This window comes from Enterococcus sp. AMC1086, assembly GCF_058216575.1.
In genome coordinates this window covers 461,372-519,042 of the sequence record NZ_CM177100.1, presented here as the reverse complement: position 1 = coordinate 519,042, position 57,671 = coordinate 461,372, and the positions used below count along the sequence as shown (strand labels likewise).

The window sequence follows — 57,671 nt, the reverse complement described above, 5'->3', positions numbered from 1 at the left end:
ATTATATGCTGGAGATAATGCCATTGCTTCTGGGTACTTCTTCTTCATTTTTGACAAAAGTAAAATTATATCAAGGTTACAATTAACTACGATAATTTGTTCCCATAAAAAATTTGTTAAATTTATAATTCGCTCTTCTTGCTGAATGTTACTCTTCATACTTAAAGGTCCTCATTTCTTGTATTGATCGTTTTTGATATTCTTTTTTATCTGCTAATAATAAAATAAATTAAAGTAGGTAGTATTAAAGAGACAAGAATAATAATACTAACAATAAACAATATCTTCCAAAAGTAGTAAGCATTATTCTTTTTTCCAGTAGCTTCTATTTTAAGATTTCTATAGCTAATAAAAGGTAATATCACAACAAAAATTATGAATAGAACTTTTATTATATTATTCACCATCATTTATAACCCACCTTTATTAATCCTTTTTTATAATACAACTTCAATCATTATTGATTCTGGAGCATGTTGCCAGTTACTGATCACTATCAAACTTTTCGTTGATCTTCCAAATTTCAGGAAGCAATAATAGTATTATTCCAATAAAAAATGGTGCAAAAACGTAACTAGTAAGATTTTTTATGATATTCAGTGTTACTTTAAAATATATATTTTCACATGGCAGCGTCTCACCTATTCCAATAAATATAGAAAGAAATATTCCTGTTAAAAAGAATGCTGTTATTCCTACTGTATTGTTCTTAAGCTGTTTTCTCATGCGTTCCTCCTACTGATCCTTTTTGAGAATACTTTCTCCTGTATATTCTTTAGTTCTGTAAATTTTTCTAGTTACTTTTAGTAACGCAATTTCTAAAAAATGAAATTGTTTGTATCAAGAAGTAAGTCATGATTAAAATTCCTAAAGGTAATAAAGCATTCACAGACAGCATAGTTGATACTTGATTAGGTTTATTTTTATTATATTCTTCTATGTACGGAAGTAGATAAAAAGTTACAGGAAGGACAATTACAGCAACCATACTAAAAGTATAACAATATTTTTTTTTATTAGTTAATATAAAAAAGTGAAACAATTCATCATCGCCTATTATTGTAGTAGATAAGAGAACAATTATATTCAAAAAAACCATAACAATAGACATAAGGTTATCATCAAAATTAGCTAATAAGCTTACTGTAGAAAAACTTAATAAAAAAATACTAAAGATATTACTTTTAACCAAAACTTTTTAGTGAACAAAGAAATACAATAGATTAAAAGTATTAAAATAAAAATAATCCATAAAATTTTATTTGTAGCAATAGGTTTGTATTGTCTTTCAAGTAAATTCAAGATAGCTACTAAGGTCACAAAAACTTCGAATAGTTTTCTCAAATAGTCTAATTTACTTTTTTTATATTGCATCGATGTACCCCATTTCTTCATCTTCTAGTTACTGATTCTTTTCTCCTAACTAATTCTTTTTGAGATTACCATTTTTTAACTGATAAATATTATAGTTGTCTAGAGTGTGAGGAATGTCATTCTTATCACAATAATCATGAAATTTATCCAGCTCATACTTATCTGAAAAATTCGACAGTGTAGCAGACAAACCGATACATACAACTAAAATAACAGCTGCTTCTAAAGTATACAGCTTAGTACCAATCACTTCATACATAGCTAAATTGAATATTAAACCAACCGTCAAAAATACATAATAATGCCTGCTATTATGTTTAAACACTTACTCAACAACATACACATTCCTCCTACTGATCGATCCTTTTTGGGAATAAAACTCGTATCACATTTTTTTAGACTGTAAAGCTAAAATTAATTATTTCCATTGTTTTCTTTTTCCAATTAATATAACTTTCCTTTTCTTCTGGATAGTAGCTAATCATTTTTGTAACAAATTCATCGACTGCTTTAACTATTGTTTCTTTTGGAGGAGCTTCAAAATCTTCAGAATAACTAAAATATTCAAATTCATTTTCAGAATAAGTTGGTATTAATTTCTTCATTAAAACTAACCAAGTTTCTTTGGCATTGTCACCACAAGGATCATTAGAGCGCCTAATATCCAAATATTGCAATTCTAGCTGTCTGATCATTGAATAGATTAGTTTTTTGCGCATAGCTTTAACTTTTTTTTCTATCGTTGGATCTTCTAATTGACCTTGTTCTATGGTCTTAATTATCTCTTTAATATCAAGATAACTACCGTATGCATCATTTCCTAGTCTATTAACTACGTCCATTTGAATATTCAGTAGATTAACAACATTTTTTTTCAGCTCACCCAAGTATAAATCGAGTTTCATTATCTTAGTTTTTATTTCTATACCATCTTTACTTAGCTTTAATATTTCATACTTTTCTATATTTATTAACAAAATAAATGCAACAGAAGCTAATAGCAATAATAAGGACTCTTGCCAATTTTTCCCAAAATATATTGAAGTACTCACTGGTAAGAATAAAATTAAGCCTAAAACTATTTTTTCTAACTTCTTCATTATTATTATCTCCTATCCTTTTCGGGAATCATTTCTCGTTTAATTTCTTTGCACCTGTTCTATAAATTTCAAGTCGCTTTCTTTTGAGATAATTATTGACTTATCCGTATTTAAAACTGAATATTTCAAAAAGTGGCATCTGGTTTGGAAAGAGACGATATCGGAACCCACACCTACGGAAAACGTTTGGCTATCACTACTACAAGTGTACAAAAAATGACTGCTTCCAAAATTATGAAGCAGTCATTTCTTTTTTTCGTTTTTTAGAAAATACGCAATCAACTTAATTAAAGTAATAGGAAACATGCTAAAGATTAAAATCTATTGGATTATTTCTAATGCTGGCAACAGTCTTCTCTGTTCATAGATTTAGTACATACATTCATATATACAACCCCTAAAAGACAGCAGCAACTGCGTAATTTTTTTTAATTGCATATTTTTTCTCTAGATAAATGGTATACTAGTGTCCATTTTGAATCAGAACTAATTACCAATTGTAAATACTCACATCCCAAACATATCCACCTCCAGGAACTGGAATAGTTATGGGCATCGTATTTGCTTGTACAACCATTGGATAATCCCACCAAGGATTCCACATATAATAACTTCTATAGGAGTTATCTTGGGCAGTTACCCATCCGTATATAGCAAACGCATGTCTGCTTTTTAGTGATTGACCATGTCCTGCTCCACCAGCATAAATAGCATTACCTCTTCTTAAATTACTCTCTACTACACTATGTGTAACTGTATTATTTACTTGAATAGGATTAGTTCCTCTTGATTTACCATATGCTACGGCTTGATCTCTACTAAGACCCTGTTTTTCCTTATACGCTTGACTTTGATTAGGATATGCATGGTTCATAGCATCTTGTGCACGAGCTGGACGAGAATCGACTTTATTGGACAAAATTGCAGCTGTAACGTATGCAGCACACCAAGGTAAAGTACTTTGTGTTTCTTTTATTGACCAATTTATCATCGCATAATTAGATCCTGTACTAACCGTGGAACGTGATAAACTCTGCTGAGAAAGTTTGGTTTGAAGCTGATAATCAATTTTTTCCATGACATCAATAATATCCGTATTTTCATTATCAGTTACTAGATCTTCTTGATCTAAAGACTTGCTAGAAAATCTAACCGCGCTCATATTTTCTTTGGGTGTTTCATAAATTTTTATCACCTGATCATTTTTTTTCACAAAAACATCCTCATTTTTTGTAAAAAGAGCTATTTCAGCATCATTTGAAGTATCTTTTATTTCATTAAGTTCTTCTGATAAAAACCTAGAAATAGAAGAGACGTATCTTCCAGACGTGTCTTTACGAATAGAATATAAATATTGAATATCATTGTCTAAAAAAACAGGAAAATAGAATGTCCTCTCACTTGAAATTTCTTGATCAAACATTGTGAATGGATTTCCTAATCGATATTCATCTATACTAGTTCCATTTTGTTCAAAGAAAAGTATGGAGTTGAGTACATTTCCAAAATCTTTGTCAGCATATTCATAAACATCAGCTGATACCGTTGGTGTTAAAATTTCGAGTTTAGAATTTTTTTCAGCATATCCATTTTCAAAACTAAAAAACATAATAGTAATAAAGCAAATAACCCCTAACAGTTTTAAAAACTTATTCTTTTTCAAATATAACATCTCCTTATAAAATATAATTTACAAATAGAATAACATAAAAGAACACGTTTTATAAACGTTTTATTTTTTCTCGAAAAGAATTGGCTTACCTGTGCCTTCGTCCGAAAGACTAGCTGAACTTACTACGTATGTTAAAACATTTTCTTTTAAAAATAATTTTACTAGTTGAGATCCGGAATTATCAGCTAAAAACAGTTTATCATCGGTTGATTTCTGTACTTTATAATCAACATAATGATCAGAATCTTCTTTTTTTGTAAAACTAATTTCTACACTCATTTTATCAATCGACCTAATTTTTAAATTATATTCAATATCAGAATCAATACTTTGCCAATCACCTAAAAAAATATATAAATATTCACTCTCACTTTCATCTTTTTTAATTGATTGCATAGTTCTATCTATTTTTCTACTATTACAAGAAACTAAAATTACCAACAAAAATAATACACTACAAATTTTACTAAACATTTTTAATTTTTTTTTCATACCTTAACATACTCCTCTCTAAATGTATAAATTTATCTTAAGTGAATAAAACAACTATGTCCAATATTTATAAGTTATAAGCTAAGTTGTTATTGCTCTCACTTTTATCAGCAGTGAATTTTGTTCTACAACACTCGCTCATTTTTAGTTTCTACTATTCTTAATGAAGTTTTAGCGTAGAAAGACTTAGTTATAAGTTTAGGTACTTTCTGCTCTGACTCCTCCTACCGATCCTTTTTGGGAATCGCACATTTTAGAAAAACTGACACACTTTTTTTTGTGCCAGCCCTATTATTGTTTAAATTATGATCGTATCTTTTGATAGCTTAGTATCCTGATTCCTATTGCCTGATTTTATTCGATTGATACTTTTAAGTTTTGATAGTCGACGTTTGATAAAAAAGAAAAACACCATAAATTTTCTCATGATGTTTCTTGACTCTTTATTATGAATGATTTATATTTTCTGTCCACTTTATTAGATATTATTCAGATTCTAATAATCTTGGTAAGTACTCTCTTGTATTTCAATCCATTAGCTCTATACAGAGCTAGACAAAATCACTACCTCTATTTTCTACTTTGACACGTGATTTCAATCCACTAGCTCTATACAGAGCTAGACAATATTTCTATAGTGGGTGAAGAAACGTACAGATTATTTCAATCCACTAGCTCTATACAGAGCTAGACAACTTTAAAAAAGTATCTGTAAGTTCCACCATATTATTTCAATCCACTAGCTCTATACAGAGCTAGACTTAAAAAACATTGGTGTAAAATATAGTTGGTACGATTTCAATCCACTAGCTCTATACAGAGCTAGACAGTAATTAAATTATTTATTAGAATATAATCGTATTATTTCAATCCACTAGCTCTATACAGAGCTAGACATACGCATTGGAGATGGTAAATACAAACCATCACTAATTTCAATCCACTAGCTCTATACAGAGCTAGACCTATTATTTTAATTAAAACATTTGTGCTAGTTGTATTTCAATCCACTAGCTCTATACAGAGCTAGACATTATTGGTTTTATGTTTTAGATGTAAAAGAAACAATTTCAATCCACTAGCTCTATACAGAGCTAGACTTATCTGACATTTTCAACTCACACCCTTTCTACAAATTTCAATCCACTAGCTCTATACAGAGCTAGACTCGTGTTTCTAAGGCGCTTCGTGAACAGACTTTTATTTCAATCCACTAGCTCTATACAGAGCTAGACTTCCAATTTTGGTTATATACATGCGCACAGTGATTTATTTCAATCCACTAGCTCTATACAGAGCTAGACGTTATATGTCAAGTGAATAGAGTTAGAAATGTATCATTTCAATCCACTAGCTCTATACAGAGCTAGACTTAGTTTTCATATAGTTGTCAACTAACATAAAATATTTCAATCCACTAGCTCTATACAGAGCTAGACTCTTTGCCAATTGTTTGATAGTGATAACCTCTAAATTTCAATCCACTAGCTCTATACAGAGCTAGACGTTATTAAGTTAGAAATCAAAATATAATCATATTGATTTCAATCCACTAGCTCTATACAGAGCTAGACTTCTTGCTCAGTGTCAATAGTGGCAAGAGAGAAATTTCAATCCACTAGCTCTATACAGAGCTAGACCGTGAAAATGGCAAAAATATATAACATATTTTTGTTATTCCACAAAATAATAATTTTAAAATTAAATTTAAATGAGAAAAGAGCCTTTCTTTGCTGAAAAACAGTTAAATTATGGTGCGAATCTCCCAGTAATTTCATGTGCACTTAGGATTCGCACCAAATTATATTTACTCTTTTAAAATATCAATGGTGCTTCTACATCAAAGCTTTCCTTTGCACCTATGTGCTCTACTTTATTTTGATAATTATTGCCTAATCGATATATACGCAAACTATCTAACTCTTCATCAATTAAATCAATCAATTCGTTTTTTAATTTCACTAACTCAGTTGCATCAACAACACATTCAAAAACAGAGTTTTGAACCCGTTGTCCGTAGTCTTGGCATTTCTTTGCTACTTTTCTCAAACGACGAGGACCATTTTTCGAACTGGTCGCTACATCATAGGTAATCAATATCAACATTTAACGTCACTACTTTCCTAATTTAAGCTAGTCCACAAAGTTTTGTAATCACTTGTGCCAACACGCCACTTACCGTATTTTGAAAAAGATCAGAAAGAAATTCAGTTTTATGCGCTCTAATTACTGCTTCAAATTTACTGGTATTTTCTTCTTTAGCTGCCAGCAAAGCTTCTTGACTTGCTTGTTTTACTGGGCTGTCGATTTTAATTGTTGCTATAATTTTTTCTAATGAATCTTCTATTACTGGCCAGTCATAGGTTTCCATCGTTTCATTTTGTACAGATGTATCCATCTTACTTTTTGAAGTAGCTGATTGAATGGAACTATTTGTCATATCTCGGCCTACCTTAAATGAATGATCATCTGTTTGATTAAAACTTTCTGTAATATGATTCGTTTGAGAATGATCTTGTTGAACCCCAAAATTCACATTACTATGGCTTCCATTAAACACCTGCTGATCCCCATTCAAGATTTTTTGTTCTGCTACATTTATAGTATAGTCACCGTGTTTACTATTAAATGCCGCTTCAATCACTGATTTCACTTGATCTAAAAATGTTTTATCTTTGAACATCAAGCGATATGTCTGCCCTGAATTCAAAATAAAGAATAAATAAATTCTATTTTCCATGTATTTCTGATAAACGAAGAAAATATACCCACCAGAAATAAGTAAGCCCACTATTCCAATCGTTTTAAAATTTTCGCTAAATAATCCAATAAATGAAATTAGCAAAAGAATAATGATCCATTTAGAGATTTTAAATTTTAATTTACCATCATAAATTTGCGAAATATTGCTTAGTTGCATCGTCATATCTTTGAATTTCAACAAATTATCCTTTATTGTTAATTGTTCTGTGATTATTTCTTTATCTGATGTTCCAAAAATTTTGCCAAGTTCCTCATTCATTCTAAAAACTCCTTTTCTTACTCCATTATAGTAACTACTTACCAACTTAAAACAATCATCACTTCCATAAAAATGGGGGATAGCCATCTAAATCATCTCTTAAAAAACGACTTAAAAGCAAAGCTTGAACATAAGGGACTAACCCCCAATTGATTTTTTCTCCTAAAAATGGATGCTGAATGTTTTCTTGCTTCTTTTCTTGCCAATGCTGAAAGAATCTTCGTCTGCCTTCATCCGTCAAAATAACAGCACCGCTTTCTTTTTTAAGAAAATCTTTTCCAGTGATCATTTTCTTGTTAATCAACGTTAATACAAAACGATCCGCATAAATACCTCTTAGTTCCTCCATTAAATCTAATGATAAAGAAGTCCGTCCTGGGCGGTCTTGATGCATAAACCCAACATAGGGATCAAGTCCGACCGTCTCTAAAGCGGCTGCACATTCTTGTGCCAGCAGAGTATACGCTAAAGAAAGCATAGCATTTACATTATCTAAAGGTGGTCTGCGATTCCTACCATAAAAACCAAAATCAACTTTTTGCTGTAAAATCATTTGATCAAACAATAGAAAATAACGGTTTGCTGCTTGTCCTTCGATCCCTCTTAGTGATTCTAGATCTCCCACATGGCGAATATCACCAATATATTTTTTTAGTTCACCAGAAATCTGTTTAAATCGTTCAACATCTATCCGCATCGGATTATCTCTCGTTACTCGCTCTAACATCCAGCGCTGATTATATAATTTACCAATAATAAAATGCTTTGCAATCGCCAAACTTGCTTCTTCGTTGTCAGATATACGATATTGTTTTTTTCGTAAGGTTACATTTCCAGTCGTTCCACCTGTGACTCGGCTGCCAAACTTTCCTGTCGTTGTTAAAAATGTCAGCCCAATATTTTTTTCAGCACATTTACGCATCAATGCTGGACTTGCCCCTAAATAACCAGTTGTTACGATTGCTTCTAAATTATGAAGAGGGACTCTTCCTAGCTTTGTCTCTGCTTTTAAAATGACAATATTTTCTCCATCTAAAGCTAAATACGTTTCAGGCGTTGTGACAAATAACGTATTCAATAACTTTCTCATTCACATAACCTCCGATCTAAATAGCCTTTGACGGTTTGAACATTCATCAGCTTAGGTAAACAGATATTTTGTAGAGAACATTTTTTACAGAAATTGCCTGTTTTTACTTTGGGTGTGTATCGTCTTTGCCAATATTGATGCATTTCTTCAACATTTTTTTGTAGTTCTTCACGTAAAGCTGGTGTAATCGCAATTTCTTCTCTACGTTTTGTTTCATGATAATATAAATATCCTTTAGGAACGTCACAGACTAGCATTTCTTCTAAGCAAACAGCTTGAGCCGTTAATTGTAAGATATCGCTATGTTCCTGTTTCGGTTTGCCATGTTTGTACTCGATTGGAATAGGTGAAAAAGTGCCTGATTCTCCGTTTAAAGATACACCATTTGAGTCTTGAACAAATTCAACTACATCACAGATTCCAGTAATTCCTAGAGTTGGCGAATGGATAGGCAATGCGCGAACAATCAAGCGATCTTTGCGCTTTTCTCTAATCGTCGGCTGATCTGCTTTTTCGTGTAAATATTGTCCTTCTAGCGTTAAAACATTTTCTTGCCATTGTTGTTCAATATGGATCAATGCCCATTGGCGACGGCAAAAAAGAAAATGCTGGATACCTGAAATCATTAAATAATCTTGTTCCTCATACATATCACAGACCTTCGATGACGGTGAGCTCGATTCCTTCTAGTGGTTCCACCGTTACTCTGTAATCATCAAATGATTTCGCGCGATCAACTTCAGGAATTTTTTCAATTTTAACTGAACGGTGAACTTTTGCTGAAGAAGCTTTGCCCATCTTGCTTGGATGTTCCCACCAGTAAACTTTTTCGACAGCCATACTACCATCGGGGCGAGCAGATGATGCGTCATTTTCGAATAAAGTGGTTAGAGCTTCTTTGATTTTTTCTGCATCATCCGTGGTGAAGCCCGTTTTTTCTGCTAGTTGAACGTTGATGCTGCCATTGAAGACATATACACCGAAATCTACAAAGTGTTTGGTGCCCATGGTATCAGAACCTTTTTTATCTCCAGTAACGGAATTCACACTTTTGGTGATTTGCATCGTGTTGATATCGATCGGTTCTATACTTACAGCCGTCTGTATCGAAACAGGACCACGAACACCAACCGACAAATCAGAACCTTTAAACGCAAAGACTTGGCCAAAACTTCTAGTATCCATAAAGGTCTTACAAGCGACTTGTGCGTAACGATCGGCATCTTTTTTCTTATCTTTATTGATTGCTTCTAGTTCTTCAACTGCATCTGCCCGATCTTTTAAACTTTTAAACCCATCATCCGCACGATCATCAGACTGAACAAAAATGTGTTCCCCTAAGTCTTGTAGTCGATTACGAATTTTACGTTTGATTGCGACATCTGATATCTCACCAAAACCATCAAAATTTTGACGTGGTCGATTGCCATTTAATGGGTCCCCGTTTGGATTGGCGTTAGTTACTGATGTGATTACTTTAAAATCGATTTTGTGTGTTAAAACTGTCATGACTTATTCCTCCGTTTTCTCTTCTGTTTTTTTCTTCAAATCTGCTCGTTGACTATAGTAGCCTAATAAATATTTTCCGTCTAAAGCCTTATCTGTAAAATGTTCAAACTCAAAAGACGCACCAATTTCATCTAATAATTTTTGGTAATAGCTTCCTTTACCTCTTAACCTTGCTTGATACGGAATCAAATTTTCTTGAATGATTTTCCATGTTTTTAATGGATGGTTACTAAATGCATTCATGTAACGAATAGCATTGGTACTTCTATTGATTCCTGCTTTATACAAAGCATATTCTTCTAAAACGTCTGCCACTGCTAACATTCTCCCAAACAAATAACTGCGATCCGTTTCATTTTTATCTAATGCCACATTTTTTTCCTCCTCTTTAAAATTAAAGTGCTTTTTCATTACAGCACAAGCAATACTTAACGTTTTTTCCCATTCCCACTTTTCCATGCTTACTGGATTTGACGCTCTTTGCAAGAGAGTTCGAACTAGATTTATCGGAATCCTTTTTCCATCTACAACACAAGGAAATAGCTCATGAATTGTATTTTTTATCAGCGTATCACTCGCTCGCAAACCATAGGCAGCTTCAGCGATATCCCTCAAAGATGGCGCTCCCCAAAAAGTGTAACGGTGCTTATTTTTGCTGCCATAAGTATGACGCCAGAAACAAGTTTGATGCCAGTCTTCAATTCGAGCAAAGTACTGTTCTTTTTCAATCGAGCGATAATAAAGAATTCCCATTCTGCCTGGAGTAGCTGCATCTAAAATCATGATGTAAATTGGCTCATGATAAGCAAGCTTCACGCTATAACCATTCAAGGCTTTTTTAAATAACTCAGAAAATTGCTGATGGGTCGTGTCTGGACTTAGTAAAATTTCTGCTTCTTCATCTTTGGCAAAAATAGCGTCAAAATCAAGAAAATCAGCACTTGATTCTTCTGGATTAGGAACATCGGTTTCTTTTCTCCCCCAAGTTAAAAAGGCTCGCCCATCTAAAATAAATGCTTGTTTACCAATCAACCATTTTAATGCGTTATGTCCTTTTTGAGAGACTTCATAACTAATAGAAGCAACTTGATTTTTATCTGTAAAACGACCTTTATACGTGAAATTTACTGAATCATTACCAGAAATTATTTTTGCCATATCTCCGCCATAACGTACCTTTGAAGGATGATTTTCTGTCAGTGGCAACATTTCTCCTGTCACATAATCCAGCCCTTCATTTGTCAGTTCTTTTGTATAATAAGCGACAAATGAGTCAATGATTTCTGAATCGCCCCATAGCGGTCGTTTACCTGTCCCATGTTCTTGAACAGCAAATCGAACAAAAGAAGTTGCTTGTTCTCCAACTACTACACTAAATAAAGCTGGTTTCTCTCCAAGTTCTGCTTCTAGCTCCTTTGACCATTTGGGAATGAGTTGATGATTTTTCTCAACCATTACCTTCGCTTGTACTAAATCTTCAATTAGTCTGCCTTTTTCTAAATAGCTTAAAACACTTTTAACGACCGGCTGAGAATAATCGGATTCACACCATGCCTTTAAGTTTTCTAAATACATCTGATAAGAATTTTTCCCAGCTTTATTCTTTTTATAAATACCACCATATTCTTCAAAATCCCCAGCAACATAAACTAAGTTGTCATGGATTAAATGTGGTGCAGAAGTTGACCCTGACCTTCCAGCAGACTCGATTGTTACTGGAATCATTGTTTGTGCCTCATCTTTCGGCACGACACTTGCCGTATAAAATTCACCTTCTGGCGTTATTGTTACTTCGATTTGAGCGTTTTGGTAAGCATGTGCAATTGGTAAAAGAACAATTTCTTTTCCATAAGATGTTCGTTGAACTTTTCCTACTTGCTCTACATTTTCTTCATACGTTTCGTATAAGTCATTCAACCAACTCATCATTCAGCCTCCTGTTCCAAGGTTTCAAATAACTGATCGACAGACTCTATTTCTGAAGGTTCAACTATTTTTGCTTGCATCGCTCTAAGTGGTCGAACTAAGGTACATTCTTCTGGGCGTTGAAACTTAATAATGCCTTTTTTCATGATCGGCCGCCACAAACGAACAGCTAATTCCTCTTTTCCTGTCTCATCTGGATAAGATAATCCATGCACCATTGTGCCAAAATGCAGCTCCCCCTCGTAGTCATCATAATCACCATTGGCTGTACCAAAATCAACAGGTTCCACATATCCCTGACATTCTCTGGTTCCTAAAAAAATATCTCTGCGTCCACCTGCTTTGATTGAACGCTTTAAAATTTGATAATGTTTGTCTTCATTCCAATCGCCTTTTAAATCAGGACGATGTTGATTAAATTCAAAATGCACTTTCACTTCATAAACAGGCTTTTTCAAATACGTATAATACGCCAGATCACTGGCACTGCTGTCGTTGTATTTCATCGGCCGCATACCTTTAGATTCCATTTGAATTGATTTCATTATGCGAACTTCATCAATATAATAAACAATTGATGGTTTCCAGTAGATGCTTTCTGTGATTCCTTTTAGTGCTTGGTAAGTGGGAATTTGATAGGTCATTTTTTCACCACCCATTTTTGTCAAAGGATCCGTAAAAAGAGCATATTCGCCTTCAACTCTAAATGAGATTTGATTTTTATATTTCATCGTTGAGTCCTCCTTAATTTAAAAGCGGAATGGGCTCATTCAGTCTCGACTGGAAAATAGGATAAATTGGCTGAGGTGTTCTTTACCTCACTCCATTTTTATCTTTTTCCCGAGAGACTAGCCCATGCAGCTAGATAATACTAAACTCCTAAATAACTGCTCGCAGCTTCAGCTTCTATATCTATACCAAATTTCAAATCGTATGCATTACTCGTAAGGGCTAAAATATCGCCATTCAATAACGGATAAATCCCCCCATTTTTTTGAAGTTCCATCAGTTCATGCTGAAAGACATTGACTATATATTGTTGCGCTTTTTTTAATGTCGGTGAATACTCTTCTGGTCTCAACTCCCCATTCAAATCAGCGATCAGCTCGTTCCCTTTTCCATATGGAACAAGTACTGAAGTTGTTGGACTATCAATGACTTGAAAATATTTCCCTACCGTTTTAGGACTACTTCTAAAAGCCAAAACAGGAGCAGATCCATGTGTTCGTTTATAATGTTCAAGTGCATTAGTGCCTTCACCTAATAAACTAAATAGATTGAGTGATGTCTTTTTTACGGGATAATTTAATTCATTCTTAAAACGAGCGTAATATTGATCAAAGTAGCGTTTTTGAACCGAATGAGAAAGTAGTTCCTTTTGCGCAACTTCACTTTTTTCTGTAAGAATAGCTAGCGTAATTTCTTGGCCTTGTTTGATCTCTGGTAAATGAGTCAGATTTTCAAGATCTGCTGAAAGATTGACTAGGTAGACGGGTTGTTGTTTGGTTTCTCCATGTCGATTACAACGTCCTGCTGCTTGAGCAACTGAATCTAAACCTGCTACTGAACGAATAACCGATTGAAAACTGATATCCACGCCAGCTTCAATTAACTGTGTCGTGATACAGATCAGTTTTGTATCACGACTTTTTAGTTTTTCACGTAACTCGTCCAACAAATTTTTCCGATGCTTGGCGCACATTGAGGTGCTCAAATGATACAATTCAATAGTATCTAGTTGCTGATTCTCCAAATATTGATATAGACTTCGAACAGCTTTTTTTGTATTTAAAATAATCAGCAGGTTATTCTTTTCGGCTAAAATTTCTTGGCTAAACGCTGCTAACGCTTCAAGCGTCCATGATTCTTCCGTTGTCCGATCAATCACTTCTACTCGTTTAAACTTTGATTCCACTTCTGACAAATTGGAGACCATTTCACCATCAGATTCTTTCGCTAATGCTCTGCCTACATTTTCTAGAGATGGCTGAGTTGCTGTACACAAAACACTTGTCGTTGTGCCGTAATTTTTTAAAAAGTTCAAGCTCTCATTAAATAAATGCGTGCAGTTTGTGGGAACGCCTTGTGCTTCATCAAAAATAATCACTGCATTCATTACGTTATGAAAACGGCGTGGATTTCGAGTTCCTCGACTATATATAGTATTTAGAAATTGCACCATTGTAGTAAAGATTATTGGGCTTTCCCAATTGTCTTTCATTAACGCTTGTTTTTGCTCCAACGCTTCTTTTTCTGCTTCTGACTCTTCTGACTGTCTTTCTTTGGTTTCTTCCTGATCCGTAAAAACATTGGAATGATGTTCTAGTATATTGATCTCATCCTTTAAAATCTCTCGAATTGTCGCAGCGTTTTGTTCAATAATTGTTGTAAATGGCACAACATAAATAATGCGCTCCTTGCCATGTTTGATAGCATGATTCAATGCAAATCGTAAACTAGCTAACGTTTTACCGCCTCCTGTTGGAATCGAAAGAGTATAAATTCCGCTCTTTCTTTCAGCAAAGACTTTACACTGCTCAGACATCTGACTACGAAGTTGATTGATTGGCGTGTCAGCGGTAAATGTTGAAATATATTCTTCTAGGCTTCGACTATAGGATTGAAGCAAGGCATCATTTTCATGCTGTTTAAATTGTTTATTTTCTTCAAATAGCATCGTATTTGTTCTGTCCGCATCCAAAAGGCAACTATAGATAAATTTCAAAAGAAAAAATGTATCATTTTGTTTGACTCTGCTCTTTCCATCCGTTTGATAAAGCCTTTTCACTTCTTGTGTTGCTTCCAACAATAATCTCTGAAACTGTTCTTCTGAGACCACTTCTTGGAAAAAACAACTTTTGATTTGTTCATAATCGACAACCTCGATTTCATCGACTCGTCTAAGATAATCAGAAGTCGCTTCTCCTTCTGCGGTAAAAAAGTCTTGCAGCCCTCGGCTACTATGATGAGAAATAATCGCATTGCCTACCAGTTCGGCTAGGATATATGAAAATGGATCACGACTATTTTTGTGGCAATAATCAAAAAGAAGCTTACCACCAGCCGTTGAATGATCGACGCTACCGCGTGTTACGCTTTTCGGATCATCCACAGCTTTTTTCAAATACTCTTGGAATTCACTAGAAAACTTTCCTAAATCATGAAGTAAACCAGCTAAATAGCTCGTTTTTCTTAGCCCGATTTTTTCGCCCCAATCTGCGCTTAGTTCGGCACATTCTACTAGATGATTCTTTAATAATTGCTTTTCTTCATCTGATTTCCTTACATGTGCTACATACATACTTAAACTCCTTAATTATTTATCTTAGTGTTTTAAATACATTATATCACTTATAAAAAAAAGAACTATCTAAAATTTAAAATAGTTCAATTAATTTTTTTGATTGTAGAAAACAAGATAAATAATTAATAAAATGAACAGTAACAACATAAACAAAACAGAAAGCTCAATTGAAATATTCAACTAGTTCAAAAAAAGTTTTGTTATTTTCTCTTATATATAAGGAGCCTGATTTTCGTGTTATTTAATCTCTTTCCACAAAAAAATTCGTTGTGAATAGGCCACTCTTTATGTATAATGAAATGCATAGGATAGAAATAACTAACATTAAAAATAAATAAATTGGCTCTTCGTGGTCTGGCGCCAACCAAACCAGAAGACTTGTTTAAACAGCAATCCCTGTAAAACAACTTTGCCAATAGCGTAAGGATCGATCTATTTTGTGTTGTGCACTTCTATAGTCACGACATAGTTCATAGTCTCTTTCTCTTGCCTATTTGTAGACGATTACAGGTCACCTGTAGATCGTCTTTTTTAATTTCTATCCTGTTAGATTTGAGACAAAGAAAAATAGGCACTTCATTGATCGGCGCCAACCGTTCAATGAAGCCCTGAATAGAAAGCAATCCCTCTCTATCCAAGTTGCCCATTTGCCAGTACCGTAGTACCAGCTTCTTTATTGTACCTAATTCTTGTAAGAATTTCTAGACACTTTTGAAATTTTTCTCTGAATGCTTAAAGAAATCCACTCCTTACTGACATATTTCAACAATAGAGACGTACAGCTTTCCTCTTTTTCTTTTGCTCTACATCAAAAATCAAACAGAGAAAAGGAGCATTACCATGGAAAATTCTGCAATCTGTATCAAAACTGTCCCGTATCAAGAGATTCTAAACCTTCGTGATTCACTCGATCGTTTAGAATCTTGGAAAGAGCCGTTGGAAGTTCTAGAAAAGTATTTTACCAATCCAACTACGCCAATCAATAAAAAACGGTTAGTCAAACAATATTATGCTAGCGCAAAATTATTTGAGACGTTCAATAAAGAGTTTGAGTTACTGATAGCCGATTCACAAAAGCAATTAGCTACGATTATCCAAAATCAAACGTCTACCTCAATAAAGACTTCTCTATAAGTTTTAAATAGACAATTATTTCCAAATGGATTTTGTTAAAAAAAAGAGGCTAGGGATCCGAAAAACGCTTCTGTCCCAACCTCTTTCCCTATTATTATTTATAAATATTTTTCCTAAGGCTCATTGCCATGAACCGATTTAGTATTGTCTTACACACCCTAATGAAGCGCCTATTGAACTGCTCACAGGATAATATTATCCTTCAAAATCTCCATATCTATGATCACTATCTTCCGATCCTTGATCTTGATAGCCCCTAAATCCTTCAACTGCTGCATCATCCGATTCACACTACTGGCAGAAGTGATCCCACAAAAATGAGCGATCTCTTCATTCGTCACCACAAAATCAATTAACAATCCATCGTCCACAGTGACACCAAACGTATCATATAATTCATAAACCTGAGTACAAACTGCACCAAATTTTCCATTCATTAACATCTGCTGCATCTTTTTCATCGAATACATCAAACGAACACGATAATAATCTTTCACGTACATCTGTAATTCTTTGCTTTGATTAATATCCTTCCAAAACTGAACACGATCGATCTGATACAATTCTGCTTGCACTGACTCGATCCGAATATTAAACGGGGCATCGATAAACTGAGAATATTCATCTCTTAATAAAGACACGATTTCCAAACTATTGATATATCTGAGATTGAACTCTCGACCATCTGGCGAAATAACGCTGGTTTTGATGATGCCGCTTTTCAAAATATACGCATACCGATCTTGCAGTCCTTCATAAGTAAGATACGTCTTTTTTTTCTTAACTACTATTGGAAATGAATGTGCATCTAAGTATTCTTGTAACACATGACTGTCCATTTAGTAACTCCTCACCATTTTTTGAAAATTTTCTGTAAAAAAATCGCTACCCTTATTTAAGATGATAACACATTGAAAAGCAACAACAAATGTATATGACTTTTGTTGTGTTTTTTTGTTAGTCACTTTTTTTCAATACAAATCCACATTTTTTTTTACTCATTTTTTTGTATAGTACTCAGTATAACTAGCTTTCAGAAAAAAATTGTAATTTCCAGTTCAACCCTATCATAATAAGAAAGAAGGATCATTCAACGATGTCGGAACATTCAGAAGAAAAATTATTCAACAAAGGCTTTATCAGTATTACTTTGATCAATTTTGTGGTGTATTTAGTGTATTATTTGCTAATGGTGATCATTGCTGTAATCGCTCAAGATACGCTTCATGCAACATTAGGGCAAGCTGGACTTGCCTCTGGTATTTATATTATCGGCACATTATTTGCACGATTGTTTATGGGTAAGATGTTAGAACTAATTGGGAGAAAGACCGTACTAAGATACGGAGCTTTGTTTTATCTTGTTACCACGATTGCTTATTTGTACATTCCAAGTATCGGGATTCTTTACCTGGTCCGCTTGCTAAATGGTTTTGGGTATGGAGCGGTCTCAACTGCAACAAATGCAATCGTGACAGCTTACATTCCTAAATCAAAACATGGCGAAGGAATCAATTATTATGGATTAAGTACCAGTTTAGCTGCAGCCATTGGTCCTTTTATTGGAATGGTATTATTAAATACTATGAGTTTTTATTTTATTATCCTATTTTCGATCGTCCTTATTTTATTTACTACAATTGCGTGTTTTATCTTCCCTGTTAAAAATATTCAATTAAGTTCAGAACACAGAGCAAGCTTAGCTCGTTTTAGTATTGATAGTTTTATTGAAAAAAAAGTATTGTTTATTTCATTTATTGCATTTTTGATGGGTCTTTCTTATTCTAGTGTTTTATCTTTTCTATCTTCCTATGCCAAAGCAATCGATCTTGTCAGTGCAAGTTCCTTTTTCTTTGTGGTCTATGCTTTAGTGATTACAGCGACTCGTCCGTTATCTGGTCGAATTTTTGATGCTCGTGGTGAAAATGCTGTAATGTATCCTAGTTTTATTTTTCTAACGGCTGGTTTACTTTTACTGAGTGTGACGACTAGTAGTTGGATGTTGTTGGTTTCAGGTGGTCTAATCGGTTTGGGCTATGGTACGTTCATGTCTAATGGGCAAGCCATTTGTTTAAAAGTCAGTCCAAACAGTCACCGTATCGGGATTGCATTGTCGACTTACTTTATTGGTTTAGATCTTGGGCTTGGTGTCGGACCATATCTTTTAGGAGAATTGCGTAATTTCACGTCATTTTCAGGATTATATTTAGTCGCAAGTATTATTCCTGTGATCTGTATCATTCTTTATGCTTTGTTTTATCAATCAAAAACAACAGATCAGACGGTAATTCCGGCAAAATAATAAACTAAAAAGAAATGAACTAATCACTACTATTGAAGGAGAATAAAGATGAATACAGATGAACGTATGTTAGAAGTTTTACAGAAAACCTTGGTAAAGATCGAAGAATTGAATGCTCGTTTAGGACATATTGAACATGACCTTACTGCTTTAGACCAGCATCAAACAACGATGGATCATTACGCTAGAGCAATTGAGCGAACATCTAAAAATAATAATATTATGGGATAACTCAAATCACTAGACTAACGATAAAAAAATCAGAACGCACAATCCTTTTCAATCACTCACTGAAAATGACTTGTACGCTCTGATTTTCTATTTTTTAAAACGCAGGTGTTGACGTTTCACCATATTTTGTTTCAAGTAATTCTCGAACTTTATCGCTTGTCATCGCTTTTTTTAGGGCGTTGATTTTATCTGAGTCCTTGTTATCTTCTCTAGCAACTAAACTGATTGCGAAACGATCATCTACTTTATTTTCCAAAAGAATCGCATCCTTTGGTGTCAAACCAATTTTAGCAATATAGGTTGGATAATTGTAGACCATTGCAATGTCTTTTTCATTATATGCTTCGGCTAAGTTTAATAAATCAACAGAGACCCAATCGAAATTTTTCGGATTTTCCACGATATCTTTGATTGTTCCATCAAACCCAACGCCTTCTTTTAATTTAATCAAACCAGCATCATCTAAAATTGCCAGTGCACGTCCTTCATTGGAAACGTCACTTGGTAATGCGATTTTGGCTCCTTCTGGAAGCTCTTTGATGTCTTTGTATTCTTTAGAATAAAACCCGACTTTAGCATTATAAATTTTTTGCACTGCTACTAAATGACCATCTTTTTCTTTATTGAATTTTTGCATGAATGGCTCATGTTGGGCAAGGTTTGCATCGATTTCTTTAGCATTTAGTAATTCATTATATTGAATATTGTCGTTGACTTGAACCAATTCTACTTTATATCCGTCTTCGATATTTTTTCCTGCCAACTCGACTATATCAACCGTTGACGAAATATGTGATGCAACTTTGATGACTTTATCTTCTTTTTTCTCCGTATCGGCTGCTTTTTTCTGACCTGTGCATCCTACAATTGCGACTCCTGCTAAAACAAAAAAACTGATCAATGCTTTTTTTTTCATGGTTTTGCTCCTAACGATTATTTTTTATTTATTCTTTTAGCAAACCAACTACCGCTGATTTGGATAAAACTAACAAATATGATCATGATAACGATTGCTGTATACATTACTGCGTATTCATAACGCTGATACCCGTAACGTATTGCAAAGTCACCAATCCCACCACCACCGATCACGCCCATCACGGTTGAATAAGAGACCATACTAATAATTACCGATGTCAATGCTAAAACTAAACCCGATCGCGCTTCAACATACAAAAAACGAAAAATCAACTGAAACTTGGTACTGCCTAAAGATCGTGCAAGTTCTAAAATATCATTAGGCATTTCTAAGAGTACTTGCTCCACAAGCCTGGCATATATTGCGACTGCTACAAAACTTAGCGGTAAAGCTGCTGCATAAGTACCAAAGGCTGTTCCTAGTATAAATCGGGTAAATGGAATCAATGCCACTACAAACAATAAGAAGGGAAATGAACGAATAATATTAATATAGCCATTCAAGAAAATCCCTATCCAATAATTAGAATTAGTCGGCATTTTTTTTGTTAAGTAGACGAAGGTTCCAAGTGGTAAACCAAGCACTACTGCCGCAACGAGCGAAATCAGAATCATTATGCCACTTTCCGACAATGCTTTGGACAATTCAGGAAGGTAATAACTGATTTTATCTATATACACTGTGATCATCCTAAACTCTCCTGTACTCTCTCATAGTAGGTGCTAAATTGTTGTTGTTCTTCTTTTTGAATAGCTATCGTTTCCAAGACTTTGCCTTTTTCTAAAATTGCTGTTCGATTACACAATTGCTTGATCAAATTTAATTCATGACTCACAATAACCATCGTCGTACCAAATGTTTGATTGATTCTTCGTAATAATGCCATGATATCGTACGCATTTTGTCCGTCTAAGGCAGAAGTTGGTTCATCACAAAGTAAAATTTTCGGGCGTGTAATCAATGCTCGAGCAATCCCCACACGTTGTTTTTCGCCACCGCTAAGTTGTTTAGGATAATGCTCTCCCTTATCTGTTAAACGTACAAATTCTAGGACTTCTTGAACCTGCTGGCTATTATAAGCTCCATTTATGCGTAAAGGAAGTGCGATATTTTCGTTTACCGTTTGATTCCCCAGCAAGTTAAATTGTTGGAAAACCATACCGATTTGTTTGCGATTTTGCCGTTGTTCGGCTTCGCTCAACTGCATCAAATCGACTCCAGCAACTTTGACTTTACCTTGAGTTGGTTGTTCTAAGGTATTGATCATTCTTAATAGGGTCGATTTTCCAGAACCACTTTCACCGATCACACCAAATAATTCATGCTCTTTTATTTGTAGATCAACATGATTCAATGCTGTAACGACCGCTTTATTGTGCCTATAACTTTTTGAAACTTTTTCAAATGTGATCATGTTATTTCCTCCAACTTAATCAACCAACAACTGAATAAATTCAGCTTTAGAAACATTGTTAAAATAATCCTCGACTGTGATTTCAGCCAACACTTGCTTGATTGCTTTTTGCTCATATTGGCATCCAATCAATAAATTCTCGATTTCTTTCGTCTCTTTTTTGCTAAAATAGTCACCATAAATCGTGACTGCTGAGATCCGCCCTTTTTCCACAGAAATATTGGCTTCAATTAATCCACCTTTAAATTTCTCTTCTCTTTTTATCGTATATTTAGGTTCTTCACCAAATATCCAAGCATCATTTCCATAGATGTCTGCCACTAATTGATCGATTGCTTGCTCGTCTTTTTGCGTTAGCTGATATTCCTGTGATTTGATTTCTTCCATTGTTTTAGCGTTAAATAGATGCAACAATAAGCGGTCTCTAAATGCTTCAGTGGAGATTTCTTGGAATTCCTTTTTTAGATAAGGCTTGAGATTTGTCACACGGCTTCTGACAGACTTCGTCCCTTTTGAGGCTAGTTTTTTCTCAGAAACGGTCAATACTCGATTTACTTCTTCTAAATTGACATCTAGCATCAATGTACCATGAGAATACATTTTTTTATTTTTCGTATACATCGCATTGCCTGAGAATTTTTTCCCATCGATCAGTAAATCGTTTCGGCCGCTAATTTCTGCACCCGTTGCGCCCATTTCATGTAAAGCATCAAGGATCGGCTGCGTGAATAACTTAAAGTCTCCAAAAGTTTCATGCTCTGCATTCACAACAAAACTAAAACTTAAATTCCCCAAATCATCATATACTGCTCCACCACCTGATAATCTTCTGGTAATCGTGATTTCGTGCCTCAAAGCATAACTTAAATCAACTTCAGCTCGTACATTCTGGTTACGTCCAACGATGACACATGGTGTTTGAATATAAAATAAAACAAGTGGCGTATCAAATGTTCGCTGATTTAACAGATACTGCTCCGTCGCTAAATTTCGACGAATATCACGAGAGGGCATAATAACATAATACATTTTATTCCTCCTTTCTATAAAAGGGCTTTCAATATGAACGCTGAAAATTCTGATAATTCTAACAACACACTTAGTCTAACATTTCAGTTTATATTATTACATATATTTGCTCAAAAAACCTTGATTTTATAAGGAAAATCGATATATTATATAACAGGAATTTGAACATAGAACAGTTTTTAGTACACAAAAATAATACATCATTATGATATCTTTGATAGATATAAAATAAAAAACACAATAATCAGAAGTACCTCTGATTATTGTGTCATTTTCCTGTTATGACGATCAATTCTTAAATGTACATCTCAAAAGAATACATGAGACTCATCCACAATTATTTTTTTTCTACTAAACGAATTTGAACGGCTTCCATTTGTAATGATTTACCAGTTGTTCCAGCCAATGCACCATTTGCTTGGTAATCTTGCCAACCAAATTTGCTGACATGTACACGGTATTGAATGCCACCGTCAATTCCCTTAACTGAAGTTGATACATTTAGCTCTTCTAAATTCAATTTAATTCCTTCAAGGGCTAATTTTCTACCTACTGTACCAATAATTTCATTTGTACTAACAGTTGGTTGCCAACCGATTTTGCTGACGTGTGCTGTTCCTTTAACAGCTGGTACTACTTTTTGAGCGTTTTCTAGCTGTTTTTGTAATTTAGCTTTTGTATCAGCATCACGGATTTTATCAATTGTTTTGGCTGCTTTATCAAATTCTTTTCCATTGATTTGTGCTTCTGCTAATTCAATCAACGGTTGATCGTGAATAAGGTCGTCAGCTTTTACTAATGCTTTAACTTCTTTTTCAACCGCTGCTTTTGTTGTTAATTTAGAAATTTTTTCTTTGGCTGCTGTTTTTTCTGCAGCAGTCATATTTTCTAATGCATCGATTTGTTTGTTTGCATCAGCTTTTGCTTCTGATAAAGCAATACTGTCATTTAGTTTTTCTTGGTATTGTTTATGTGTACTATCAGATTTTAATTGGCTGATTTTTTCTTGCGCTTGCACATACGAACCAGAAGCGATTAAAGAATCAATTCCATTCGTTAATTCTTTATCATATATTTTGATGGCTTCTGCTTTCGCTGATTCATAAAGTGCTACCATGTCTTCTCCTTCTGTTAAGCCGTCTAGTTCATCTTTATAGCTAGCTTTTTGAGAATCAGTTAATCCTTCTAATCCATCAATTGCAACCCTAATTGCTTCTTTTTTAGCGTCTGAATCTTTAGCTACTGCAACCTTACGATCATTGATTAATTGCTTGACTTTACTACCAATAATATTAATTTCATTCTTAGTTGTACATTTATAAACTTGATCTGAGAACTGTTTCTTTTCTGTTAAGGTTAATTCATTTGCACCATTAATTGCATTTACTAACGCTACTTTTTTACTTTGAATCTTAGTTTGTGCATCTCTTATAGCATCGTCCGCCTCTTTAGCTTTACCTTCAATAACTTCAATATCAGAAATGCTTGTTTGAGCATTGATTTCAGCTTTATATCTTTCTTTTGCCGAAGCTGAAAGATAGTCCATTGCATCAATTTTTTCTTTGGCTTCATCTTTTGCTTTTGTTAGTTTTGCAGCTTCTTTTTTTGCAGCTTTATTGAGTTTGTTTAAGCTAGAAGCAACTTTTAGTGCTTTTTTAACATCACTTGGTGTTTTTGCATCATTAATAGATTTTAACGCAGAATTTGTTTGTGCTGGCGTTAAATCTGCTAGATTCTTAAGTGCTTCTTTTGCAATGGATTGCGCCGATTCCAAATCAGCTTCTTGAATTTTTTTGAGATCATTTTCATAAATAGCCTCTGATACGATTTCTTCGATTTCTTCTACTGTAGTAGTATTGGCTGAATGGATCCTTATTATATAACCATTTATTTCGCTCGAATCTAGAGCTGCTAATGCCTTAATTTTTTTAGTTGCATTATCCTTTTCATTCTGTACTTTCTTAGATTGATCCGCTGTTTTAGCCTTTGCTAATCCATCTTTCACAGTTTTTGAATTTATTGCATCGTTGATATGCGCAATGAGTTGGTCTTTCTCAGTTTGTAAAAGATTTGTAAGTGCTTGGATCACTTTGACTGCTGCCTCTTTTGCAACAATTAAATTTGCTATTTCTTTTTTTCTAGCAGCTTGTGCTTCAGCTAAAATTTCAGCAATCTCCTCTGCTGTATTACTTAAGTCAATATGTCTTGCGTAGTTAGGCGCCGTCATCTTAGATTCGAAACCTAAAGCGTTGATTGCTGATTTTGCCGCATTCTGTGCGGCAACCAAATCTAATTGTTTGATTTTCTCAACTTCTAAGAATTGCTCCCAATCCTTTTCAACAGCTTTAACAGCTTCTTCGGTCTTAGCTGAATCTACTTTATTATGGAATCGTTTTACATCTGCAGCTGTGACTATAGTACCTGCAGCTGAACTAATTTGAGTTTTTACTTTGATTTTTAATCCATCTAAATCAGCAACTTTTTGATTGTCGATCGCTTTATCTACTTCAGAATCAATAGTGGCTAAGGTTACTAAGTCTTCATCTGTTTTTTGTATTTTCGAATCAATGATCTTAATACGCCCATTAAACGTGTTTTTTATAGAATCTAGTAGAGAAGAAGTATCCAATTTATTATTTATTTTGGTAATTTTATCTGAAACTAATTCTGCTAAAATCTCTTGATCTGCACTAGTTGCAGCATCCATCACTCTTTGTACATCTTGTGTTGACTTAGCATCTGTAATTTTAGCGATATAATTAGCTTTTTCTATATCTGAGATATATTTCATCCCCTGAATGATTGCTTTTTGCTCATCCTTATATTTTGGAAAATCAGCTCGAGCGTCATTTTTAGCTTTTGCAGTGGCTACAACTTTGTCTGCTTCCGCTTTATTAGCTTCTAATGCAGATTTAAAAGCTGCTTTTGCTTGACCATATTTTTCAGAGTTATTATCCAGGTCTGTATTAAAATTTCCCTCTAGTCTTGTTAATCCAAGTGCTAATGTGATTTCACCTTTAAAATCAGTTTTCTCAGTTTCTTCTAAAAAACTAAAAGCATCAATTTGTTTCGTATATCCTTCTGAAAGTTTACTAACTTCTTTGGCAATATCAGCTTGATATACTTTTACTAAAGCATCGTTTAACTGAATTTTATTTTCTGCCTTGTTTACTGCTTCAATATGCGGTGCTTTTTCTTCTGTTGTTAAAGAAGTCAATTCTCCAATACTTGTAATCGCTTGGCTTATCAATTTCTGTAATTCGTCATCTACGACTCTCATTTGCGCTGTTTCAACGTCTGCTTGCTCAGTATCTGTTACTGCAAATACAGCCACCGGGCTAAGTGCATTAAGTGACATTAACAGTACCACAGGGGCTACCACCCACTGTTTTTTTCTCTTATACATCTTGTAAATTTTCTTTGTGTTGCTTTCAGGACTTAAATCGTCTTTTCTGATATTTTTGTTGCTCTTCATGAATCATTACCTCCATAATAATAATTTTTTTTAATACTAATTTAGAATTAGTACTCACGCAAAGTAAAATAATGGACACAGCCAAAAAAATCCATATAATAAAGTACATAGCATATTAGATTAAGGCGCATCCAATTCCACTCCCATTTCTTCTTTTTTGTAGGAACAAGAAAAGTTTTTTTGTTATCGATTTGATGCCTCTCTTACTCGGCTTGACGGCTCAGTTGACGGTCATAAATCAGTATTATAAGTAATAAAATACAAAAATAAAAAACCACTTAAGATCATCAAGTGGTTTTTAATCATTATTATTGTGTTTTTTTTAAAGAATTATTAGGTTAAATAATAGAAATTTTTTCAATCGCTTGCCGCTCATCTTTCATAAATGAATTTGTGTAGACATCTAACGTCATTTTGGTTGATGTATGTCCGAGCATTGAACTTATTGTAGCAATATTTACACCCATTTCTAAACAACGAGTTGCAAATGTATGCCGCAACGCATGGAAGGGTAATTCTGTTATTTGAAGTTGTACCAGAAGTTTTTTAAACCGATACGTAATGGTTCTTGGTTCTGTGCAAGAATTTGCTAGACCAACAACATACACACTTGCTGAATGTTGTTTGATCTTGCTTAAATAGATTTCAAGTTGGGTTGACAAAGGTAATATCCGCTTAGATTGAAATGTTTTTGGAGATCCTTCAACAAGAGCTGTTTTTCCTGCATCCACCTGTAAACGTTGTAGCGTTCGCTGAATATGGATTGTTTTTTCAAAAAAATCGATATCGCTCCATCGTAACGCACTGATTTCACCTATTCGCATGCCTGTTTCTAACGCTAGAATAATGGGTAAATATTTTTCGTCTAAACGAGCGGCTTCTTTGATTTTCTTTTGTTGTTCTATAGAAAAAGCACGAATTCTTTGCTTTTCTAATTTAGGTAAATCAATATTTAGTGTGGGATCTTTTTTTAACAAATCTTGTCGGACAGCTTGTGCTAATCCAGTTTTCAAAACACGATGAACCGCATGAACAGAACTTGGTGATAACGACAAGCTTAATTGTAAAATCCACTGATCAATATCTGCTGGCATTAATTCACGCAGACGGATCTCTCCAATATTGGGTAAAACGTGCAATTGGACTTTACTTTTATAGCTATTATAAGTACTTAATTTAACTTTAGGCTTAACAATCGTATCTAGCCAAACGTTTAGCCATTCAGCCAATGTTCCAGTATACGTCGAGTGAAACTCGGGTTCCCTTAGAGAATCGGCTTTTAACAACATTAGCTTCTGTTTGACCTCTAAATATTTTCTGGAATATATGTACCCATAATGAATTTTACCATCTATTTTTCGTTCCTTTATATAACGACCTTCCCAACGACCATCTTTTCTCTTATATATATTTTCTCCTCTTTTTGCCATAATAAAATTCCTCTCTCATTTTTCGATTTGTGACGGCGTATTTGACGGCGTTGGAGTGAACGAACTGAATCGTTGATTTTCAAGTACTTTTCCAACTAATTATACGCATTCCCAATTTTCAGGGGAGAATTATTTATTCATAAAATATCAAAGTAACAGCTTATGTTTTTTTATAAACCGTTCTTATATCTATAGCAGAATAAAATTATGAATGTTTTTTAATAACACAAGAGAGTAAGATTTTTTTTTATAAAAGTAATTACACCAACACCTATTGACATAGAACCTACTTAAATAGTACAATACTATGTGTTGAGTGAATAAGTCTGTTTATAAAACCAACATTTTTTATTCATCAAAATTTCATTTTCTCATTTCTTGTTCCTACAAAGAACAAGAAATAATCCCACTAAATTTCTCTCTAACAATAGACCTATTTAATTTAGTTATGTCTATTCATCACTTTTTTCATTTTTCTCTCCATTATGTTTTTTATGATTAAATCGCTACTCCTTATATCTCATAAATAGGTTTTTACTGCTCCTTTTTTAATTCCTCTATAACCAACAGTTAGTTCACCTAATTATTTTCCATTTATCACCCACTGTTATCGTTTTTTTTTTTGGTTGCTTATTCATAACTGCTAAACTAAAATAACTTGTACCGAAAAGCATCTTATAATCACAACTGTTATTGATTATAATGTTACAGTATTCAACCTAAATATTCCAACTAATGTTGGCTTTTCTACTAAAAAAGAAAAAAAACTATATTTCTTTTCAGTTCTCTTTTCTGTTTCAACCGAGCAAAATTTTTTTATTAATACCCATCCGTTTATTTCTATATTGACTACATACTTTATATATTATTCAAAAAACAAGCATTTCTGCAAAATAATTAACAGAAATGCTTTTTAAATTTGATTTTTTTATAGTTATTCTTATTTTGCTATCAATCACTTTTTTTACTCCCTTTTATTTTTTCCTCATAACGAAAAAAATTTCCATGGAAAATTACTTATTAGCAGTTTGTTCCTATGAGATCGATCCTAGTCTTCAACTTACTTTCCATTCTACCTTATAACTAAGATAATATTTAAATCAATATCATTTTGAACATAAAAGCGATACAAAAAGTGGAAGAAAAATTCTTACACTTTTCTTCCACTTTTTTATTTGCTCATTTTGATAAAAGGCAATGCACCATCCGTATAAATTTCGTCCCCACCGCCATTACGACCATGATAACTAGTTGTAAAATGTTCCACTAGTTCAATTGAAACAGATTCAGTCGATTGTTTAAACGATTCTAAAACAAAATCTCGTTCTTGATCAACATCTGAATTGATTTTGTGTGTGACTTGGCCTGTAAAAAATGAAAATCCAACTTTTTTATCATAAGTTGCACCGCCCAGCCAATCTGCTTCTCTTCCTCCAGGTAAATACCAGTTATCAGGTGTCTTCCAAAAGCGGACATGATGTCTTCTTCTTGGGTTATTTTCGATTTCCTTTTCAAACGCAATATCCTGTTTCTTATTAAACAAAAATAGGGAACTGACTGGCGCACTGGGATAGGACTTCCCAAATACACTTGCAGCGACCATATATATACTAGAGCGTAATGACAATGATTCAGCTTTCGTCCAGCCAGAGCTTAAAAAAAGTGTTTCTAATTCAATTTTAGAGCCTGTAAAAGCCAAATTGATAGGATCTCCAAGTAACCCATCACTTGTTCTAGAACGACCAATAAAGTAGTCTGGCAAATAGCGTCCTGTCAGGAATTTATTAATAAAAGGAATTATCAAGTAGGAACTAAACAACCACAAAAAAACATAAAGAAAAATGTGGATTTTCCTTGTTAAAATTTCTGAGAATAATGATGTATAAACTAAATAACCTAAGATAATAACAAAAATGAATCTAAATACCCTAAACATACTGTTCAGTAACGTTTGCTTTTTCATTTAATTTCTCCTACTCTTTTTGTTCTGGATCATACGGAACATACTGACTGTAATTGTCTAGTTCACCTTCAAATACATCATTGACGAAATTACTATAGGATCCCACACCCATCGTTCCCAACTCAGCGCTTGTTTCTGTCATATTATTCATGATTTTTTCTTGATATTCTGCTGAAGTGATCACTGCTCCTGTTTTAAGGTTTTTGTAGTATTTAGGCATTTCATTTCCTCCTTTCTTGAATAAGGTTCCTCTACTATAAATTATACTCATTTCTCAGGTAAAGTCTTCTATTATTATTCAGATTGTTAAATTAAAAAAGGCTAGAACATAACTCTACGAGTTATATCCTAGCCTTAAGGACTCAGAATAAATGCTTCTGTTCCAACTTCTTTTAAAAATATCTAGTTTATTGATGCTTGTCTATTTTTTCTTAATACCAGCCATTAGCCATCCAGAACGCTTGCGCTGCTTCCCATGATCCATAACGACCCGCTACGTAGCTATCCGCTACACTTTCTTGATTTGCTTCAGAGTAGTCTCCATTTAAGTAAGAAGCATCTAACTGATATCTACCGATATACTTACCATTTGTTGCGCTGTATGAACCGCTAGATTCTTTTTGTGCAATCCACTCTTTTGCAGAAGAGGTCGTCGCAGCTGTTGTTGGTGCAACTGTTGTTTCTTCTACAATCGTTTCAGCTTGTACTGGCGCTTCTTGTGTAGGAGTAGCTTTTACTTCTTGTTGAGCTGCTTCTTCAGCTGTACGGATCGTTAGCTTTTCTCCCTCAAAAATCATATTTATATTCGTAATATTGTTGTCTTTTGCAATTAAATCAATCAAGCTATCGTCTCCGTTAAATTGATGAGCGATAGTAGATAATGTATCACCAGATTTTACTGTATATAAGCTATCAGCGTGCGCGTCAGTTGTTCCCATAAAAATTCCAAATCCTGCAGTCAAAGTTGTTGCTAATAAAATCGTTTTAAGTGATTTCATGTTGTTTCTCCTTTGTAAAAAATATTTTCGTCGTTTATTTATCGACTTTGCATACTTTAACATCTAAAAATATTTCATAGGTGAATATATAGTGACAATTCGTTACGAGTATTTTCATTGGGTAACAGTCTGTAAAATACGATCAAAGAAACATGCGTTCGCACTATGTTTGTACTTAATTTGGCGAGTAAAAAAATCATGATATTTTCTGAAATTTTTCTTCCAACTATATTAATAACAATTGTAATATTACAAAAAAGTAGAATTGTTACAAAATTTCCACCTAATTTTTCCTCTGATAACTGACTTTTTTGAAAAAAAATTGTTTATTTTCAACAGAATAGTGTTTATATATCTGGCGTTTTTTCTCATTTATCCACACAAAAAAACAGAAACACATCTAGTTTCCTAGTGTTTCTGTTTCTTAATTGAAGCTTATGCGTTAAGTTCTTTTTGCTCGATCACTGATTCTAACAGTCGATTTTCGGTTTGAATAATATCAAAGAATGCACTAATTTTTTCTAATTGTTCATAATCGATTTGATATAATTTTACTCTAGGTTTCAAGAAGAAGAAGCCTGGGCGAATTTTTACTCGTTCATTAATCAAATGACATTGTTCCATCATTGAACGTAAATCCATTTCTGATACACTGTTCTTGATTTTTTCAACACGTGCTCGTTCATAGATCCATTGATCTTTGGTTACAGTCATTTTTTCAGTGGTCGTTACCAATTGTCGATTTAACCGCCAAGACTGTTCAATAAATTTTGCTTTTTTATAAAGATCATCATAATGGATCAAATCAATACGGACACGTTTGTACCAGTCTTCTTCATCAATCGACGTTTTCTGATGCTTCTTAAATCGTTTTAAGCCACTAACGAGTAAGGTGTTTTCTATGGCGAGCAGCTCGTACTCCAATTTTTCTTTTGCTACCCGCACACGTTCCTTTGACGCTTTCTCTCGCTTTAAACTCTCTTTTAAAAAAAGGACTTCACTTTCTTCTGAGCGAGCTAAATCCATTAGTTCAATTTCATCATTTGGCTCAATTTCGAGTCTTTCCTCGTCCTTATTCTCATCATCGCTTTCATCTTCATCTAATAATGAGTCTGTAAAAGCTGCCTTTTTTTCACTATTTTTTCCTATAGATACTTCTACTGGAAAGCTAAGTGTTTCACCAGAAAAGGGTACCTCTTCTTCATCTTGAAAGACCGAAAGAAGTTTTGCCTCTAAGATATTGCTGACAGATTCATCTTTTGAATACCCCATCTGTTCTAAACTAGTCGAAACGACGAATTGAATCGGTTCTTCCTCTGTGCCAAAAGATACAGGGATCAATTCACAGAAATATGTACTAAAAATACCATCGACTTCTTCAACTATCTTTGTCCATACAAATTGCGGGAAAAGTTCTTCCAATTCTTCCAATAAAACATCCCAATTTAATTGGGCCTGAAAAAACTGAATTTCCACATGCTTTTTGATAGGCGAAGAAGTAACTTTTCGAGAAACTTCATTATTCTCCCGAAAAGTAAGAAAATCTCCTGTTGAGTGTTCATAGAGTGTCTCACACGCCTCAACGATTTTGTCCGTGTTATCTTTTTGATAGAGAACGGTCCCCATGTTTAATGGGATTGCTTGTTGATGAAAAAAAACATCGAAATAATCATTCATTTAAACCGTTCTCCCTTCTTTTTTTTACGATTCAAGGTCATAAACTGGCGCTAAGATAAGCTGTTGTCCTTCAGTTAAAAAGTACTGTTCTAAATCGTTCCACTCTTTTAACGACCACACAGAGACACCAGTCTTTTTAGAAATACTCGCTAAAGTATCTCCTTTTTTCACTTCATATATTTCTTTTGTTTTCTTGCGAGTTGCACTTACTTGGTAATCTTTTGTTTCTTTTTTACTTGTTGTATCGCTTGTTTCTTTCGTCGCTTTTGTTTCTTTTTTAGTTGAGGATGCTATTTTTGCTTCTTTTTTGTTGGTGGATTGACCGGTTTCTTGATCATTAAATGTATTGGATATTTTTTGAACCATATCCAATGAACGGTCTACAGCATCTTCTTTTACTACAGTCGTACTTTTTTCTTCTTGTTTAGGAATACTTAATTTTTGACCAATGAACAACATACGTCGATCTAATTGATTTTTTTCCAAAACAGCTAATGTAGAAATATTGTATAGGTCGCTAATTGATTTAAGTGATTCACCTTTTTTCACAATGTGCGTAAGGTATTCGATATTTTCATCTTTTTGATCGTTTTTCTTCTCTAACTTATCAAATGATGTATTTAATGTGATTTTTTTAGCTTTTTTTGTCTTCTTCTTGTCTTTTAACGTATCATATTGCGTTAAATCATACGCATCGATCAAACCATTCAATTTTGAATTATAGCTTGTATCTGTCGCATAACGCCCTGTTAAAAACTTCGTCGCATCTTTATGTGATTTTGTGTTACTTTTCCAAGTACCACTATAAAAGCCACTACTAGAATCAGTTCCACCACGAAGTAACTTCACATAATCGCCAAGAGATTCTTTGTAAGATGGATACTTTCTAAAATCGGAACGAACCGTAAACATACCACCAGAACCATTATCTTCACTCGTTAGGAAATTAGCACTTGCTCCTTCATAGCTACCTTTGATACCAAACAAATTATAATTTGGTGCAGAAGCTAGTGCGCTGTTACCAGATGCACTTTCTAAGATTGCTTGTGCGATCATTACAGATGCATACAAGTTATTCTCACCAGCAATTGAGCGGGCATCCTCACCAATTACTTTAACAAAACTTTTCGTTGTCAAATTAGGACTGATATGAAATACCTGATCGGATCCACTAGCTGAATTTCCATTCGTATTGCTTCCAGTGACCGTTCCAACAGTAGAACCCGCACTTGGTCTGTTTGTTTGCGGAGTTGTAACACTCGGCTGTTGGACAGGCCCTTGAACTGGCGGTTTTGGTTTGCTAGGTGTTGGCTTCGGTGTTGGTGTTGGCTTTGGCTTCGGTGTTGGCTTCGGTTTCGGCTTTGGCGGAGTTGTTGTATCCGTCGTATTTGATGTTGTATCTGTCGTATTTGTCGTTGTATCCGTTGTTGATGTATCCGTTGTGGAGCTAGTGTCATCTGATTCACTGGACGACTCACTACTAACTTCTTCAGTCGAATCCTCCGTTGAAGAAGTTGTGCTATTTTCGGTAGAGGAACTAGACTCTGTCTCTTCTACTGTACTTTCTGTTGATTCATGTTCCTTAGTTGAAGATAAAATTGCTACATCTTCATGTTCTTCAGAACTTGAAGTTGCCTGATCATCAATTTCTTTAGCAACTATTGGTTTTACATCGGTAACAGAAAGGACAGCACTTGAAGTAAGCAACCCTACACTCAATAAACGTAATTTTTTACTGTTTAGATTTCTTTTTTTCACTCTGTGTCCTCCCTTTCTTATTCATATGGATCATCTTTCACCAAGCTGATGATTTGGTTGAATGCTTGTTCTGATTCTTCCTTAACATCTTTGATGCGTTTGTAGTAGTTTTGGTATTCGTGTTCTGCGCGTTCTAAGCGTTTTAAGACATTCGCTTTCTTCTTCGTTTCTTCATTGATCAGTTGCGCACGTTGATTTGCTTGGTTTATGATTTCTTTTGCTTGTCTTTTAGCATCCAATAAAACTTCGCCAATGTCTTCTTTAGACAACTGTTGATCGATATCGATTGATTTTTGAGCAAGTTGACGTTTCGTCATTTCTAATTCTTGACGAACTTTTGCCAATTCTTCATAGGCCCCTGTATCTGTTGGTGTATCTGAAGCCATGATCACGATACGATCTTCTGAAAGTTTATCGATTTCTTCTTGTTTTGCCAAAAGCTCTTGTTCGTATTGTCTGATTTTATTTGCAAAGCGCTCTGCTTTCTTTCGGTTTAAGTCTGTTTCGTCGATCTGACGATTGCTTTCACGCAATAAACTATTGTATTTACTTTTTACTTGTTCAAGTTCTGCCATCCGAGCGTCGTAATCTTTTGGCACAGCTTGCACCATCGATAATTCGTTTTCTAATGATTCGTTTGTTTGATGTGCAGCTTCTACTTCATTCTGTAATTGAGAATTTTCTCTTTTACTCTTACGTAGTTCAGTTTTTAGCTCTCGAAGTTCACTTTCAAGTTGTTCAATTTCTTCTTGAAGTTCTTCTAACTCTTCATCGTCGATTACTTCATGAACTGGCGGTCTTTTTTTCTTTGATTTAGGTTTTTTAGACGCTGGTGACTGTTTTTTCTTTTTCAGCGAGAATAATGGACGTTCATCTTCATCTTCATCATACTCATCGTCGTCATCTTCATAATCTTCATCGTCGTATTCATCATCATCATCATAATCTTCATCGTATTCGTCATCATCGTCATACTCATCGTCGTCATCGTATTCGTCATCATCGTCATACTCATCGTCGTCATCGTATTCGTCATCATCATCATACTCATCGTCGTCGTAATCTTCGTCATCATATTCATCGTAATCATCATATTTTTTTCTTTTTTTACCTTTGCCAAAAATTTTTAGCATATGCTCACTTCCTTCTACAAAAATGGGATATCTCTTGTTATTGATTATTTTTTAACGTGTTAATTTTAAATACTAAGTACATTATGTGAATTGATATATGTAACTATAGTGACAAGTGCCGTAATCTTTTTTGCAAAAATAATCAACTTCACTCTTAAAGTATCGTTTCCCATAGTTATCAATATAGTTTATCTAACTAATCATATTTTAATGACAATCAACTACTTACCTCAATCTGATAAAAACGATTCTCTAAAACCCTACAAAAACATACCTACCTTTTTCTATTTTATCAGATAAAGGCCAAACAAACAAACTGAATTAGCGCTTTATTTTTACTTTTGTGAAATTAAAAATCATACTCCAGTATTTTTTTCAACAAAAAACGTCTATAGTAAATGAAAATCATGTTTTTTTATTATAAAAATACGAATACAAAACGCATTGAATTTTATTTCTTATAAAAAAAAAGAAACTAATTTAGATATTAGAATTATACGCTGTCACGCAGTTCAAATTACTAATCCCTCTTCATTCTTTCGCTATAAATAGCATTAACATTGAGTTTTATCGAATTCGCAACTCTAAGACTAATTAGAATAAAATAGAATTTTAAAAAAATAAATGAAAACACACGCTTTTTTAATCTTTCTATTTTTAATAAAAAAGTAGATAAAATCTTTTTTTCCATTAGTACTTATATTAATATACATGTTATTAATTTAAGTACAGTGAAAAAATAAAATTAATTATTCTCTTCTATTATTCATTATTTTTTCACATAAAATCTCTGTTTCGTTCACAATCTACTAACGTATTTTCTAATCTAATTATACTCCGACGCTTTTTACTATTCAATTATTAGTTTTTGATAGTGCAAAATACTTGGGTTGTTATTTGACATTTATTTTATAACTAGATTGCTACTATAGCGAGTGTAACAAGCGTAAAATCCATTTTTGTTTCACCCCTTAATACAAATAAACGGTGGGACAGAATCAACCTGTTCGGAAATATTCTGTCCCACCCTATACTTCTATTGCTTTGACGGAATCAATAAGCGTAATCCGTTCAAAATAACTAGTAATGTACTTCCTTCATGTGCGATAACACCAATCGTAATGTCCATTTTCCCTAAAATATTCAACGTGATCAATAGAACTACGATAAACATTGAAAAAATGATATTTTGCCAAACAACTCGATCCAAACGCTTAGAAATCTTATGTGCATAGCTGAATTTGGTCAAATCATTTTTCATCAATACAGCATCTGCTACATCGATCGCGATGTCCGTTCCATCTCCCATTGCGACACCGATATCTGCCGTTACTAAAGCAGGAGCATCGTTGACGCCATCACCTAGCATCGCTACATTACCGAAACGCTCTTGTTGTTCTTTGATGATTGCTGCTTTATTTTCCGGCAAGACATTCCCAACAACTTCGTCTATCCCGATTTGACGTCCCACTGCTTGCCCTGTTAATTCTGCATCTCCGGTGATCATTGTTGTGTGGATACCTTGTGATTTTAGATAGCTGATCACATTTTTTGCATTTTCATTTGGTACATCCATCATAGCGATCAACCCAATCACTTCGTTATTTTCAGCAAAATAAACAACAGTTTTGCCTTCTTTTGCGTATTGTTCATTATGCGCATTGATTTGAGCATTGACTTGACTAAACATTTCTGGTTTACCGATTTGATAGGTACTTCCAAGATATTCTGTTACTAACCCTTTACCTATTTCGTTTTCCACCGTTAGTGTCAATTCTATTGTAGGGTTAAATTTGGCTAAGATTGCATTAGCTAAAGGATGGTTGGCTGTTTTTTCCATCGCAACAATTAAATCGATACACGTTTGCTCTGTTAATTGTGTATTATCTGTTAAGAAATAAAAATCAGTTACGGAGGGTTTGCCTTTCGTCAGCGTGCCAGTTTTATCAAAAGCAACTGATTTAATCGTTGCCAAGTTGGCTAGATAAGAGCCACCTTTAAATAAAACACCTCTTTTCGCTAAATTAGAAATTCCTGATAAGGTTGCTGGTACAGCACTAGCTGCCAGTGCACATGGTGAGGCAGAAATCAAAAATACCATGCCGCGATAAAAACTCTCATCCCATGACCAGTTAAACAAAAACGGTCCTGCTGCGATAAAAATCGGCACAACAATCAAGACGATCGTCACATAATAAGGTTCTAGTTTTTGAATCTTTGTAGCTGTTTTTGACAAGTTGGATTGCGACTGATTGACCAATTGAAGAATTTTCGCAAATACTGTGTCACTAGTGTCTTTTGTCACTTCCATAGTAAACGTGCCACTGCCATTGATGGTACTACCAAACACTTCATCACCGACTGTTTTTTCTCTAGGGATACTTTCACCATTGATAGAGGACTCATCGATCGACGTCTGCCCAGACAGAATAATACCATCGGTTGCAATTTGATCTCCATTCAACACTTGTAGTTTATCCCCAATTTTCAATGTAGCAACATCAACTATTTTCACATTACCATCAGCTTGGATCAAACGAGCTTCTGTTGGATTCATTTTAAGTAAATTAGTAATTTCTCTTTTACTGCGGCCTTCTGCATATTCTTCAAGAAAATGGGCTGCTGCAAAAATAAGGATCAACAAAGCGCCTTCTTCATAATTCCCAATGATCGTTGCACCAAATGCAGCCAACGTCATTAAAATATGGACGTTTGGAACAAATTTTCTTTGCTCTTTAGATTCACTGATCGTATCAACAATACCTTCTAAAATTATGTGATAGCCTGATAATAACATTGCACTTGTAAAAAGAATATTTTGTCCTAACGAACCTTTGTTTAAAAAAAAGGCACTAATAAAAATAGCAAAACCTATAAAATATAAGATAACTGGTGATTTGCCGTGATCGTGATTGTGTCCACTACAGCTTGTGTGATCGTGGTCATGTACTTTTGTTGTATCCATTTTATATTTCCTCCTTTACGGTTATTTTTCCGAAAAAACTTTTTAAATGAACAACCATTCATATATCTTATGTTTATAATACATGAACAAACAATCATGTGTCAAGTGAAAGTAGACATTTTTTTACAAAAAATAAGGCTAAGATACAACTCTACGAGTTATATCCTAGCCTTAAGGAATCCAAATAAATGATGGGAGCAAAAGTAATGCCTTCAGAAATAAACGCTTCTGTCCCAATCTCTTCTAGTTATTTTATTTCTTCTACTTTAATATATTTAAAACTGTACGGTGAACCAAAACTATGTTTTACGACATCATGAATATTTTTCTTTTGCAATAAAGCCGTTTGTTGTTGATAGATCGGTGCAATCGTGTAATCTTCTGCTAATAAAAGTTGTTCTGCCTGTAGGAGATCTGTCCATCTTTTTTCTTCATCTGCAGCGTCTGTACTAGATGCAGCTTGGATCAAGCGATCATATGATGGATTCTTATAGTTGACATGGTTCAAGCCAGAAGTGGAAGCAAACATGTCTAAAAATGTAATGGCATCTTTGAAATCAGGCATCCATTGACCAAAAGCAATGTCATAATCTCCAGATAAATAACGTTCTTGTAAGTTATTACTTGGCAATGTAGTAATTTCAAAATTGATACCTGGAAGTACTTCAGCTATTTGACTCGCTAAGTATTCAGCTGTCTTTTTCTCCGTATCTGTATCCTTTGTCAGATAAACCAATGTGATCTCATCTTTATTCAGTTCTTCTTTTGCTTTTGCATAAGCTTCTTGTGCGGCGTCTTTATCAAATGTTTGCTGCACACCATTCTCTTTACGAAAATCTTCGCCTGTTTTGGTATTTTGAACAAAATTTTGGGGAACAAATCCTTCAGCTGCAATAGATCCGTCTCCTAAGACATTCTTTACAAATATCTCTCTGTCGATGGCCAACGAGATCGCCTTTCGTAAATTGACATTTTCTAATAGTTTACCTTGATCTTGATTGAAACGGAGATAGCCCATTTTTGTGTCATTTTGATTTTGAAAATCAGGATCGTTTTTATATTGTTTAGAGAATTCTCCATCTAAAACAACACGATCTAGTTCGTCGGTTTGATATAAATTAACAGCTGTACTTGTTGATTTTACAACGGTCGTTTGAATTTCATCGACTGTAACATTCTTTTTATCCCAATACTCTGGATTTTTCACATACTGCCAAGTATCAGAATTTTGTTCCCAACCTTCTAGAATAAACGGTCCATTATATAGAGTTGTTTTACTTGAAGTTCCGTAGTTACTACCTTGTTTTTCCGCGAATGCTTGTTTGATTGGGAAAAACGTTTCAAAGGTCAGTAACGATGTAAAATAGGGGATTGGCTTAATCAAGTGAATTACTAGCGTATGTTCATCTGGCGCTTCTACTCCTAATTGATCAGGCTTCATTTTCCCTTGATAAATGGCCTCCGCATTTTGTATAGAAGAAACAAACAAACTAGCGTAAGAAGGTGCCGTTTCTGGCGTGACTGCTCGTCTCCAAGCATAAAGAAAGTCGTCTGCTGTGACGGGTTCTCCATTTGACCATTTTGCATTTTCTCTTAAAGAAATCGTATACGTTTTTTTGTCGTCACTGATTGCTGGTAATTCTTTCGCTACAGCTGGGGCTGCTTCATCTTTTTCATTTAATTGGTAAAGGCCTTCAAGAACTTGATTTTGAGCATTGAAACTAGTAAAATCCTCTTCTTGTGTCGTATCTAGCGTTAGCAATTCTGCTGGCTCGGTAAAATGAACAACTGCCTTTTTCGATTCATTTGACTCTGTGTTCTCAGCGGAATTACAGCCGGCCAGAAAAAATAAAAGCACCAGTGCGCTAATGGCGAACTTTTTCATTTTGTTCCTCCTATTTCTCTATCGAAACTAGCTTATTAAGTTAGATAACATCTAAGCATAGCTACTCCTTTAAATAAAAATCAACTCTTCAACAACAGCTATTTCTGGATCTAATGATTGTATGACTGGACAATTTTTTCCTATCAATTTTAATGCTCGTTCTGCTTTTCCTTGTTCATCCTCAGAAACCTTGATTGAAAAAGTGATTGCAACACGACTTAATGGTTTGGCTTGTTTATCTTCTGCACGCTCGTACGAGACATCTACCTTTTCAATCGTGAAGTCGATGTTAGAGTTAGTTAATATTTTTTCATAAACATAAGCTCCACATGCACTAATCGATGCTACTAACAGTTCCACTGGAGAAAAACCAATATCTTTTTTTAATACCCAGTTGCCATTTTTGTGCACCAATTCAAAACCTTTTTCACTTGAAATCAATTCCATGTTTTTCGCTCCTTTATTTTTTTAACGTTTTCTTTATTTTACAATGATAGTACAAAATACACGAAACGGATAATACTTTATTCACTAGTATGATAACCAAAAGCTATCAATAAAAAAGCTTCCCACATTCATTTAGAATCCAGGAAACTTTATTAGTAATAATGTAATCAAAATTGTATTTTCAACCGATTATCGTCTTGATTTTTATCTTGAATGATCGAATCGATATATTCTTTTAAAAATTTACTATTTTCAGCGATGATCTGATAGCCAGATTCTGCTTTGATTTTTGCCACCTCTTCATCCGTGATAAAATCATTACCTGAGAAAAAGCGATAGTTTACTTGTCCAACAAATTCAGCTGCTGTGTCTAGTTTTTCGCTATCTGACAATCCAGCATCGATCAATTGAGAATAGCCGAGTCTTTTCCCGTCGTCAATAAACAGTTCTTTGATATATTGCGGATAATTTTCTATTTTAGAAATGGCAGCGTTGTTTTCTTTTTTTTGGTAATCAAATGAATCACCGTCTAGTTTCACTATACCGTACCCTTGGGGAGCAATCGAAAAGGAGCTAGATACGATTTCGGTTATTTTTTGATTATTGATTGTTTCGGTCATGATATCTTGCGCGTGAATATGGCCTGAAAAAACAATCGGCACTTGATAATCCGCCAAGACTTGCTTGAATTCGTCCGCATTATTAAGGACAAATCCACTTGATAATAGTTTGTTATGTGCATAAATATTGTGATGCATAAAAACCAATGTTTTTTTATTTTCTTGCTTCGCTATGTCTAATTGTGTTTTGATCCATCTCATTGTCTTTCCTCGAATCGTTCCGCCTGTGTTAGGTCTTGATCGAGGTTCTTTGTCTTCAGGATAAATGTTGGAATCGAGAAAAAGAAAATTATACTGTTGATTAACCGCTACTGAATAACTCAATGAATTTTTATCGTAGTTCGTCGCATTGCCATAGCCAAAATCGGCAAAAATTTCTTTAAAGTCAGCAATCGAAATGGCTTCTGTTTTTTCTTGCTTATCCTCAACAAATTTCCTAGCCCAGCCATCATTGACATCGTGGTTTCCTGGAATCACAAAGACGTTTATACCTTTGGTAGTTAATTGTTTTAATAATTCAGTCAATTTTTCTGCACTGACTTTTTCACCATTTAATGTTAGGTCACCTGTAATGATCAGCATATCAGGCTTTTTCTCAATGGCTTTGTTGATAAAGGCTTGAAAGCTTTCTTTTTGATAATCCAGTTCTTTGCCTGCTGCTGTTTCTTTAATTTTTTTAAAAGCTGAACCTGAATCCGTTAAACTTTTATCAATATAATGAGGATCACTGATTACCCAAAATTCAATAGCCTCTTTTTTAAATAGCGTTTCTTCTACCTGGACTTTACCCTTACCAAAATAGATGATCAGCAACACTATTACTAGTATACTGAACAAAATAAACCCGATTTTTTTCTTCATTTATTAATTCCCCATTCTCTATTGTTCCATTTCATTTTATGCTTTTTTCCGAGAAAAAGCGAGAGTACGTTAAAATCGTATAGTCTGGGTTTCTTATTCTAAATTTTGTTTCTCTATTTACCTCATAAAAAACTGCGTAAGTAGCTTATTTAAAATCGGCTACTTACGCAGTTTGTTTGGGTTTTTAACGTTTAGTTTCACTATAAATCGAAATCTTAATACCAAGTATCTATATTTTTTTAGCTCTTCTTTCGATGTAGACACTTGCCACTATTATTATCAAAATCAACCCAATCAGAATAATAGTTTTTGAGCCTTTTTCACCTAATTTGGCAATCAAACCTTTTGGTGCATCATCTGAATTATTATTGGGATTTGTTGTTTCTTTTTCCTTTGGTGTATGGCTATTGGTGATGATGATGTTTCCAATAGTTTCTGCTGTGATCGTCGTGTCATAACCGTTTACTTTGGTTACTTCTTGAACGGTATATTCGATTGTTTTTCCGTTGTTTTTTTCATCTAATTCTTGCCACGTATGGGTCCAGTTATTTCCGGCATTTAAGGTTACTTCGTTTCCTGATTTTTCCCCATCCGCATATAATTGTACTTGAATACTTTGTGGACGCAGGCCATCTTGATCCTCTTTATCGTCCCATGCTTTCGTGACCGTAGCGCTGGTTACTCCTGGCGTATAATGATTTGTAAGATCAAACCCGTTAATCTCTGTTGAATACTCGGGAACTTTATTTTCGGTCACTGTATAAGTGATTTCTTGGCCATTTTCATATTTAGGTAAGTTGGTGAATTGATAGGCCCATTGTTCCTTTTCTCCAACTGTTTGTTCGTCTACTTTTACGCCATTCGCCAATAGATTAACTGTTACGTTCGTTGGTCGAATCCCATCTTGGTCATTTTTATCGTTCCATGTTTTAGTCCCAGAAACTTCTGTTACTTCTGGTGTATGGCTATTGGTGATGATGATGTTTCCAATAGTTTCTGCTGTGATCGTCGTGTCATAACCGTTTACTTTGGTTACTTCTTGAACGGTATATTCGATTGTTTTTCCGTTATTTTTTTCATCTAATTCTTGCCACGTATGAGTCCAATTATTTCCGGCATTTAAGGTTACTTCGTCTCCTGATTTTTCCCCATCTGCATATAATTGTACTTGAATACTTTGTGGACGCAGGCCATCTTGATCCTCTTTGTCGTCCCATGCTTTGGTGACCGTGGCACTGGTTACTCCTGGTGTATAATGATTTGTAAGATCAAACCCGTTAATTTCTGTTGAATACTCGGGAACGGTATTTTCGGTCACTGTATAAGTGATTTCTTGGCCATTTTCATATTTAGGTAAGTTGGTGAATTGATAGGCCCATTTTTCTTTTTCTCCAACTGTTTGCTCGTCTACTTTTACGCCATTCGCCAATAGATTAACCGTTACGTTCGTTGGTCGAATCCCATCTTGATCATTTTTATCGTTCCATGTTTTAGTCCCTGAAACTTCTGTTACTTCTGGTGTATGGTTATTGGTAATAGTGATGTTTCCAATAGTATTGGTTGTGATCGTCGTGTCATAACCGTTTACTTTCGTTACTTCTTGAACGGTGTATTCGATTGTTTTTCCGTTATTTTTTTCATCTAATTCTTGCCACGTATGGGTCCAGTTATTTCCGGCATTTAAGGTTACTTCGTCTCCTGATTTTTCCCCATCCGCATATAATTGTACTTGAATACTTTGTGGACGCAGGCCATCTTGGTCTTCTTTGTCGTCCCATGCTTTCGTGACCGTGGCACTGGTTACTCCTGGCGTATAATGATTTGTAAGATCAAACCCGTTAATCTCTGTTGAATACTCGGGAACGGTATTTTCGGTCACTGTATAAGTGATTTCTTGGCCATTTTCATATTTAGGTAAGTTGGTGAATTGATAGGCCCATTGTTCCTTTTCTCCAACTGTTTGTTCGTCTACTTTTACGCCATTCGCCAATAGATTAACCGTTACGTTCGTTGGTCGAATCCCGTCTTGATCATTTTTATCGTTCCATGTTTTAGTCCCTGAAACTTCTGTTACTTCTGGTGTATGGTTATTGGTAATAGTGATGTTTCCAATAGTTTCTGCTGTGATCGTCGTGTCATAACCGTTTACTTTGGTTACTTCTTGAACGGTATATTCGATTGTTTTTCCGTTATTTTTTTCATCTAATTCTTGCCACGTATGAGTCCAATTATTTCCGGCATTTAAGGTTACTTCATTTCCTGATTTTTCCCCGTCTGCATATAATTGTACTTGAATACTTTGTGGACGCAGGCCGTCTTGGTCTTCTTTGTCGTTCCATGCTTTCGTGACATTTATACTGGTTTTCGAGCTTATTTCATAGTTTTTGTATGAGCCAATCTGTTTATAAATAGGTTGCGCAGCATTGTCATACAAATCTGTGGTCTCTACCGTGAAGTTCAGTTTCTCTTCTGATTGTAGATACCCATTTGGAGCCTTTGTTTCAATAAAATAGTAATTTCCAGTTGTTAGCCCTGTGACGCTTACTTTACCATTTCCATTGGATTGTATCCCACTTTTGACTTTCACTTCATTTCCTTGATTATTGACCTTATACAAGTCAAACTGTGCTCCGTCCAATGGATTATTTGTGGTTCCATCTATTTTTTCAAACTCTACAGCTGCTGTTTTCCCGGAAGCATTTCCATCAGCAACATTCCAAATAACACTTTCTTCCAGCACCCAATTATTTGATTCACCATTTTTATAGTTTATTGTAATTTTTAAATTGTTATTAAATTCTTGATCGGTAATAATATTTTCTGAATCAATCGGAACCGAATAATACTCTAAACTAAATTCTTCCGTTTTGGCATTTTTGCTCTCAGCCAAGTCTTCCCATACTAAAATTTGTGGCAAAACATTCATTTTAAAAGAACTAGCAAAGTCTTGACCATCTTTATAGATAAGACCCATATTTTCTTTAGAAACGCCTCCGTATTCGAAACCGATAGTATCAAAAAAGCCTCTTTTCCAAGCAAACGCGTCAGGCCAGTTACCATCGAACTCATTCATCCCGATTAATTTTTGGTTTTCTAACGTATCTTCCAAAACTATAGAGTCAATTTCATCAAATGAATTGGCCTTTCCTAATAGCGTGTTTCTTCCCAGTCCAACATTCCAAGAAAATACACGTGTTGGTGTATCAAACTGTTGCGTATTCGGATTGTAAAGATCCCTTGTATCTAATCTACCTACTTTTTCATTATTTTCTGGTTTTCCAGCTCCAGTCCCATCTCCTCCGACGTTACCATTACCACCTTCTCCAACAGATTCACTGTCATCAGGGATGATTTCTGTAGAGATTATTTTATCTGGATACTTTATATCGATATTCTCACCATCAGAAACATATCGTTCATTCAACGCAACTGAAATAGAAAAATTCCCATTGATATTGGAGTGTGTTTCTACATAATCAGTGGTAAATGTTAATTCAAAATAAAATCCTTCCGTTGCGTTTCCTTTAATTTTTACAATACCAATCTCCTCTCCATTTTCTTTCAAAGGAAAACTGGAAATATCATGAACGACAAATTCTTTCGGAATATAGAATTCTAATACATCTCCTTTTTTAAAGGTGTTATCAGGAATTGCCCACTCGTAATTTAAAGTGTATATTTCTTTTATTTCTAGTTTATTTCCATCAATCACTTCACTTCTACTATTTTCAAGCCAACTATCCGTGACGTATTTGTCTCCAGACCTACCAGACTCTCTTGTAGACTCTTTAGCAAAAGCAACTGACAAACTTGACAGATTTGTCCCTACCGTTAGTATTAATATCAATAATAAATTTACATATTTTTTGTTCATGAAGTTCTCCTCTCAATTATGTACCTCGAAATAGTGGAAGAATACAGGGATACTCTCTTATCCTTCCACTATCCTACGATCAACCTAAGTTATTTATAATGATATAGCAAAATAATAAAAGAACAAACATTATATATAATATATATATAATTATTCACAAAAAACACATATTAAAACGTTCGCATATAATATATTTATCATTTTTTTTTAATATACCGAAAAAATATCAACGATTTCAAGTTGCAGATAAATAACACGTTATACTTTTATGATTAGTTCAACTTCTTTTATCCGGATTTAAAAACCGAGGAAAAGATGCTTTATTGATTGTATTCAATCGTTTTTCACTCGTTTCTCTCAACATGTCATTACTATCTCTAATTAGTAATCGCCTGAAATCAATAACATGCTAAACTAATTTACTCAAATGAATTAAAATTTTTGATTGAAAAAAATCAACTAATTTCCAGCATACTTAAAATAAATATTTTTTATATAATTCCACTCTATTTTTTTAATCAAATCGAAAAAAGTGTAGAAGAAATTCCTTCTACACTTCATATTGGCATTATTTATTTTTCCAGCTAGTTCTCACTAGCATCTAGAATATCGTTCAGATTTCCACTCCATTTGTTGCGATCAAGTGTTTATACCACTGAAACGAATCTTTTTTTATCCGATTTAGTGAACCATTGCCTTGATTGTCACGATCTACATATATAAAACCATAACGCTTGCGCATTTCGCCTGTGGTAAACGAAATAGGATCGATACAGCCCCAAACCGTATAGCCTAAAACATCTACTCCATCCAGTTCGACGGCTTTTTTCATTTCTTTGATATGCTGGCTGAGAAAATCGATTCTTTCTACATCGTGCACCTTGTCTTCGATTAAAGTATCTGCGTAACCAAAACCATTTTCTACGATAAAGATCGGGCGTTCATAACGATTACTTAAAAGATTTAGATAATGACGTAATCCAGTCGGATCGATCGACCAACCCCATTCTGTCATACTGACATAAGGATTTTCAACAAGGGAACTATCCCCAAGTAAATCATCTTCCAATCGAACTGCTTCTGGGCGTGTTGAAATCGTATTACTTAAATAGTAGCTGATACCAATATAATCCACTGTTCCAGCTTTTAGTTTCTGTAAATCTTCATCCGTAATATCCAGTTCATAGCCGTTTCTTTCCCATTCCTTGATTGCCCAACGTGGATAATTCCCTCTTACTTGGACATCTGTAAAAAATAACTGTTTTTCATCTTCTTGTTGGGCCGCGATAATATCATTTGGATCACTCGTCAGTGGATAATTTGGTGTTGCCGCCAACATACAACCAATTTGGAAATCAGAATTGATTTTCTTTCCTTCAACAACTGTTATTGCCCCCGCAACAAATTGATAATGGGCTGCTTGATACATCGTCTTTAACTTATCTTCGTCTTCTTGGTAAAGAATGCCTGAGTTGGTAAATGAATAAATTGGATTTTCCAAAATGCGTTGATTATTGATTTCATTAAAGGTCATCCAGTATTTTACCTTGTCTTTATAGCGCTCCATCACGATCGTAGCAAATGTAGTGAAAAATTCGATCAGTTTACGACTTCGCCAACCGCCATAGTGTTTGACCAAATGATATGGCATTTCAAAGTGAGATAATGTAATGACAGGCTCGATGCCATGTTTCAATAACTCATCAAATAAATCGTCATAAAACGCTAGTCCAGCTTCATTTGGTTCTTGTTCATCACCGTTTGGAAAAATTCTCGTCCAGGCAATACTTGTTCTTAGGCATTTAAAACCCATTTCAGCGAATAACTGAATATCTTCTTTATAATGTCCATAAAAATCAATGGCTTCATGGTTAGGATAAAATTTTCCTTCTATAATACCATCTGTAATTTCTCTAGCATGATCTTTTGAGCCCGCGGTCATGACATCTGCAATACTCACGCCTTTGCCACCTCGATCAAAGCCGCCTTCCACTTGATGAGCAGCTACCGCGCCGCCCCATAAGAAATCGTTTCTCATTTATCTATTTCCTCCTTCTTTGAGCCTACAACAAATAATTGGGTTGCGGGTGTTACTGATTCAGTGGTATTGACAATGTTCATTGTTTCCATACTTTGACTATCTGTTAAAATCACTGGTGATGTCATCGCATAGCCTTCTTGTTCGATTTTTTCGCGATCAAAGACTAATAACGTTTGCCCACGTGTGATCGCATCACCCATTTCAACTTTTGTCTCAAAATATTTACCATTCAAATTAACCGTATTGATTCCGATATGGATCAATAATTCACTTCCTCCATTTGATTTTAAGCCAATCGCATGTTTTGAGGGGAAAATTGCAACGACGGTTCCATCGAATGGTGCAATCACTTTATTATCAGTCGGGATAATCGCAACCCCTTTTCCTGCAATTTCACTAGAGAAAACATCGTCCTCTACTTCTTTCAACGGAATCACTGTCCCTTCAAGCGGTGCATAAACCGTCGTTTCAGTCGCTACTTGTTCTTTAACAGGTTCTTCTTGAAAATCATCTTCTCCCTGGTCTGTTTCAGGTAAAAAATCGGTCATTTCATCTTCTTTAACACCGAAGAAATACGTCAATACGGCACCTGTGATCAAAGCAGCACCCACTCCAATAAAATAACCGACTTTTGGTGTATAAACTGGAATAGAGAAAATATTATGGAATACATAAGCATTCATCGTAACGCCTGTCACGCCACAAATCGCACCACCAATAGCTCCTGAAATCGCTACGATCGGCAATAACCGTTTGTATCTTAAAATCAACCCATAAACGATTGGTTCTGTTACTCCAGCAAATAAACCAGTCAATGCTAACGGTCCAGCTAAAGCTTTCATTTTAGAATGTTTTTTAGCTTTCAAATAAAAACCGATTGCGATCCCGATTTGAGCAAAAACAGCTGCAACAGCCATCCCTTCAATTGGGTCACCACCCATAACGGTCAAGTTTTCGAGTGTGATTGGTGAAAATCCCCAATGTAAACCAAACATAACCATAAATGGCATTCCGCCACCTAATACGATTCCTGAAAGCAACGCACTTTTACCGATCAACCACATAACACCTTGGGATAACGCATCACCGATGACTGTTCCAAATGGACCGAAAAGTAAGGCTGTCAACGGAACCATGATCATCAAACTAAACATTGGCACTGCAAATAATTGAAGGTCTCTAAATATAATTTTCCGTAAGATTTTATCCACGAACGAGTAGATGAAGATCGCTACAAAAATCGGGAAAATCGTTGTTGCATAATCGACAACATTTAAATTGATACCTAAAAAATCAAGCTTTTCTTGACCGATCATGCCCGTGAACGACGGTTCCAGTAATGCTGCACCGATCACTCCACCTACATACATGTTGCCACCGATTTTTTTGGTCAACGTGATTCCTAGAAAAACAGGTAAAAAGTAAAAAATCGCATTGCTAGCGGCACTCAATACTAGATACGTTGAACTAGTGTCTGCTAATAATTTCATTTCAACTAAAATCGTCAGGATGGCTTTGATCATGCCAGATCCGGCCATTGCTGGAATCAATGGTGAAAAAGCGCCAGAAATCACTTCAAACACATAATTGAAACTTAGTTTTTTTTCAGTCTTTGGTGCATCTTCGTTTAAATCAGCAAGCGATTGAATCGCCGCGTAATAATCGGGTACTTTACTGCCGATCACTACTTGGTATTGCCCACCACTATTGACCACTGACATTACATACGGTAGTTTTTCTAACGCTTCTTTGTCCGCTTTTTTAGTGTTTTTCAAACTGAATCTTAAACGCGTCGCACAATGAACTAAACTATTGATGTTCGACTTGCCACCGACAAGTTCGATGATTTTTTTACTTTCTTCTTCATAACGCATGATGATAGTTCCTCTCTTTGATTCATTTTTTTTATAAAAAAAGTGACCTAAGAAACACTTATAAACTAAGTGTTTTTCTTAGGTCACGCCTGCTCCACCAGTAACGATCCTATTGATTGCTTGACAAGCGATTTAAGTGAAGTGTCAAGTACATCAATTCATCATTTGAAATCGTCCAATCGTATTGTTGTTCCAAAAATGTTTTGATCTTGACTGCACACTGATAATCTTGTTTATAGTTGACAGCGATCAAATTGATCAAAGATGAATCCTCATTTGAGGATACTTCTTTATCCAACTGTCTTTTGACAAAGTAACGAATATGGGTAATGAAACGAGTAAAATCATAAGACGTTTCATCATATTCTTTCCCATAATGATATTTAATAATATCAATAATGCTTTGAATGATTTTGGTCGTCAGCATCGTTTCGTTCATATTGCTAGTAGAATTATAGGCATTTACAAAATGAAGGGTAATAAAAGCTGCTTCTTGATCTGGAATTTCAATACCTGTTTTCTCTCGCATCATCTGAACGGCTTTTAGTGCAAACGCATATTCTTTCGTATAAATCTGTTTGATATCCCATTCTAATGGCGAGCGCATTTGTAATCCTTCTGCTGCTCGATTCAAGACAAACCCGATATGATCGGACAATGTCAGTAAAATGGCATCATCAATGGACTGTTCTAATTCTGCTTCACCTAATTGAATAATATCACTGGCCAGTTCAATATCTTCAATATCAATTCGAGAAAGCAGATTATCTAAATTACTAACGGAATTGTTACCTTCAAGAACAAATCTTTTTTCAATCAGGACTGCATCGATTGCATCACCTGCACGCTTGTTGAAGCCGACGCCTTTGCCCATAATAATTTCTTCGATGTTGTCATCATTTAAAACCAAAGAAACATTATTGTTAAAAACTTTCAGTATTTTCATTGAAATTATCTCCTGTTCTTGACTTAAAAAACGAAAAAAGACCTGACCCTATCAAACATCACCAAAAAAAGTAATGTGTGAGGTCACGCCTGCTTAACCAGTAACGATCCGTTGACCAAAGTATACAACGTCTTATTTTCTTTGTCAATAGTACGCTTACATTTTGGTGACAGACGCCCTCACACATTACACATGGCTTTCTTCAAACTGATAAATCTGCTCGATAGCCTCAGCTAATTTTTTTAACTGCACAAATTTTCCTTCTCGAATGTATTCTTTTCCCTCAACGAAAAAAAGCAAAGTAGGCGCTGAAAAAATCAAATATTCAGCGGAAATTTCTTTGACTTTATCTGCTTCAACTTCTCTTAGTTCGATTTTAGGATACCTTTTTAACAGCTCGGTCAATTTCGGTCTAAGCGCATGGCACACCGAACAATTCTCTTGCGATACATATAAGAAAGCAAGATGATTTTTATTGATAAGGGTTACTACGTCTTGAATTGTTTGTAACTTTTCCATTGATCGATCATCCTTTTTTGATTGGCTACATCATAGCACCTTCTCAAAAAGATTACGATAGTTATGCCCGACTTTACCTCTTGACTTCGATCCATGCTTTATAGTGATCTCTATAAAATCCTTCTTTATCTTCTGCCGTCATGATATAGCGGCCGACCATCGTACCTGTTTGATAGCCTTGTTTTTCCAATTTTTCCTTCATTGATCGAAAATTATTTTCTAAAGGATCATCTGACTTGATCGTAAGTAGGAATTGTTTGTATGAATAGCTGATTTGCTCTGACTGTTGCCAAATTGAAGCTTCTTCTACAAATTCTTTTGTGGTAACAGCGAAACCATAGATGATTTCTTTTTCATTTTTAGGATCGATATACACCACTAGACTTGAAGGATTATCAATGTATGTCTGCAATTCATTGGGATCTTTTAAATCAATTGGGATAATTCGTTCTACATCTAATGGCTCGTCAATAAATTTTTTTTCTTTTAACTCAATCAAGCTTAATAACTGGCCTTTTCTGTGCTTGATTCCTTGTTGCTTTTTCTCAAGTTCAGCTAATTCTGCAGCAACTCTAGTCTCTGTCTCATCTAATATAGTCCATAATTCCTCTGGTGATTTTCGATAGAGGTTCGTCATTTTATTAATGGGAATGTCCAGTCTGCGATAAAAATCAATATCACTGATTGTCAAAATATCCTCCATATCAAACATTCGATAGCCGTTTTCTCTATTTCTAGAAGAGGTCAGCAGATTCATATTATCCCAATAACGGATCTTCGATTTTGGTAATTTCATAATTTCAGCTACTTGGCCCACCGTCAATAACTTCTCTTTTTCCATAAAATCACCTCTTAGTTTCATTATAAACAAAAAACATTGACATTCAAGTAACTTGAAGGTGTAGAATTCACTTTGAGTCTTGAAAAGGAGGAATTTATATGAAAATCATTCAGTTTTTCATTAAAAAGAATAGAACACTTATTTTTGCTACCGTTATTTGTTTGTGTTTACAAATTATCGGAACACTTGGTGTACCGTTATTGGTCGCACAGTTGATCGACGTGGGGATTGCGAGCGGCAACGAGCAATCCATCAAAATCATTGGGCTTAAAATGCTCGCAATGGCTTTATTTGGTGCGCTCTCAGCAATTGCTGGAAGTTATCTATCCGCTAAAGTAGCAGCTAAATTTGGTTTTGAAACACGAGCGATGTTTTTCGACAAGCTCCAAACATTTTCTATTAAAGATGCAGATCGTTTTGGAACAGGTTCATTGCTGACACGAATGACGAATGATGTTGATAATATTCAACAAATGATCGTATTGTTTCTACAACTAATTTTACCAGCTCCGATCATTGCTGTCTTTTCCCTATATATGACATTCACTTACTCGGCAACATTAGCTTTAGTTCCATTAATTGCGATCACAGCTTTTGGATTGATCGTTTATCTCTTAATGAAAAAAGGAACACCACTTTCCTTATTGATCCAACCTAAAATGGATAAGATCATTGTGACCTTACGAGAGTTTTTCACGGGGATCAATATGATTCGAGCGTTTAACAATCAAGAGTATGAAGAAGAACGAACAAATAAAACATTTTCTGATTATGCAAATGGCATGATTCGAGTAAATAGTATTTTTGCTTTCATTACACCTGTCGCCTTTTTGCTGATGGGAATCGTTTTCTCTTCTATTCTATGGTTTGGCGGAAATTTAGTTGCGCTTGGGACTTTGCAAATCGGAACTGTTTCAGCCGTTGTGGAATATTCTTTGCTGACACTTGCTTACTTGATGATTGCAGCAATGGTTTTAGTTATGTTGCCTAGATCGCTTGCTTCAGTAAAAAGAATCGAAGAAATTTTGAATACACAAGATCAAATTCTTGATACGAAACAACCTGTTTTACTTGAGGAAACTGGACCACATGATGCCTTGATCGATTTAAATCACGTGACATTCAGTTATGATCAAGCAGATGAACCTGTTTTAGAGGATATTCATTTCAGTATTTCAAAAGGAAAAACAACCGCGATCGTTGGCGGAACAGGCTCTGGTAAAAGTACCGTGGCTAAATTATTATTACGACTTAGCGATGTATCTGAAGGTGCGATTTTATTCGATGGTGTGGATATTAGAACTGTCACACAAGAAGAATTACGTTCTAAAATCAGTTATGTTCCTCAAAAAGCTTTTCTATTTAGTGGAACCATCAAGAGCAACTTATTGATGGGTTATCCTGAAGCCACAAAAGCAGATATGGATCGAGCAGCTAAAATCTCTCAACTTTCTGCTTATCTCGCTACATTGGAAGACGGGTACGATTCATTCGTAGCACAAGGCGGAACGAACTTCTCTGGGGGACAAAGACAACGTTTGTGTATCGCTCGAGCCTTGATCAAACCGGCAGATATTTATATCTTTGACGATAGCTTTTCAGCGCTTGATTATCAAACAGATGCCGCATTAAGACTCGCTTTAAAAGAAGAAATGGCAGACAAAACTTTGCTGATCGTTGCCCAAAGATTAAGCACGATCCAACAAGCAGATAACATCATTGTCCTAGACGAAGGAAAAATCGTAGGTCAAGGAACCCACAGCCAACTTTTACAACATAACAAAACGTATCAAGAATTTGCCCACTCACAAGGGATCATCACGGAAGGAGCGAAGTCATGATGGAAAAAGTAAACAAACAAACACTAAAACGATTCTTTCAATTGATCCGACCTGAACGTCCGATATTTTTTGGCTTGATTCTATGCAGTTTGATTGGAAATGCCTTAGTCATTGCTATGCCATTTATCATGGGACTCGCCATTGATGATTTGCTGACACTGATCAAAAGACACGGCGTCGGTCATATCTCGTTTCCAATGGTCGAAGAGGCTTTATTAGTCCCTGTTTTGATTCTGATCGTATTCTCGATTCTTAGTAGCGTAATGTCTTATATTCAAGAACGTGTCATGGCATCTTTGAGCGAACGAATCACACTTAGAGTCCGAAAAGAAGTCTCAAAAAAATTCAAATCTTTACCGATGTCGTTTTTTGATCAACATCAAGTTGGGGATATTTTAAGTCGAACAACAACCAGTCTAAATCAATTATCACAAGTTTTTTTGACAGGAATCAATCAATTTTTTACATCGATCTCAACAATTATTTTTGCTGGAATCATGTTATTTTACATCGATGTCAAATTAACCTTAATCGTGGTTTTATTGATTGCTGGAAGCTCATTTTTAACGGGTAAAATTTCGAATAAAAATAAGAAACTCGCCGAAGCAAGTCAGGCAGAACTTGGGATTTTAAATAATAAAACAGAAGAGTTTTTATCTGGTAATTTAGTGACAAAAACATTCAATCAACAAGATCATGCAAAAAATGTTATTTCAGAAACGAATCAAAAGCATTACAATGCTTTTTTAAGTGCTCAATTTATGAATTTTGCGATTTATCCAGCGATCCGTTTGATCAATCAATTGGCGTTTATCGTCAGTGCGATCATTGGCGCATTCCTAGTTTTACAAGGTGGAATCACGATTGGATTGCTTCAGGCTTACTTACAATATATTAATCAAGTTTCTGAACCGATTTCTACAGCTTCTTATGTCATTAACTCGATTCAAGCAGCGCTAGCAGCGGTTGATCGGATCTTTGAGATTTTAGATGCCGAAGATGATGTCCCAGAAAAAGCGGATTTACAAATCATCGATCAACCAACTGGTGCCATTGCTTTTGATAACGTTCAGTTTGGTTATTCAGAAGAAAAAATGTTGATGAAACAGGTTTATTTTACGGTGAAACCAAAACAAATGGTGGCGATCGTTGGGCCAACTGGCGCTGGTAAAACGACATTAGTGAACTTACTGATGCGTTTTTATGAACTAAATGGCGGCCGTATCACCTTTGATGGCGTTGATATTACCGATCTTTCGAGATCTAATTTACGTGCAATGTTTGGAATGGTTTTACAAAATACATGGTTGTTTGAAGGAACGATTGCAGAAAATATTGCGTATGGGCGAATGGATGCGACACGAGAAGAGGTCATCGAAGCTGCTAAAATTGCACAATGCGATCACTTTATTCGGACTTTACCGAATGGTTATGATTCTATTATTTCTAGTGAGAACGGCTCACTGTCACAAGGACAGCAACAACTATTAACAATTGCTCGGATCATTTTAGCGAATCCGCCTGTGGTTATTTTGGATGAAGCAACGTCTAGCGTGGATACTAGAACCGAAGCGCACATTCAAAAAGCGATGGATGAGGTGACGAATAATCGAACAAGTTTTGTGATTGCGCACCGTTTGTCTACGATTGAAAATGCTGATTTGATTTTAGTGATGAAAGATGGCGATATTGTAGAAAAAGGCAATCACCAAGAATTACTGGCGAAACCTTCGTTGTATGCATCGTTGTATAATAGTCAATTTCAGCAGACTTAAGAATTAAGAATTAAAAAGCGTGATAAAACTTGCTAAGGTTTTATCACGCTTTTGTTAGTATAAAAAATGATTATCAAGTACTCCTATATTTAATAATCTGCTTTCCGAATCAAAACACAATATTCATTCTTAAAACTAGCTTCGTAGTCTCCTAGAGTACGGATGATTTTTTGTTCTAATTTACTGATTCCACGTTTTCCATGCACTTTACGCTATAATCTCCAATGAATCAGCCAAAATAAAATACCACCAGAAAACCAAACAAATTGATCGGCCTCTGTTGGGCAGTGAGTGACTAATTCAGGTAGTCGTATGACAATTTGACCAGTAAACATATAGTCTTCTTTTCTTTTTTCAGATTGTTGTAAAGTGATTCCATATCGTTTGATTCTATTGTTTTTTCCGCCTTTTTTTAAATTAAAAAAAGGCGATATTTTTCTCATCTCTAACTTTCTTATTGTGTTTAAAGGACTTATTCTTAGTGATCTAGCAAGTAACGCTATTATTTGATTCATATATTCAGGTGTAACTATCATATTCAATGCATATTTCGATATTTTTTGTTAAAATTTCAATAAGATACTGATAACTAATAAATATAAACAATATAAAAAGGAGGTTTTTTATGAAATGGTATGGAATATCTACAGAAGAACTGACAAAAACCTTACAAACAACGTTGCATGGACTTAGCCCAAAAGAAAGACAGAAGCGTCATGCTTCAGAGGGAAGTAATGCGCTCTCGACGGAAGAGCAAGATAGTAATCTCAAAAAATTCTTTAGTCACTTTCATGATTTACTGATCTACGTATTGATTGTTTCAGCGATACTCAAAGGAATCAGCGGAGACTATATTGACATGTCCATCATTTTACTGGTGGTCATCATTAATTCGATTATTGGTTTTGTTCAAGAAGCGAAAGCTTCAAACTCGTTAGATAGTTTAAACTCTATGATGGGCACTGAAGCGATTATTTTAAGTGACAATGTAAAAGAGACTGTCCCAGCTGAAACCTTAGTACCTGGTGATATTGTCTATTTAAATCCGGGTGACATTATTCCGGCTGACCTTAGAGTGATCGAATCGTATAATTTAGTTGTTGAAGAAGCGATTTTGACTGGTGAATCAACACCTGTCGAAAAAACGAGTGCCCCGATCAAAGAAGAAGTCGATCTTGGTGATCGAACAAATATGGTTTACTCTGGTACTTTAGTCAACAGTGGGTCAGGAAAAGGGATCGTTGTCACAATCGGAGATAACACTGAAATCGGAAAAATCAGTCAACATCTTAAAAACGTTGGTGATAATGAAACGCCTTTAATTAAAAAAATGACTCTTTTGAATAAACAAATCTTTTTCATTCTAACTGCTTTAATCGTTTTTCTAGTCGTTTTTAGTTTATTCTTTAGAGATCTATCCGGCCAAGAGCTGCTCTCTTCAATGATTGCTTTAGCTGTTTCTGCGGTCCCTGAAGGTTTACCGGCTGTCCTATCGATTATTCTATCTGTTGGTGTTACACGAATGGCCAAACAAAAAGCAATCATCAAAAAAATGCCTGCCGTTGAAACGCTAGGAAGTATGGCTGTAATCTGTTCGGATAAAACAGGTACTTTGACAAAAAATGAAATGGAAGTCGTCGCTGTGATTACTTCTACGGAAAGTATCAATGTGGAAGAAAGTAGTAGTGATGCTGCCTACCTGAACAAAGCGGAAAAAGATTTTTCTTTGAGAAAGATGATTGAATCTGCCTTGTATTGTAACGATACAAAAATTTCCTACAAAAATGGGCAACGTGAAGTAATCGGAAATCCTACTGAGGGCGCTTTGTTAGATTGGGCAAATCATATGGCACTTGTGGAAGATGAGCATGATATCAATAAGATTCCTTTTGACTCTGCTTACAAATATATGGCTACGCTTGTCGAGATTGAAGAAAAACGTTTTATCTATTTAAAAGGTGCACCAGATGTATTACTGAAAATGGTTCAGTATCAATTAGATAATTCGGTCAATGTTCCTTTTGATGAAAACTACTGGCTCAATCAAATCAGCATCCATGCCAAACAAGGTCAAAGGATTTTAGCTACCGCTTTTAAAGAAGTAGCAAATGACAAAGAGACTCTTACGCATAGTGATCTACTAGAAGAAATGACACTCATTGGACTTTTCGGCATCATGGATCCGCCTAAAAAAGAAGCGATTGATGCTGTAAGGATCAGTCGAACAGCT

At 34.8% G+C, this 57,671-nt stretch carries 44 protein-coding genes and 1 CRISPR repeat array (2 of these 45 running past the window's edge); of the genes, 6 read left to right on the top strand and 38 right to left on the bottom strand.

What is annotated here, in order from left to right; genetic code table 11:
• From AC4BC4_RS02550 to cas3, 14 genes are all read right to left on the bottom strand, one after another.
• Nucleotides 1–159: the 5' portion of a hypothetical protein gene (locus AC4BC4_RS02550; protein ID WP_490476670.1), read on the bottom strand. It extends 18 nt beyond the left edge of the window; 159 of the gene's 177 nt are visible here — the first part of the coding sequence; it begins with the start codon at nt 157–159; its stop codon lies off the left edge, out of view.
• 324 nt (nt 160–483) lie between these two features.
• Nucleotides 484–726, bottom strand: coding sequence for a hypothetical protein (locus tag AC4BC4_RS02545; protein WP_490476669.1), 243 nt, complete (start codon nt 724–726; stop codon nt 484–486).
• 697 nt (nt 727–1,423) lie between these two features.
• Complete coding sequence (locus AC4BC4_RS02540) at nt 1,424–1,633, bottom strand: hypothetical protein (RefSeq protein ID WP_490476668.1); 210 nt, start codon at nt 1,631–1,633, stop codon at nt 1,424–1,426.
• A gap of 136 nt (nt 1,634–1,769) precedes the next feature.
• The gene (locus AC4BC4_RS02535; RefSeq protein ID WP_490476667.1) at nt 1,770–2,474 is read right to left on the bottom strand and encodes a hypothetical protein; all 705 of its coding nucleotides are present in this window, start codon (nt 2,472–2,474) and stop codon (nt 1,770–1,772) included.
• Nucleotides 2,475–2,964: 490 nt separating this feature from the next.
• Nucleotides 2,965–4,137 carry a C47 family peptidase gene (locus tag AC4BC4_RS02530; protein ID WP_490476666.1) on the bottom strand — a complete coding sequence of 391 codons (1,173 nt, stop codon included), beginning with the start codon at nt 4,135–4,137 and terminating at the stop codon, nt 2,965–2,967.
• Nucleotides 4,138–4,206: 69 nt separating this feature from the next.
• The gene (locus AC4BC4_RS02525) at nt 4,207–4,638 is read right to left on the bottom strand and encodes a hypothetical protein (protein WP_490476665.1); all 432 of its coding nucleotides are present in this window, start codon (nt 4,636–4,638) and stop codon (nt 4,207–4,209) included.
• A gap of 524 nt (nt 4,639–5,162) precedes the next feature.
• Nucleotides 5,163–6,278: a CRISPR direct-repeat array (repeat unit 33 nt; unit sequence ATTTCAATCCACTAGCTCTATACAGAGCTAGAC).
• Nucleotides 6,279–6,453: 175 nt separating this feature from the next.
• Nucleotides 6,454–6,744, bottom strand: coding sequence for a CRISPR-associated endonuclease Cas2 (gene cas2 / locus AC4BC4_RS02520; protein ID WP_438757355.1), 291 nt, complete (start codon nt 6,742–6,744; stop codon nt 6,454–6,456).
• A gap of 22 nt (nt 6,745–6,766) precedes the next feature.
• A complete protein-coding gene (locus tag AC4BC4_RS02515; protein WP_490476664.1) occupies nt 6,767–7,660 on the bottom strand; it encodes a hypothetical protein in 894 nt (297 codons plus the stop codon).
• Nucleotides 7,661–7,718: 58 nt separating this feature from the next.
• Nucleotides 7,719–8,750, bottom strand: coding sequence for a type I-C CRISPR-associated endonuclease Cas1c (gene cas1c, locus AC4BC4_RS02510; protein WP_490476663.1), 1,032 nt, complete (start codon nt 8,748–8,750; stop codon nt 7,719–7,721).
• Nucleotides 8,747–9,400, bottom strand: coding sequence for a CRISPR-associated protein Cas4 (gene cas4 / locus AC4BC4_RS02505; RefSeq protein WP_490476662.1), 654 nt, complete (start codon nt 9,398–9,400; stop codon nt 8,747–8,749). Before cas4 ends, cas1c begins: the two co-directional genes overlap by 4 nt.
• Before the next feature lies 1 nt (nt 9,401).
• Entirely contained in the window at nt 9,402–10,259 is an 858-nt protein-coding gene (gene cas7c / locus AC4BC4_RS02500) for a type I-C CRISPR-associated protein Cas7/Csd2 (protein ID WP_490476661.1), read from the bottom strand.
• A 3-nt stretch (nt 10,260–10,262) separates the two neighbouring features.
• On the bottom strand, nt 10,263–12,185 hold the full coding sequence (gene cas8c, locus AC4BC4_RS02495) for a type I-C CRISPR-associated protein Cas8c/Csd1 (RefSeq protein WP_490476660.1): 1,923 nt from the start codon (nt 12,183–12,185) through the stop codon (nt 10,263–10,265).
• Nucleotides 12,185–12,916 (bottom strand): type I-C CRISPR-associated protein Cas5c, encoded by a 732-nt coding sequence (cas5c, locus tag AC4BC4_RS02490; protein WP_490476659.1) that lies wholly within the window; start codon nt 12,914–12,916, stop codon nt 12,185–12,187. The genes cas8c and cas5c overlap by 1 nt, the downstream gene beginning before the upstream one ends.
• A gap of 140 nt (nt 12,917–13,056) precedes the next feature.
• Complete coding sequence (gene cas3, locus AC4BC4_RS02485; protein ID WP_490476658.1) at nt 13,057–15,486, bottom strand: CRISPR-associated helicase Cas3'; 2,430 nt, start codon at nt 15,484–15,486, stop codon at nt 13,057–13,059.
• An 843-nt stretch (nt 15,487–16,329) separates the two neighbouring features.
• Between cas3 and AC4BC4_RS02480 the strand changes: the two genes are divergently transcribed.
• Nucleotides 16,330–16,623, top strand: coding sequence for a hypothetical protein (locus AC4BC4_RS02480; protein WP_490476657.1), 294 nt, complete (start codon nt 16,330–16,332; stop codon nt 16,621–16,623).
• Between the two features lie 182 nt (nt 16,624–16,805).
• On the opposite strand, the gene AC4BC4_RS02475 is transcribed toward AC4BC4_RS02480, so the two are convergent.
• Nucleotides 16,806–17,462 carry a Crp/Fnr family transcriptional regulator gene (locus tag AC4BC4_RS02475; protein ID WP_490476656.1) on the bottom strand — a complete coding sequence of 219 codons (657 nt, stop codon included), beginning with the start codon at nt 17,460–17,462 and terminating at the stop codon, nt 16,806–16,808.
• A 257-nt stretch (nt 17,463–17,719) separates the two neighbouring features.
• Here AC4BC4_RS02475 and AC4BC4_RS02470 point away from each other — a divergent pair, with 257 nt between their 5' ends.
• Both AC4BC4_RS02470 and AC4BC4_RS02465 read left to right on the top strand, forming a co-directional pair.
• On the top strand, nt 17,720–18,925 hold the full coding sequence (locus AC4BC4_RS02470; RefSeq protein WP_490476655.1) for an MFS transporter: 1,206 nt from the start codon (nt 17,720–17,722) through the stop codon (nt 18,923–18,925).
• A 48-nt stretch (nt 18,926–18,973) separates the two neighbouring features.
• Entirely contained in the window at nt 18,974–19,156 is a 183-nt protein-coding gene (locus AC4BC4_RS02465) for a hypothetical protein (protein WP_438757368.1), read from the top strand.
• 94 nt (nt 19,157–19,250) lie between these two features.
• Here the strand turns inward: AC4BC4_RS02465 and AC4BC4_RS02460 are convergent, their stop codons facing one another.
• The 22 genes from AC4BC4_RS02460 to AC4BC4_RS02355 all read right to left on the bottom strand — a co-directional run bounded on the left by AC4BC4_RS02460 (nt 19,251) and on the right by AC4BC4_RS02355 (nt 51,825).
• The gene (locus AC4BC4_RS02460) at nt 19,251–20,072 is read right to left on the bottom strand and encodes a MetQ/NlpA family ABC transporter substrate-binding protein (protein ID WP_490476654.1); all 822 of its coding nucleotides are present in this window, start codon (nt 20,070–20,072) and stop codon (nt 19,251–19,253) included.
• Between the two features lie 17 nt (nt 20,073–20,089).
• Entirely contained in the window at nt 20,090–20,764 is a 675-nt protein-coding gene (locus tag AC4BC4_RS02455; RefSeq protein ID WP_490476653.1) for a methionine ABC transporter permease, read from the bottom strand.
• Nucleotides 20,761–21,489, bottom strand: coding sequence for a methionine ABC transporter ATP-binding protein (locus AC4BC4_RS02450; protein ID WP_490476652.1), 729 nt, complete (start codon nt 21,487–21,489; stop codon nt 20,761–20,763). The genes AC4BC4_RS02455 and AC4BC4_RS02450 overlap by 4 nt, the downstream gene beginning before the upstream one ends.
• 15 nt (nt 21,490–21,504) lie before the next feature.
• Entirely contained in the window at nt 21,505–22,518 is a 1,014-nt protein-coding gene (lplA, locus tag AC4BC4_RS02445; protein ID WP_490476651.1) for a lipoate--protein ligase, read from the bottom strand.
• A gap of 337 nt (nt 22,519–22,855) precedes the next feature.
• Entirely contained in the window at nt 22,856–25,993 is a 3,138-nt protein-coding gene (locus tag AC4BC4_RS02440) for a KxYKxGKxW signal peptide domain-containing protein (RefSeq protein WP_490476650.1), read from the bottom strand.
• A gap of 338 nt (nt 25,994–26,331) precedes the next feature.
• Nucleotides 26,332–27,423, bottom strand: a complete 1,092-nt coding sequence (locus tag AC4BC4_RS02435) for a tyrosine-type recombinase/integrase (RefSeq protein ID WP_490476649.1) — start codon at nt 27,421–27,423, stop codon at nt 26,332–26,334.
• A gap of 1,171 nt (nt 27,424–28,594) precedes the next feature.
• A complete protein-coding gene (locus AC4BC4_RS02430) occupies nt 28,595–29,386 on the bottom strand; it encodes an LssY C-terminal domain-containing protein (RefSeq protein WP_490476648.1) in 792 nt (263 codons plus the stop codon).
• A gap of 10 nt (nt 29,387–29,396) precedes the next feature.
• Nucleotides 29,397–29,606, bottom strand: coding sequence for a hypothetical protein (locus AC4BC4_RS02425; RefSeq protein ID WP_438757377.1), 210 nt, complete (start codon nt 29,604–29,606; stop codon nt 29,397–29,399).
• A 211-nt stretch (nt 29,607–29,817) separates the two neighbouring features.
• Complete coding sequence (apf, locus tag AC4BC4_RS02420; protein ID WP_438757378.1) at nt 29,818–30,384, bottom strand: aggregation-promoting factor; 567 nt, start codon at nt 30,382–30,384, stop codon at nt 29,818–29,820.
• 435 nt (nt 30,385–30,819) lie between these two features.
• Nucleotides 30,820–32,061 (bottom strand): hypothetical protein, encoded by a 1,242-nt coding sequence (locus AC4BC4_RS02415; protein ID WP_490476647.1) that lies wholly within the window; start codon nt 32,059–32,061, stop codon nt 30,820–30,822.
• Nucleotides 32,062–32,085: 24 nt separating this feature from the next.
• The gene (locus AC4BC4_RS02410; protein WP_490476646.1) at nt 32,086–33,819 is read right to left on the bottom strand and encodes a glucosaminidase domain-containing protein; all 1,734 of its coding nucleotides are present in this window, start codon (nt 33,817–33,819) and stop codon (nt 32,086–32,088) included.
• A 17-nt stretch (nt 33,820–33,836) separates the two neighbouring features.
• Entirely contained in the window at nt 33,837–34,952 is a 1,116-nt protein-coding gene (locus tag AC4BC4_RS02405; protein WP_490476645.1) for a hypothetical protein, read from the bottom strand.
• A gap of 1,036 nt (nt 34,953–35,988) precedes the next feature.
• Complete coding sequence (locus AC4BC4_RS02400; RefSeq protein ID WP_490476644.1) at nt 35,989–37,917, bottom strand: heavy metal translocating P-type ATPase; 1,929 nt, start codon at nt 37,915–37,917, stop codon at nt 35,989–35,991.
• 247 nt (nt 37,918–38,164) lie between these two features.
• Complete coding sequence (locus AC4BC4_RS02395) at nt 38,165–39,802, bottom strand: peptide ABC transporter substrate-binding protein (protein WP_490476643.1); 1,638 nt, start codon at nt 39,800–39,802, stop codon at nt 38,165–38,167.
• Between the two features lie 69 nt (nt 39,803–39,871).
• Entirely contained in the window at nt 39,872–40,249 is a 378-nt protein-coding gene (locus AC4BC4_RS02390; protein WP_490476642.1) for an OsmC family protein, read from the bottom strand.
• A 167-nt stretch (nt 40,250–40,416) separates the two neighbouring features.
• On the bottom strand, nt 40,417–41,730 hold the full coding sequence (locus AC4BC4_RS02385) for a metallophosphoesterase (protein ID WP_490476641.1): 1,314 nt from the start codon (nt 41,728–41,730) through the stop codon (nt 40,417–40,419).
• 229 nt (nt 41,731–41,959) lie between these two features.
• Nucleotides 41,960–45,604 carry a Cna B-type domain-containing protein gene (locus AC4BC4_RS02380; RefSeq protein ID WP_490476640.1) on the bottom strand — a complete coding sequence of 1,215 codons (3,645 nt, stop codon included), beginning with the start codon at nt 45,602–45,604 and terminating at the stop codon, nt 41,960–41,962.
• A 613-nt stretch (nt 45,605–46,217) separates the two neighbouring features.
• Complete coding sequence (locus AC4BC4_RS02375; protein ID WP_490476639.1) at nt 46,218–47,642, bottom strand: 6-phospho-beta-glucosidase; 1,425 nt, start codon at nt 47,640–47,642, stop codon at nt 46,218–46,220.
• Nucleotides 47,639–49,519 carry a beta-glucoside-specific PTS transporter subunit IIABC gene (locus tag AC4BC4_RS02370; RefSeq protein WP_490476638.1) on the bottom strand — a complete coding sequence of 627 codons (1,881 nt, stop codon included), beginning with the start codon at nt 49,517–49,519 and terminating at the stop codon, nt 47,639–47,641. The genes AC4BC4_RS02375 and AC4BC4_RS02370 overlap by 4 nt, the downstream gene beginning before the upstream one ends.
• A gap of 109 nt (nt 49,520–49,628) precedes the next feature.
• Entirely contained in the window at nt 49,629–50,465 is an 837-nt protein-coding gene (licT, locus tag AC4BC4_RS02365; protein WP_438757391.1) for a BglG family transcription antiterminator LicT, read from the bottom strand.
• Between the two features lie 186 nt (nt 50,466–50,651).
• Entirely contained in the window at nt 50,652–50,984 is a 333-nt protein-coding gene (locus tag AC4BC4_RS02360) for a thioredoxin family protein (protein WP_490476637.1), read from the bottom strand.
• Between the two features lie 73 nt (nt 50,985–51,057).
• Nucleotides 51,058–51,825 carry a MerR family transcriptional regulator gene (locus AC4BC4_RS02355; RefSeq protein ID WP_490476636.1) on the bottom strand — a complete coding sequence of 256 codons (768 nt, stop codon included), beginning with the start codon at nt 51,823–51,825 and terminating at the stop codon, nt 51,058–51,060.
• Nucleotides 51,826–51,923: 98 nt separating this feature from the next.
• On the opposite strand from AC4BC4_RS02355, the gene AC4BC4_RS02350 reads away from it, so the two are divergent.
• Nucleotides 51,924–53,666 carry an ABC transporter ATP-binding protein gene (locus tag AC4BC4_RS02350; protein WP_490476635.1) on the top strand — a complete coding sequence of 581 codons (1,743 nt, stop codon included), beginning with the start codon at nt 51,924–51,926 and terminating at the stop codon, nt 53,664–53,666.
• Entirely contained in the window at nt 53,666–55,441 is a 1,776-nt protein-coding gene (locus tag AC4BC4_RS02345; RefSeq protein WP_490476634.1) for an ABC transporter ATP-binding protein, read from the top strand. The genes AC4BC4_RS02350 and AC4BC4_RS02345 overlap by 1 nt, the downstream gene beginning before the upstream one ends.
• A gap of 212 nt (nt 55,442–55,653) precedes the next feature.
• On the opposite strand, the gene AC4BC4_RS02340 is transcribed toward AC4BC4_RS02345, so the two are convergent.
• Complete coding sequence (locus AC4BC4_RS02340; RefSeq protein ID WP_490476633.1) at nt 55,654–55,884, bottom strand: hypothetical protein; 231 nt, start codon at nt 55,882–55,884, stop codon at nt 55,654–55,656.
• Between the two features lie 182 nt (nt 55,885–56,066).
• On the opposite strand from AC4BC4_RS02340, the gene AC4BC4_RS02335 reads away from it, so the two are divergent.
• On the top strand, nt 56,067–57,671 hold the 5' portion of the coding sequence (locus AC4BC4_RS02335) for an HAD-IC family P-type ATPase (RefSeq protein WP_490476632.1). It continues 1,026 nt past the right edge of the window; only the first 1,605 of its 2,631 coding nucleotides appear in the window; the start codon lies at nt 56,067–56,069; its stop codon lies off the right edge, out of view.

Excerpts from the sequence above, each read along its gene's own strand:
- AC4BC4_RS02465 (WP_438757368.1), top strand. The coding sequence starts at position 18,974 with ATGAATACAGATGAACGTATGTTAGAAGTTTTACAGAAAACCTTGGTA.
- cas3 (WP_490476658.1), bottom strand. The coding sequence starts at position 15,486 with ATGTATGTAGCACATGTAAGGAAATCAGATGAAGAAAAGCAATTATTA.
- AC4BC4_RS02395 (WP_490476643.1), bottom strand. The coding sequence starts at position 39,802 with ATGAAAAAGTTCGCCATTAGCGCACTGGTGCTTTTATTTTTTCTGGCC.
- AC4BC4_RS02450 (WP_490476652.1), bottom strand. The coding sequence starts at position 21,489 with ATGATCACATTTGAAAAAGTTTCAAAAAGTTATAGGCACAATAAAGCG.
- lplA (WP_490476651.1), bottom strand. The coding sequence starts at position 22,518 with ATGTATTATGTTATTATGCCCTCTCGTGATATTCGTCGAAATTTAGCG.
- AC4BC4_RS02425 (WP_438757377.1), bottom strand. The coding sequence starts at position 29,606 with ATGCCTAAATACTACAAAAACCTTAAAACAGGAGCAGTGATCACTTCA.
- AC4BC4_RS02370 (WP_490476638.1), bottom strand. The coding sequence starts at position 49,519 with ATGCGTTATGAAGAAGAAAGTAAAAAAATCATCGAACTTGTCGGTGGC.
- AC4BC4_RS02345 (WP_490476634.1), top strand. The coding sequence starts at position 53,666 with ATGGAAAAAGTAAACAAACAAACACTAAAACGATTCTTTCAATTGATC.
- AC4BC4_RS02350 (WP_490476635.1), top strand. The coding sequence starts at position 51,924 with ATGAAAATCATTCAGTTTTTCATTAAAAAGAATAGAACACTTATTTTT.
- AC4BC4_RS02475 (WP_490476656.1), bottom strand. The coding sequence starts at position 17,462 with ATGGACAGTCATGTGTTACAAGAATACTTAGATGCACATTCATTTCCA.
- AC4BC4_RS02545 (WP_490476669.1), bottom strand. The coding sequence starts at position 726 with ATGAGAAAACAGCTTAAGAACAATACAGTAGGAATAACAGCATTCTTT.
- AC4BC4_RS02470 (WP_490476655.1), top strand. The coding sequence starts at position 17,720 with ATGTCGGAACATTCAGAAGAAAAATTATTCAACAAAGGCTTTATCAGT.
- AC4BC4_RS02400 (WP_490476644.1), bottom strand. The coding sequence starts at position 37,917 with ATGGATACAACAAAAGTACATGACCACGATCACACAAGCTGTAGTGGA.
- AC4BC4_RS02525 (WP_490476665.1), bottom strand. The coding sequence starts at position 4,638 with ATGAAAAAAAAATTAAAAATGTTTAGTAAAATTTGTAGTGTATTATTT.
- AC4BC4_RS02480 (WP_490476657.1), top strand. The coding sequence starts at position 16,330 with ATGGAAAATTCTGCAATCTGTATCAAAACTGTCCCGTATCAAGAGATT.
- AC4BC4_RS02375 (WP_490476639.1), bottom strand. The coding sequence starts at position 47,642 with ATGAGAAACGATTTCTTATGGGGCGGCGCGGTAGCTGCTCATCAAGTG.
- AC4BC4_RS02430 (WP_490476648.1), bottom strand. The coding sequence starts at position 29,386 with ATGAAAAAGCAAACGTTACTGAACAGTATGTTTAGGGTATTTAGATTC.
- AC4BC4_RS02415 (WP_490476647.1), bottom strand. The coding sequence starts at position 32,061 with ATGAATGATTATTTCGATGTTTTTTTTCATCAACAAGCAATCCCATTA.
- AC4BC4_RS02355 (WP_490476636.1), bottom strand. The coding sequence starts at position 51,825 with ATGGAAAAAGAGAAGTTATTGACGGTGGGCCAAGTAGCTGAAATTATG.
- cas5c (WP_490476659.1), bottom strand. The coding sequence starts at position 12,916 with ATGAAATATAAAAATCAAATCTCATTTAGAGTTGAAGGCGAATATGCT.
- AC4BC4_RS02435 (WP_490476649.1), bottom strand. The coding sequence starts at position 27,423 with ATGGCAAAAAGAGGAGAAAATATATATAAGAGAAAAGATGGTCGTTGG.
- AC4BC4_RS02460 (WP_490476654.1), bottom strand. The coding sequence starts at position 20,072 with ATGAAAAAAAAAGCATTGATCAGTTTTTTTGTTTTAGCAGGAGTCGCA.
- AC4BC4_RS02385 (WP_490476641.1), bottom strand. The coding sequence starts at position 41,730 with ATGAAGAAAAAAATCGGGTTTATTTTGTTCAGTATACTAGTAATAGTG.
- AC4BC4_RS02360 (WP_490476637.1), bottom strand. The coding sequence starts at position 50,984 with ATGGAAAAGTTACAAACAATTCAAGACGTAGTAACCCTTATCAATAAA.
- AC4BC4_RS02535 (WP_490476667.1), bottom strand. The coding sequence starts at position 2,474 with ATGAAGAAGTTAGAAAAAATAGTTTTAGGCTTAATTTTATTCTTACCA.
- cas8c (WP_490476660.1), bottom strand. The coding sequence starts at position 12,185 with ATGAGTTGGTTGAATGACTTATACGAAACGTATGAAGAAAATGTAGAG.
- cas7c (WP_490476661.1), bottom strand. The coding sequence starts at position 10,259 with ATGACAGTTTTAACACACAAAATCGATTTTAAAGTAATCACATCAGTA.
- apf (WP_438757378.1), bottom strand. The coding sequence starts at position 30,384 with ATGAAATCACTTAAAACGATTTTATTAGCAACAACTTTGACTGCAGGA.
- AC4BC4_RS02390 (WP_490476642.1), bottom strand. The coding sequence starts at position 40,249 with ATGGAATTGATTTCAAGTGAAAAAGGTTTTGAATTGGTGCACAAAAAT.
- AC4BC4_RS02515 (WP_490476664.1), bottom strand. The coding sequence starts at position 7,660 with ATGAATGAGGAACTTGGCAAAATTTTTGGAACATCAGATAAAGAAATA.
- cas4 (WP_490476662.1), bottom strand. The coding sequence starts at position 9,400 with ATGTATGAGGAACAAGATTATTTAATGATTTCAGGTATCCAGCATTTT.
- licT (WP_438757391.1), bottom strand. The coding sequence starts at position 50,465 with ATGAAAATACTGAAAGTTTTTAACAATAATGTTTCTTTGGTTTTAAAT.
- cas2 (WP_438757355.1), bottom strand. The coding sequence starts at position 6,744 with ATGTTGATATTGATTACCTATGATGTAGCGACCAGTTCGAAAAATGGT.
- AC4BC4_RS02540 (WP_490476668.1), bottom strand. The coding sequence starts at position 1,633 with ATGTATGAAGTGATTGGTACTAAGCTGTATACTTTAGAAGCAGCTGTT.
- AC4BC4_RS02340 (WP_490476633.1), bottom strand. The coding sequence starts at position 55,884 with ATGAGAAAAATATCGCCTTTTTTTAATTTAAAAAAAGGCGGAAAAAAC.
- AC4BC4_RS02380 (WP_490476640.1), bottom strand. The coding sequence starts at position 45,604 with ATGAACAAAAAATATGTAAATTTATTATTGATATTAATACTAACGGTA.
- AC4BC4_RS02440 (WP_490476650.1), bottom strand. The coding sequence starts at position 25,993 with ATGAAGAGCAACAAAAATATCAGAAAAGACGATTTAAGTCCTGAAAGC.
- AC4BC4_RS02455 (WP_490476653.1), bottom strand. The coding sequence starts at position 20,764 with ATGATCACAGTGTATATAGATAAAATCAGTTATTACCTTCCTGAATTG.
- AC4BC4_RS02405 (WP_490476645.1), bottom strand. The coding sequence starts at position 34,952 with ATGCTAAAAATTTTTGGCAAAGGTAAAAAAAGAAAAAAATATGATGAT.
- cas1c (WP_490476663.1), bottom strand. The coding sequence starts at position 8,750 with ATGAGAAAGTTATTGAATACGTTATTTGTCACAACGCCTGAAACGTAT.